Consider the following 56,857-nt stretch of genomic DNA (forward strand, 5'->3'; position numbering starts at 1 on the left):
CGGCACCTTGCGCTCGTTGTGGAGATGATCGCGAAGCGCGCGGATCACCGAACTTTCGCCCGCGATACAGGTTTGGACCACACCCTCCGGCCAATCCATGGAACGAACGAAGTCCTGCTGCGCCGTCGAAGGCTGATGGACGTCCGGCTGGACGAGCCAGCGAGCCTCGATCCCCTCCGGCATGCGCAACTCGCGGATATCTTCTTTCGACGGGACTTCGAAGATCGCGGTCCCCTTCGCGTCCCGGGGCATGGCCTCCAGTGTCGCCTCGGCCACCGGCAGGGCCGACAGATCGGCGGCAATCAGATACCAATCCGCGTAAAATTCGGTGATCTTCGGCTGGCTCGGCCCGCGGAACCCAAGGAAACTTCCCTCCTTCGCCTGTTGCGCCCAGCGCGTTGCAGGCCCGTCGTCGCCATGGGCGACGAAATCGATATCGAGTTCCAGGCCTTCCGCGCGAAAGGCCCGCACGGTGTAGGTCCGGACCGGATGCACACGCTCTTCCGATCCATCCGGCTTGAAGTGGGCCTCGAAGGCCTCCCGGCTCTCGCCGTCGCGCGGCAGAACCAGCTTGCAGTTGGCGCCCTCGTGATTTGGCGGAAAGCCCTCAAGTTCCGGGCCCGCAAAGGTGACGCGGATCATGTTCGGGCTGAGATAGCGGGCGGAACGAACCGTCAGGACACGCGGACGGCCGCGGGGTTTTCTGGCCAAGGGGCACCTCTAGCTTATTTTGATCTTTTCACTCAGATTTAACATTCGCACCGCCCGAGTCAAAGGCTTGAAGTGTCTGAATTTGTATCTGTCTTTCCCGTGCGCGCTTCGGACCACGACAAAAGGCCCGCCAAATGACGGGCCTTCTGAAACTCGAAAGATCGGAAACTCAATCCCGGATGATCGGATCCTTCAGGTCTTCCGGTTTCTTGTCCTTGATGATTTCCCAGTTCAGGGTCGCCTTGTTGATGAAACCCGGAACGTCGGTTTCGAAGCGCTCCTGAACTTTCAGCGAATTGTTGAGGTAAAGCTTGCCGTCGACAATGGACCAGGCCTCCGGCACGACCGGAACCTTGAAGCCCATTGCGGCGCCGAAAGCGCAGAAACCTCCATACTGCGGTGCGTATTTCGCCGGTTCGGCAAGAAACTTGTCCCGGTTCTCGGCGGACGAGAACTTCCACGTCACGTCATCGTATTTTGCCGTGAATTCATCCGTGCCGGCGACCGGCTTGCCTTCGGTGAAATAGGCGACCGGATCGGTGCCGCCGATTGCCGCGCCGGACTTTGTGAAGGTCGTGATTTCGTCGGCAGAGGCGGACAGGGCCGAGGCGGAAAAGAGAGCGGTCAGGGCCAGAAGAACGGATTTCGACGTATAAAGGGTCATGAATGTCTCCAGGGGCGGTAAGAGAACCGTTCGCGAGACAGTGCAGTCCGTCCCGCGTTCGCCAGCAAGGTGACCTTTACCGCACGGGAAGGCCAATCACCCTTGATCACAGAGCCGCTAACGCCCGGAGAGAAAGCGTGAACGCGGGAACGGTTCAAAGACCGGGAAGCCCTGAACGGGAAAACGGGGCGCGTGGCGCCACAAGACCCAGAACCAGATAAATGGCGGTTTCGACCGCGTCCGGCTCGATCGGCACGTTGCGCAGGAGCGCCCGGAAAGAGACAAACCCCAGAAGCAGATCGATCCGCGTCTCCATGTCTGCTTCGAAGGGGGTCGCAATGAAGATCTGGCGCATGTTCAGGCGACGGTTTTCTTCCGCTTCGTCGAGCACCGCCGCAAGGGCGGGTATGTGGCGATAGGGCACAAGAGCCCGGACCGCGCCGCCAAGCGGCGTTTCCTGCAGCGCCGTCACCGTGGTCTGGAGGCTTTGCCGCAGATCCTCGGCGACGCTGCCACGCTGGGGCGGCCCGGGATTGGCCCGGGCAAGTCCTTGTTCGACCGCCGCCGCGATCAGGTCGGCCTTGTCCGCGTAACGCCGGTAGACGGCCTGCTTGCTGGTTCTTGCCCGTGCCGCGATGGATGCGATGGTGGCTTTTTGGTATCCGTTTTCGCAAAGTTCGGAGAGCGTTGCCTCCAGCAGGGCTAGGGTCACCCTGCCTTCCCGGGGGCGCCCGGCCGTGCCGCGATCCGTTTCCATAGAACGGCCCATGCTATTCCATTCCGGTTACAACAGGTACCGTAATAGTCGGATTGAACCGCCAGAGCAAGCGCCTGGGCTTGTCTCCCGATCCCGGACCCGGCTAACAGAAGCAAACTGAAATCGAACGAGGTAAACATGTCAGTCGATACCGAAACGGTGAAACGCGTTGCCCGTCTGGCCCGCATCAAGGTAAGCGAGGACGACGCCACCCGCATGACCGGCGAGCTGAACGCCATTCTGGGCTTTGTTGAGCAGCTGGACGAAGTGAACATCGACGGCGTCGAACCGCTGACCTCTGTGGTCGAGCAGACCATGAAGAAGCGCGTGGACGGCGTCACCGACGGCAACAAAGCCGCCGACATCGTCAAGAATGCCCCGGCTTCGGAAGACAATTTCTTCATGGTGCCGAAGGTCGTCGAGTAACCGGGCTGACCGGACGAACGACGACCGACCGCAGCTTCAAAGAGACATTTCATGACCGACCTGACCAAACTGACCATTGCCGAAGCCCGCGACGGCCTGAAGACCAAGGACTACACGTCCCTGGAACTGACCGACGCCTTCATCGCCAACATCGAAGCCGCCAACGCGCAGCTCAACGCCTATGTCGCGGTCACCGCCGACAAGGCCCGCGAGATGGCCAGGGCTTCCGACGAGAAACTCGCCAAGGGTGAAGGTGGCGCGCTGGAGGGCATTCCGCTCGGCGTCAAGGACCTCTTCGCGACTGAAGGCGTGCACACCCAGGCCTGCAGCCACATCCTCGACGGTTTCAAGCCGGCTTACGAATCCACCGTCACGGCCAATCTGTGGGCGGACGGCGCGGTCATGCTCGGCAAGCTGAACATGGACGAGTTCGCCATGGGCTCCTCCAACGAGACCTCCTATTACGGCCCGGTGATCAACCCCTGGCGCAAGACCGGCTCCAACCAGGACCTGGTGCCGGGCGGTTCCTCCGGCGGCTCGGCGACGGCCGTCGCCGCGCGCCTGTGCATGGGCGCGACCGCGACCGACACCGGCGGCTCCATCCGCCAGCCCGCCGCCTTCACCGGTACCGTCGGCATCAAGCCGACCTACGGACGCTGCTCGCGCTGGGGCGTCGTCGCCTTCGCCTCGTCCCTCGACCAGGCCGGCCCGATCGCCAACACGGTGCGCGACAGTGCTATCCTGTTGAAATCCATGGCCTCCGTCGACCCGAAGGATACCACCTCCGTCGACATCGAGGTCCCGGACTACGAGGCCGCCATCGGCAATTCGGTCAAGGGCCTGAAGATCGGCATTCCGGCCGAATACCGCATGGACGGCATGCCGGACGAGATCGAGGACCTGTGGCAAAAGGGAATTGCGTGGCTGAAGGACGCCGGCGCGGAAATCGTCGACATCGCCATGCCGCACACCAAATACGCCCTGCCGGCCTATTACATCGTCGCGCCCGCCGAAGCCTCGTCCAACCTGGCGCGCTACGACGGTGTCCGCTACGGATTACGCGTGCCGGGCAAGGACATCGTTGAGATGTACGAAAACACCCGTGCGGAAGGCTTCGGCGAGGAAGTTCAGCGCCGTATCCTGATCGGCACCTATGTGCTTTCCGCCGGCTACTACGACGCCTACTACCTGAAGGCCCAGAAGGTCCGCACTCTGATCAAGCGTGACTTCGACCTCGCCTGGGAAAACGGCGTCGACGCCATCCTGACCCCGGCCACCCCCTCGGCCGCCTTCGGCGTTGCCGACCAGGATCTCCATTCCGACCCGGTGAAGATGTATCTGAACGACATCTTCACGGTCACGGTCAACATGGCCGGTCTGCCGGGCATCTCCGTTCCCGCCGGCCTGAACAAGGAAGGCCTGCCGCTCGGCCTGCAGCTCATCGGCAAGCCGTTCGACGAGAGCACCCTGTTCCAGGTCGGCCAGGTCATCGAGGACGCCGCCGGGTCGTTCCAGGCGGAGAAATGGTGGGGGTAACTCCCCTTCCTTGTCGCCCCTGCGAAGGCAGGGGCCCAGTCTTCGCAAGGGCTGCCTTGCTCTGACTTCTTTCGGTGATTGCCGGATCCCGGTCTTGGCGCAAGCGCCAAACCGGGACGACAATTGGACAGGCTTCTCCCATGCATGACATCGAAACCCTCGTGATCGGCGCCGGAGCGGTGGGGCTTGCCTGTGCCCGCGCGCTTTCCATGACGGGGCGCGAGGTCATGGTGCTGGAGCGGCACGATCTGATCGGCTCGGAGACCAGCGCGCGCAATTCCGAAGTCATTCATGCCGGCATCTACTATCCGAAAGACAGCCTGAAGGCCCGGCTGTGTGTAGAGGGCAAAAAGCAGCTTTACCGGTTCTGCGAGGACAACGGTATCGCGCATGAGCGGATCGGCAAACTGATTGTCGCCGTCAACGAGACCCAGGTGGCCGAGCTTGAAAAAATCCGGCAGAAAGCGTCGGAAAACGGCGTCAACGACCTCGCGTTCCTTGACGCAGGCGAATTGACCAAACTCGAGCCCGCGCTCAACGCCTCCGGCGCGCTCTTGTCGCCCTCCACCGGCATTCTCGACAGCCACGGCTTCATGCTGGCGTTGCAGGGCGGGCTGGAAGCTCATGGCGGTCAGGTCGTCCTGAACACGAAGGTCGACCATATTGGCAGTCTGGACGGCGGAGGGTACCGCGTTGCGATAGATGCCGGGGGTCCCGACCCCTATGCTCTCTCCTGCAGGGAACTGGTCGTTGCGGCGGGCCACGGCGCTCCCGCACTGATGGCTGACTTGCCGGACGCCGGGGCACCGACAGCCTTTCTTGCCAAGGGCAGCTATTTCAAGCTCCAGGGCAAAGCTCCGTTCGAAAGGCTGATCTATCCCGTTCCCGAACCGGGTGGCCTGGGCGTGCACCTGACACTCGACCTGCAGCATCAGGCCCGCTTCGGGCCGGATGTCGAATGGGTGGACGGCTTCGACTACCGGGTCGATCCGTCGCGCGCGGAAAAATTCTATCGCGCCATTCGCTCCTATTGGCCGGACCTGCCCGACGGCACGCTGATTCCGGACTATTCCGGGATCAGACCCAAGATCGCGGGCCCTGGTGAAGCCTCCGCGGACTTTCGCATCGAGGGACCGGAGAAACACGGATTGAAGGGGCTCGTCGCCCTTTACGGCATAGAATCCCCCGGCCTGACGGCGGCGCTCGCGATCGGAGCAATGGTGGCGCCACTTTTGTAGAGGGCCACTTTTTTCCAAAGCGCATTTCCGTGAAAGAGAGGCCCTGTGTTGCCCCTTCCCGCTCACGATAAGCGGCCACGCCGAAACACGGCGACAATGCCAGGCCTCCAGAATTCCCGGAAAAAAATAAGTCTAATTTTGAACCAATATCCCGCTCCCGCGTTTGTCTGGTGAACAAACGCATCTCTTTGCTGCAACGCACAGAATTGCCGCTTTTCGGTCCGGCTTTCTCCATAAATTTGCTGCACTGCCGGTGCTCATTCAAAGCCTGTTCACACAAGAACATAACGGAGCGTAAGGGGTACGTTCCTGTCTAATAAGGTGGGCCTTTCGTCGTGATCAACCGACGCATGTTTTTAACCGCAACCGCTTTGGCTGTAGGCGCGCTGGCAGGCGGCGCCTGGACCGGAAGCGCCGAAGCGTCGGATGGCGCTCCGGCAGAAGACCAGGGGTTCTCATTTGAAGCGCTTGTCCGGAAAATGAAGGACAAGGCATCCGGCGCATACGATCCGCATACGCCGGAACTGCCGCAAAAATTTCTCGACCTGGACTATGACCAGCACCGTGCGATCCGCTTCCAGCCGGAACGCGCGGTCTGGAAGGATTCAGGCAGCAATTACCGGCTCCAGGCCTTCCATCCGGGCTGGCTCTACAAGGAATCGGTCGAACTCTTCGAGATCGTGGAAGGCAAAGCCCGGCCGATTCATTTCACCGGAGCGGACTTCGCATACCGGAAACCGTTGAATCCCGAGGAGTTCGAGGGGATCGATCTGCCCGGCATCGCCGGTTTCCGCCTGCATCACCCCCTCAACACGCCCGACTATTTCGACGAACTGATCGCTTTCGTCGGCGCCAGTTACTTCCGGGCGCTCGGCAAGGGCGATGTTTACGGACTTTCCGCCCGCGGCCTTTGCATCGACACCGCGATCGCCGGACCGGAAGAATTCCCGCGCTTCACCCGGTTCTATCTGGAACGCCCTGAAAAGGGTGCCGCGGAACTGCGGCTTTACGCGGAGCTTGAAAGCGAGCGCGTCGCCGGAGCCTACCGGTTCACGGTCAAGCCCGGACTCAACACGATCGTGGAAGTCGATGCCCATATCTTCTTGCGCGGCGACGTGGAGCGGCTGGGGATCGCCCCCTTGACCTCCATGTTCCTTTACGGCGAGAACGACCGTCTTGGCTTCGACGACTACCGCCCTGAAGTGCACGACAATGACGGGCTTCTCATCCTGAGGCGAAACGGTCAGCGCCTGTGGCGTCCGCTGCGCAATCCGGACAAGCTCGCCCTGTCTTTCTTCGGCGAAAGAAGCCCCGCGGGTTTCGGCCTGTTGCAGCGGGATCGGGAATTCGATCATTTCCAGGACACGGAAGCCCAGTATCAGCGCCGGCCGTCGCTCTGGATCGAACCTGTCAAAGGCTGGGGCAGAGGACACGTCATGCTGGCCGAAATTCCGGCCGATAAGGAAATATACGACAACATCGCCGCTTTCTGGGTTCCGGAAGGGGACGCGAAGGCCGGGTCGGAGCATCGTTTTTCCTACCGGATGATCTGGGGTCGCGAGCCGGAACCGGGGACCGAACTGGCCCAGGTGATAAGCACCAGCACCGGTCACGGCGGAACCGCGGCATCGGACGCGGACCCGAACTTGCGCAAGTTCGTGGTGGAATTCCAGGGCAAGGCGCTGTCCGAACTCGGTGCGGACGCCCCCCTGAAACCGCGTCTGACCATCCAAAACGGCGCGCTGAAGCACAAGCAGCTCCAGCGGCTTGAAGGTGGCAGCTGGCGGGTTGTACTCGATGTGGCCCGGGAAAACGCAAGCCAACCCGTGGAATTCATTCTGGCTCTTCAACTGGAAGACGCCGACATCACCGAAACCTGGATGTATCAGTGGAGTGGAAACACATGACCGATCATGAAACACCCGGCCCTGACGCTTCTGGAGAGCCTTGCGGCCATGAGCCCCTGTTCCCGGAAATCCGGACCGTCCTGAAGCGCCCCGACCTCTCCGACGCAGTGTTGCGGGATGTCCTGGCAGAAAACCGCCTCACCCTGTGCGCCGGTCTTGACCTGAACGGCTTCCTCTCAGGCGCAGGCACCGCAGACACCCGCGCCCGGGTCATCCGGTCAATGGTTGTTCCGCCGCCGCAACACGGCCTCAAGATGCCCGCCCATGACCTCAGCCCGCCGCTGTCCGTTCGCTTCGGGCCGGCCGTGGCCTGGTGCCGGAATGTCCTGGAAGCCCTGATTGCTCCGGGAAAGCGGAGAACCGCGCCGGTCGCGGCGCATATCCGGAACCGCTGATATGGCCCTTGCGACCTTTGAAGGCAGCCAAACCGCTCTCCGGCGGTTGGCGATGGTGCTGTGCGCTACGAGCCTGACCGTTGCAGCCTCCTTCATGTTCGCCACAGTGGTTCAGGCCGATGGCTTCGACTGGCTCGATGTCGTGCGCATTACCCTGATGGCCATTGCCGCCTTCTGGCTCGCCTGGGGCGGTTGCATCGCGTTTTTCGGCATACTTTTCCCGGACGAGAGCCATCCAAGATCCGGCCCCGTCCCGGAGGGCCGGACCGCGGTTCTTCTTCCGATCTACAACGAGGCCACCGGTCCGGTCTTCGCCCGCCTCGCCGCCATCATGCGCTCCGTGGGCCAGCTGAAGGCCGCGGACCAGTTCGACTTCTTCGTGCTCTCCGACACGACCAGGCTCGAGGTCGCCGAAAAGGAACGGCAGGCCTATGAGGCACTGCTCGCGCAGGAGGGAGCGGGCGGACGCCTGTTCTACCGGCGCCGGGAGAAGAATATCGGCCGCAAGGCGGGCAATATCGCCGATTTCGTGACCACCTCCGGCGGCGCTTACGAGTATATGCTGGTGCTCGACGCCGACAGCCTGATGGAAGGAGAGACCATCCTGGAAATGGTCCGGCGGATGGAAGCCGACCCGCGTCTGGGCCTCCTTCAGTCTCTTCCCCGGATCATCGGCCTCGACACCCTGTTCGGCCGGCTGCTGCAGTTCGCGACCAGCCTCTACGGGCCTTACTTCGCTCGCGGCCTTGCCGCCGTGCAGGGAGGCGAAGGCAGTTTCTGGGGCCACAACGCGCTTATCCGCACCCGCGCCTTCGCCGCCTCCTGCGGCATGGCCCCGCTTCAGGGTGAGCCCCCCTTCGGCGGTCACATCCTGAGCCACGACACGATCGAGGCAGCCCTTCTGGCGCGCGACGGCTGGACGGTCCGGCTCGACCCGGACCTGACGGGCTCCTATGAGGAAGCTCCGGCCAACATGGTGGACTACGCCAAGCGGGACCGGCGCTGGTGCCAGGGCAACCTGCAGCACGGCCGCGTCCTGGTCGCCCCGCGCTTCCGTTTCTGGAGCCGGCTGGCCATCCTGCAGGGCATCTTTGCCTATCTCGCCTCGCCGATCTGGTTCCTGTTCCTGATCGCAAGTCTCGCCGCCCCGCTCGCGGCCCCCGCCCCGGTCTATTTCGACGGCCATTCACCCTTTCCGGTGTTTCCGCATCCGGAGACCGCCACGGCGCTCGCCCTGCTCTTCGGCCTGGTGGCCCTTCTGATCCTGCCGAAGCTGCTGCTGGCGATCCGCGCCCTTGCCGACGGAAGCACCGCGGAGTTCGGCGGCCCCCTGCGTCTGCTGGTCTCCTTTCTGCTGGAGACCGTACTGACCTCGATGCTCGCCCCGCTGCACATGATGTTCACCTGCCGCTCGGTGGTGCAGGTCCTGACCGGCGCCGACAGCGGCTGGCCGGCGGCGGAGCGCGACGACGGCTCGCTGTCCTTCGCCACCTCGCTCAGCGCGACATGGTGGATTGTTGTCACCGGCGTGGCCGGGATCCTCTTTTCGAATTATTTCGTGCCGGAACTCTTCTACTGGCTCCTGCCGGTCGCAGTCCCGATGGCCCTCGCTCCGGTCCTGATCTGGTCGACGGCCTCGGTCTCGCTCGGCAAGGCTACGGCGCGGATCGGCCTGTTCGCCGTGCCTGCCGACCAAAAGCCCGTCGCCGTGGCCGCCGAGATGCACAACGTCCTGAACGCGGCCGCGACCGAACCGGCTCCCGCACTCGTCAGCGAAGCGATCGCCTGACAGGTCAACGATAAATTGTTGCTATCCCGTGTCACCCCGGGCTGGCAAAGCACGCCCCGGGGCCGACTCCACCTCAGTGCACGCGGCCGTTTTCCGCTTCCAGAATGCCATTGGCGTCGAGCCCGGCAATCGGCAGCCTCTTGTCCGTCGGCACGTCGCCGGAGAGCTGCAGGGCGAGATAGCGGCCGCAGCATACGCGCAGGAAACTCGTGAAATTGCCGAGATCGTGCCCGGCATCAATGCTTTCGTGATGCAGCTTCGTGATCAGCTGCACGACGTTCATGCCGTCGCGCGCGGCAATCTCGTCCAGCACCTTCCAGAAAAAGCTCTCCAGCCGAACGGACGTCACCATGCCGTCGATCCTGAGCGACTTGGTCGAGCTTTCCCAAAGCGAACTGTCGGCCTGGATAAAGAGTTTGCACATGGCGGTTTCCTCCCGATGCCGGTAAGCGGTCCGGCGATTGTTCCATGGCGAGCCTGGATCTTCAATGCACGATCCCGGCACGGTTTTCGGCAAGGCCTAAAGCTTCACCTCATCCTGAGGAAGACCTCAGGACGAGGTTTTTGTGTCACCAGTATCCTGGCCTTTCTTACGCCGCCAATGAGCCTGCGGCTTCGCCCTTGAGCACGGCGTTGAACTGCGACAGCCAGGCCGGATGGGCGGGCCAGGCCGGCGCGGTCACCAGGTTGCCGTCGGTCACCGCCGCGTCGATGGCGATCTCGGCGTAGGTCGCCCCGGCCAGTTCCACTTCCGGACGGCAGGCGGGATAGGCGGAGACCATACGGCCCTCGATGCATTTGGCGGCGGTCAGGACCTGCGCACCGTGGCAGATGGCGGCGACCGGTTTGCCCGCGTCCATGAAGTGATTGACGGCGGCCAGAACATCAGCATCGAGACGCAGATATTCGGGAGCCCGGCCGCCCGGGATCACCAGCGCGTCGTAAGAGGTGGCGTCGATCTCGGCGAAGGTCGCGTTCAGCGTGAAATTGTGGCCGCGCTTTTCCGTGTAGGTCTGATCGCCCTCGAAATCGTGGATCGAGGTGGCGACCGTCTCCCCGGCCTTCTTGCCCGGACAGACCGCATCGACCTGGTAGCCCATCGCCAGAAGCGTCTGGAACGGCACCATGGTCTCGTAGTCCTCGGTGAAATCGCCGGTGATCATCAGGATCTTTTTCGCACTCATGCTGGTCCTCCCATAGTCGAGTTCGCGATGGGAAAACCGTAGCAGGCGAAGGGATCGAACGGGTATTAGGCGGGTACTACGGGGGAGTTTTTAGCGGGTTTGCTATCGAAGAGATTCACCAGAACCTCCGGTGTCACCCCGGGCGAGCATCGCGAGACCCCAGGGCCTACTCGTTTCCAGAGGATCGACGGGGACAGGGCTCTTTCCAGCTACACCATCAACCTTGGCAAGATGTTATGCGAGTGGGCTCCGGGTCTCACTCCATTCGCCCGGGGTGACACCGAGATTGACGGCATGCCACTTCCCCTACGTTTTCTCTCATTGAAAGAAGCGAGAGACGTGCCCAATCAGTGAATTCCCCCTCCTCCGTTGTCTTCCCCGCGCAGGCGGGGATCCAGTAATCGGATACCGATATTGCGTTACACGTCGAACACTTCACGGGATACCGGATCCCGGTCTTGTCACATCGTGACAAACCGGGACGACATCACCTCATCCTGAAAGGCCTACCGGGACCTTCCCCCTCAGTCCCGATAATCCGGCTGAGACCGGTCCAGTTCCCGCTTCCAGTGGTCGAAATGGGCATAACCCATGCCCACGTAGGGCTCCCATTCGGCCGCGGTCTTGGCCGCCAGGTTGTCGGACATGACGGCAAGCGGCTGGCCGGTGGCATAGGCCTTGAGAAGGGTTTCGGCGGCGCGTTCGAAGAAATAGAGATGCTCGAAGGCTTCCGGGATGGTCTCGGCGGCAATCGAGACCCCATGATTGCCCATGATCAGCACCGGCTTGTCGCCAAGGGTCTCGGCGATCCGGAGCCCCTCCTCCGTCTCGTCGGCCATGCCACCGAAGCCGAGATCGACCGCGACCTTGCCGAAGAAGCGCGCCGTGTTGAGGTCGATCGGCTTCATCGACGGGTCCTTGAGCGTTGCCAGCGCCGTGGCATTCGGCGGATGGCAGTGAAACAGGACCTTCGCCTTCGGATTGGAGCGGTGCACCGTACCGTGAATGCACCAGGCGGAGGGGTCCGGCGCGTCCGGCCCGTCCATGACGCTGTCGTCATGGGCGTCGAGCAGCAGCAGGTCGCTCGCCTTGATCTCGGAGAAATGCCGCCATTTCGGGTTCATCAGGAATGTCGAGCCGTCCCCGGACACCGCCGCGCTGAAATGATTGCCGACGGATTCGTGCCAGCCGAACAGAACCGCCATGCGGAAGGCGGCGGCGAGATCTTCCCTGAGGGCCCGCTCGCTCTGGCGTTCGCTGGCGCCGAAGGCGACTTCCGTAACCACACTCATTTGAACCGCCCTTCCCCGGAAAGCACCCGGTAGACGGAGCGCAGCTCACCCCGGTCGGTGTAGCAGCCGCGCAGGTGGCGGTTGCCGCTGGTGGCTGAATATCCCTCCCGGCCGTGCAGGATGCGATGGTTGTCGAAAACGATGCATTCGCCCGCGTTGAGACGGAAGCGCATCAGGTATTTCTCGTCGCGCATCATGCGGCCGAAGCGGCAGAAGGCCGGATAGTAGCGGTCGAGCTCGTGTTGCGGCAGGTCGAAGATGTCCGCGTGGTGCTGGCTGATGGTGACGCCGGAGATGTTGCCGTGCTCGTCCAGCTCGATCACCCTCTGGCGCGCGCGCATGTCAAAGGCCTCGTGCTCGCAGTAATAAGGCACATCGGTCGAAACCAGCAGGTCGAAATCCTCCGGATAGAGCGCCCGGAAGTCCTCAGCCACCGCCAACCCGTCGACGAAGATACTGTTGCCGCCCTCGACCGTGTTCGCCCGGCAATGGAGGAACTGCACGCCGGGCGCCAGATCCTCGTCGGGCAGGTCCGTATGAAGCGGCAGAGCGGCGGAGGTGAAGGCCAGGTTGGTCGGCTTGATGTGGGTCTTGACCTCGAAGGTCACGCCGAAATAGCTCGGCCGCACATAGCCGATCAGGCCGGCCGTGTCGGTAAGCGCAGCGTCGGTGTCCGGCAGACCGGTCAACAGCGCCACCCCGTCCGTCAGCATCGCGCGCGCCCAGTCGCGCACATGGGCCTTGTCGGCAATGAGATCCGCATGGGCGAACCGCGCCATCTTCGGATAATGATCTCCGTACCAGGAAACACGCGGAAGATTGGCGGCATCCGGCCGTTTTTCACCCTTGGCATAAGCGGCAAGCTGGGAGAGCGGCAGCCGCGTCACATGGTAGGAGTCCGCCCAGGCGATTTCCAGCTCGCCACCGGAAACAGCCGCGGACAGCGCCTTGGGCGCCGCTTCCAGCGCGAAAATGTCGTTGACCCGTTCACGGGTCACCGGATCGAAGGAGCTCGGACAATTGTCGCGCAGCCAATAGTAATTGAAATAGGCGGTTTCGCCATTTTCCAGCGGCACGTCCAGGCCGCTGTCACGCAAAAGAACGCCCGTCTCGCCTGTTCCCAGCATGTGTCAGTCCTTCAAGTTAAGTTCAATCCCCTCAAACGCCATACCCGTAACACCTCTCAAGGCACGGGTATTCATGGCCTTTCCTAAAAATTGCCCTTGCCCGAATGATTTGAAAAGCCGATAAAAAAGCAAGTTAACTTAAGCCAGGACTTAACTTATTGAACGCCGCGCACCGCCTTCCCCCGCTCCGGCTCCTCAGCGTTTTCGAAACAGTCCACCACGCGGGCAGCGCCAAACAGGCGGCGGCCGAGCTCAACGTCTCGCTCTCCGCCGTCAGCCAGGCCCTGAAGCAGCTGGAAACGCATATCGGCACGGATCTGTTCGACCGCAGCAGCCGGCCCGCGCGACTGACCGATGCCGGCGGCATTCTATTGAAAGCGGTACTGGAAAACCGGGCGCGCCTGAGCGAGGCGCTCGACGATATCCGCGCCCTCAACGACCAGGAAAGCGCCTCCGTCCGCGTCGCCTGCACCGTCGGCTTCGCCACCTACTGGCTGATGCCCAGGCTGGAGGCCTTTTACCTGGATCACCCGGATATCGCCGTCAATGTGGAGACCACGCCGCAGGAAGTCCCGCGCCTCGGTCCCGGCACCGATATCGCGCTGCGCTACGGCGACGGCCGCTGGAACGACGGCGCGGTGGATTTCCTGTTTCACGAGACCGTCGAGCCGGTCTGCGCGCCAACGCTTGCCAAGCGCATCGCCGCCGATGGTGGCAGCCTCGCCTCCGCCTTCCTGATCCACGTGGATTTTTCCGACAGCCGCTGGATCGACTGGACCGAGTATCTGAACAGAACCGACCAGAAAGCCGCCGGTTCCGCCAAGGGTCTGCGTTTCTCCAACTACGTCCAGGCCACCCAGGCCGCCCTGTCCGGCCACGGCGTCATGCTCGGCTGGCGCTCGATCACCGGGGACCAGGTGGCGAAAAGCCTGCTGGTGCCGGCTGGACTACCGCCGCTTCTGCCGGAGAACGCCTATTACGCGGTGCGCTCGCACCGGAGCCGGAACAAGGAAACGGCGCAGGTGGTGGTGGAGTGGTTGAAGGGAGTTGCAGGCAAGGAGAATGTCTAGTGCCCCCCAAGAGAAATTCAGTCCGATCCATACCACTGGCCGCAACCCTCAATAAGACCCAAAAAAATGGGCATGGATTGCAGGGTCAAGCCCTGCAATGACGAACTGGAGGATGGTCCAGCACCTCTCCTCCTCCGTTATGCCATGGCTCGACCCACCGCTGTCCGGTTAAGCGACTATCTCTGAGTTTCCTCAAGCGTCGCGTCTTGCTCCCGTCTCCCCCCTTGCGGGGGAGATGTCAGCTTTGGCTGACAGAGGGGGGTATCAACCTATCGTAAACATTCAGCTTTTCGTGTTGTCGCGCCGCTGCTACACTCCCCTCTGTCCGTTTCACGGACATCTCCCCCCACAAGGGGGGAGACGGGTGCAAGCGGCACGGCCACGCAGTGTCCGGCAATCCCTGAACATTGGAAAGTCGCGCGATTACAATGGCTTTGACGGAATCTTTGAAATTATGCCGGACAGTAGCGGGCTCGACCATGGCATCCATGCCGTTATGTTTCGGTACATTTCAGACTTGTTTACGTCTGGGAGCGCGGGCGTAGAAACCACACCTACCGCTCATCCCCGAAATAGCGCACCCTGAGATCCTCGATCAGCTCATTCTCATGCGCCGTCAGGAGTTCGAGCGTCATCGGGCGGGTCCAGGGGCTGCCGTGGGCGAGCGCGAAGCCGTATTTGTCCGGTTCGAAAATGGGGCCGACCACTTCGACATCCTCGCGCGGGTGGGTGTGGGCGTAATATTCCAGCACCGGCGCATCGCCGACGACCGCGTCGATTTCCCCGCCGTTGAGGGCCGCAACGGCGCTGTCGATGTCGTCATAGCCCAGATGGGACCAGCCCGCGTTCCGGGCATATTCCTCCGCCACGCTTCCGGAAAAGACGCCAATGGTTTTGCCGGGCAGGTCGGCGATGCCGTTGATCTGGTTGGTCAGCGACAGTGTCGTCATGACGCTGGTCACCGAAGAGGTGACATAGGCCATCACGGCGATGCCGCAGACAAGCCACAAGGCCTGCCAGATGCGCCCCGGCCAGCCGAACAGGTTCTTGCGTGACGGCGCCTTTCCGGAGGTCACGACGGACATCACCGAATAGAAGCTCTCCGAAAGACCTTCCGGCCAGCCTGTCGGAAAGCCCTTGTCGAAACGGCGGTCGAAGAGCGTCATCAGCGCGGTGGCGACGACAATCACCAGACCGAGCCAGCCATAGGCCCTGAGATAACCGGAATCGCTCAGGCCTTCGAACACCTCGGAAAACGTGGCCCCCTGGCTGCCGGGCACCAGAATGCGCAGGCCCGCATCGAACCAGGGCTGCGTGAAGTCGATCCGGTCGGCGCGCTTGCGGGTGATCGTGAGATTGGTGACCGCGACACCGATGGAGCCGTCCGCCGTCGCATCGACCAGCTCCCGGATCGTGGGAAAGGCCCTGTACTCGAACTGAAGGCCGTTCTTCTCGGCGAGCCCCTCCCAGAGATCGACCGCCATGCCGGTATAGGCCCCCTCTTCGCCCTTCATGACGAAGGGCGGACTGACGTAGAGCCCGACCGTGACGGGCGATGCCGGCAGTGATGGTGCCTGGTTGCCGCCGCTCTCCTGAGCGCGCAACGGTGCGCCTGTCAGGAAGAACAGAACAATCAAAACCCGACCGGAAAAACGGGAGAACATTTTCAGGCAGACAGGCATCCGAGGCTCACAGGATGGATTACGGAATCACGCGATCGACGATGGAAAGTAGATCCTTACCTGTCCCACGAGGCAACCTGCGGACGCGGAGATACCGAAGACACAAGCGCGGTTTCCCCAAGTCCGCGCTGGTCCTTGCGCCCGTCTCCCCCCTTGCGGGGGAAATGTCAGCTTTAGCTGACAGAGGGGGGTATCAGCCGATCGTGATCATTCAGCTTTTCAAATTGCCGCACCGCTACAGCCCCCTCAACGCGTGATCACGATCCGCGTATCGTTGCGTCCGACCTTGCGTACGAGATTGAAGAGATGCGCGGCATTCTTCGGGTGGAGGCGGATGCAGCCGTGTGAGGCTGGACGGCCCAGGCTCTTGACGGCGGTGGTGCCGTGGATGGCGTAGCCGCCGAGGAAGAAGACCGAATAGGGCATCGGCGCCCAGTTATACTTGCGCGAATGCCAGTCCCGTTCCAGCCGGGTCGGGCGCCAGCTGCCGGTGGGCGTCCGGTAGCCCTTGCGGGCGGTGGAAACGGGCCATTTCTTGCGAAGACGGCCGTCGACATAAAGATAGAGCCGCTGCTCGGACAGGTCGATCTTGGCGGTAACCCGCTGCGCCGCCTGCGCGCTCGTTCCCGCCAGGGCAAGGAAAGCCAAAACGACAGGTGCAATAACCAGATTCTTCAACTTGAACATAATGAATCGCCTTACTAGAAAGACACGGAAATTCTTAGGACAACGCACTCTCGCCAAAGCGTTGTACACTTTCAACCTTTTTTAAAAGTAAAACTCTGCTGTTTTGTTCCCGGGCTGAAACTCTGACAATTGGTCTGCGCCATTCCTCTCGGGAAAGCGGCCGGACTGAAATCCGGCTCAAAAACCCCTTGACCTGAGCCGCCCGGCAATGCCATACACTCACCCGAACCGTACGGTACGGTTCACCATCTGAATTTTGAAGTTCCGCCGACGAGCCCGCCAGAAAATGCCCGCAGCCGCCTACGATATCGCCACCTCCCGCCCGGACGCCGCGCCCGAGTTCTCGCCGCGCCAGCAGGCGGTGCTGCAGCATGCGCTGACCTTGCTGGTCGAAGGCGGCGAGAAGGCGCTGACAACGGCCGGCCTGGCGCGCACGGCGAGTTGCTCCAAGGAAAGCCTCTACAAGTGGTTCGGCGACCGGGACGGGCTTCTGGCCGCCGTCGTCGCCTACCAGGCAAGCCAGGTGCATTTCCCCTCCGAGGCCGGTGCCACCGCCGACGCGGCGACCTTCCGCGCACATGTGACGGCCTTTGTCGAGGAACTGCTGGGCGTGCTCTTTTCGGAGACCTCGCTGGCCCTGAACCGGCTCTCCATCGGCCAGTCGAACACCAATTCCAACCGGCTCGGCCAGCTGCTTCTGGAGCGCGGCAAGAACATGATCTCCGCTCGCGCCCGCGCCATGCTGGAAGCAGGCCGCCGCCACGGGCTTTTAAAATACGACAATGCCGAGGACGCCTATCAGGTGCTTTACGGCCTCGCGATCCGCGACGTTCACATTCGCCTGCTTTTGGGCGCCGCCTCAAGCCCTGCCGAGCAGGACCTGAAATCGCAGGCCAAAACGGCCGTCGACCACTTTTACCGGCTGTTCGGGGCCTGACGCTCCAACCGCCGGACGATAACGAAGACCGGTTGAAGCCGGCTTTGAGTTGAAAAGATGCCAACGGGAGAAAGGAACCCATGCGCGTTTATTACGATCGTGACGCTGATCTCAACCTGATCAAGTCCAAGAAAGTCGCCATCATCGGCTACGGCTCCCAGGGCCGCGCCCATGCGATGAACCTGAAAGACAGCGGCTGCACGGAGATGGCCGTCGCCCTGCGCGAAGGCTCCACCACCGCCCTGAAGGCCGAAGCCGACGGCTTCAAGGTCATGTCGGTCGCGGAAGCCGCCGGCTGGGCCGACCTGATGATGATGGCCACGCCCGACGAGTTGCAGGCCGACATCTACAAGGACCACATCGCCGGCAACATCCGCGACGGTGCGGCCATCGCCTTCGCCCACGGTCTCAACGTTCATTTCGGCCTGATCGAGGCGAAAGACACCGTCGACGTTCTCATGGTCGCGCCGAAAGGCCCGGGCCACACCGTGCGCAGCGAATATGAGAAGGGCGGCGGCGTGCCGTGCCTGATCGCCGTTCACCACGACGCCTCCGGCAACGCCCATGACCTCGGCCTGTCCTACGCCTGCGGCGTCGGCGGTGGCCGGTCCGGCATCATCGAGACCACCTTCAAGGAAGAGTGCGAGACCGACCTCTTCGGCGAACAGGCCGTTCTCTGCGGTGGCCTCGTCGAGCTGATCCGCGCCGGTTTCGAAACCCTGGTGGAAGCCGGCTACGCTCCGGAAATGGCCTACTTCGAGTGCCTGCACGAAGTGAAGCTGATCGTGGACCTGATCTACGAAGGCGGCATCGCCAATATGAACTACTCCATCTCCAACACGGCGGAATGGGGTGAGTACGTCACCGGTCCGCGCATCGTGACGCCGGAAACCAAGGCGGAAATGAAGCGCGTCCTGACCGACATCCAGACCGGCAAGTTCACCTCCGACTGGATGCAGGAATACAAGGCGGGCGCGGCCAAGTTCAAGGCGACCCGCCGCCTGAACGACGCCCACCAGATCGAGGAAGTCGGCACCAAGCTGCGCGGCATGATGCCGTGGATCAAGGCCAACGCCCTGGTCGACAAGACGAAGAACTAAGGTTTTTCCGGACCTTTCAGTGCAAGCCCCGCCGGCAACGGCGGGGCATTCTGTTACCGGCTCACAATCCCTACCAAAACCTAAACCCGATACCCGGAAATTCAGGCACCGCCTTTAACAAATCAAAACATCTGATGGTCTAATCTGGAGTTTACCGGCAGGAGTTGCAGACAGAGCCGCAACCACAGGCTATCCTGGATCAGGCGCGCACGCGAAATCGCGGATATCCCCTGAAAGCTCTCTTTTCCACACGCCAGGACGGCGTGGCCGCGTTGCCAGGGCGAGCCGCGGGCTGGTATCTTTCCCCTGAATTCGGACAGGCGGTTCCGGCAAAGTTTCAATTTGATGAAAATCTGCCCGCCGCACCTAACCGGATCGCAAATCTTCGTGCTGAAAATGACAATATCCCGTCACGCTTGACGCTCCGCCGTGGAGGGCGCGCCATGGATCTGTCTACGCTTATCGCAGCAAATGTGCTGATATTGTCAGTCTTCGCGATCTCCTTTCTCGCGATCTCCTTCCGCGTCTCGCCCTTCGGTCATTGGCGAAGCTGGGCCCTGGCCAACGCGCTTTTGGCTTCCGCGCTCGTCCTCTTCGCATTCGACCGCAAACTGCCCCTCCTTGCGGCCTATCTGGTGCCGAACACGCTCCTGCTCCTGGGAATGGGCTTTCACTGGCACGCGGCCAGGCAGCTCGCGAACCTGCCCAGCCGGATCAGCAACGTGTTCGCCCCGGCGTCCGCCTACCTCCTGGTCGCCAGCCTGTCCTACGTGACCTCGAACTACGCCCTCGCCTATACGGCCTCCAATGTCATCTTCACGCTTTTGTGCGTGGCCACCGTCTTCGCCTTCACCGCGCCGACCTTCCGCGGCCTGATTTCGGCGATCGGCCTGATCCTGGCCTTCTTCTTCATCGCCGCCGAGGGCATGATGCGGACCGCGCACAGCCTGTTCTACAGCGGTCCGGCAGGACCCGGCATGATGAATGACATGAGCGCGGATTTGCACCTGATGTGCGCGCTTCTCTTCGCCACCCTCACCGGGGCCTTCTCCCTGGCGGTCTCCTTCGAGCAGGTTGCCCAGCGCCACCGGGAGGCCGCGCGCCGCGATCCGCTCACCGGCGCCTTCAACCGGCGCGAATTCCAGCGCCGGCTCGAAGAGCTGTTGCAGGGCACCTCGGCGGACACATTCGGCCTGGTGCATTTCGATCTCGATCACTTCAAGAGCGTCAACGACCGCTTCGGGCATCTGGCCGGCGACCAGGCGCTGGTCGAAGTCAGCAAGACCGTCCGCCGCCATCTGCGCTCCGACGATTGCTTTGCAAGGCTTGGCGGCGAGGAATTCGCGGTGATCCTGCCGAGCATCTCCAGGGAAAACGCCTTCAAGGTGGCCGACCGGCTGCGCAAGCGGATCGCCGAACTGCGCTTTGAGTTCGCCCCGGAAGGCTTTCAACTCACCGCCTCCTCCGGTATCTACCACGGCAACGGCGACGGGCTTAAGACCAACGAACTGCTTCAGATCGTGGACAACGGACTTTACCAGTCCAAGAACACCGGCCGGAACCGGATCTGCGTCGCCTCGCCCTACGCGACGATCGACTTGCCCGGCAGTTGAGGAAAACCGGACAGGCCGTCGGCTCGGTTTCGCCGGCGCCAAACAGGTGCCGTCCCCTCTCTCCTCACAGATAGCTCTGTGATCGCCGGGATTGACCCGGCAATTCAGGCCAGACGCTTCGGCCGGCCATGAGAGATTTCCAGGCAAACGAAACGGCATGGAAGCCACGGCCGAGCCATGGCAGACCTTCCTGAAAGGTTTGGTGAGGATCAGAAATTCGCCTCGATCAGCCGGGTGACTTCCCGGTCGCGGGCCGCCTCGCTCTCGCCACCCATGACCACGACCACAAGCTGCTTGCCGCCGCGCCGGGCTGTCGCGACCAGATTGTAGCCGGACATGCGGATGTAACCGGTCTTCAGACCATCCACCCCCGGCACCTTGCCGATCAGATTGTTGGTCGCACGGAAGCTGCGGCCATTGTAGCTGAAGGATTTCGCCCGATAATAGCTGCCATACTGCGGAAAGCGCCGTTTCAGGGCGAGACCGAGCTTCGCCATGTCGCTGGCCGTGGTCACCTGGGCCGGATCGGGTAGCCCCGTGGCGTTGACGAAGCGGGTTCGGCTCAGGCCCAGCGCCCGAGCCTGGCTTGTCATCTTGCGGGCGAAGGCCGCCTCGCTGCCGGAAATATTCTCGGCAACCGCCACGGCAACGTCGTTGGCGGATTTAACCGCCAGGGCGCGGGCCGCCTGTTCCACGGTGATGGTGGAGCCCGCCTTCAGGCCGATCTTCGCCGGCGGCTGCCGCGCCGCGTTGGCGGAGACCTCAAGCGGCGTCGACAGGGCATAACGTCCCGAAGCGACCTCGCTGAAGAGCAGGTAAAGCGTCATCATCTTGGTAAGCGAGGCCGGATAACGCGATGCGTCGGCGTCGACCGCATAGAGTTCCGCGCCCGAGCCGCCGTCCAGAACCAGCGCGGAATAGCCGCGTTCGACGGCCGAGGACGGAGCATAGGCAACTGCAGCACTTTGAACCGGCGGCGTTTCCGTAGCCGTCGAGGGGGACACCCCTGCCGGTCCCTGGGCGGTCTGGCAGGCGGCCAGACCGACGGCCAGGAACAATGCGGAAGCCTTTTTAACGAACGCGGTCCGGAGCATGTCCACTCTCAAGCATGGGGATCCCGCCCCTCATCAGGGTTTCAGGCGGTATCCGGTTTTGAAGATCCAATATATGACCGAGAGCGCTCCGCAAAGAAAGAGCATCGTCACCAGCAGCGACAGCCAGAGACTGACGTCCGACTGACCGTAAAAACTCCAGCGGAATCCGGAGATCAGATAAAGGACCGGGTTGAATAGCGTCACCTTCTGCCAGAACTCCGGCAGCATGGCGATGGAATAGAAGCTGCCGCCGAGAAAAGCCAGCGGCGTGACCACCAGCAGGGGCACGAATTGCAGCTTTTCGAAATTGTCCGCCCAGATGCCGATGATAAATCCGATCAGCGCGAAGGCGACAGAGGTCAGGACGAAAAAGGCCATCATCCACACGGGATGCTGGATCTGGAGCGGCACGAAGAACGACGCCGTGGTCAGGATGATCAGCCCGACGAGGATTGCCTTGGTCGCGGCCGCGCCCACATAGGCAAGCGTGACCTCGAAAAACGACACCGGCGCCGACAGAATCTCGAAAATCGTTCCGGTAAACTGCGGAAAGTAGATGCCGAAGGACGCGTTGGACAGGCTCTGGATCATGAGCGACATCATGATAAGCCCGGGAACGATGAAGGCGCCGTAGCTTACCCCGTCCACCTCGGTGATTCTGGAGCCGATGGCCGCGCCGAAGACGACGAAATAAAGAACCGTCGAGATGACCGGCGAAATCACGCTTTGCATGACGGTCCGTCTGGTACGCGCCATTTCCGTCAGATAAATAGCTTTCATTGCCTGGAAATTCATGTGTCTTGCCGCTCCATGCCGTCTTCCGGTGAAAGGTCCAGCTCCATTCGCGGGAGCGACCGCCCGGGAATCGATCCGGACGGCGACCGGCCGACCGTCGTGAACCCCATTCGCGCATAAAAAGCCTCGGCATGGGGATCCGCATCCAGGCCGATCCGCTTCAGCCCGTGCCGCCGGGCCGTTTCATGAAGCCGGCCGAACAGGGTTCGGCCGATTCTCGCGCCCTGCCAATGCGGATCGACGAAGCAGGTCTCCAGCTCGCCGGTTCCCGCTGAAAGATCCTCGGAAAGCCGGATACAGCCGACGACCTTGCCGCCTTCCGTCTCCGCCAGCCAGAAATCGTCCTCCAGAACCCAGCTCTCGCGCACGCGCAACTCTTCGGCGCATTGCGCCATGAAGTCGTCGTCATAGCCGTTCGATTGCTTGGAGCGCATGCACAAATCGGTCAGCGCGCCGATATCCTCCAGCTTCGCCGGACGTATGAAGTAGCCTGCCGCCATGTCCGCTCACCCCCGTTTCACCAGGTCGACGAAGATGTCCTCGAGAGAGGACTGGTCGGTCTGGAGATCGTGAAACCGGATGCCCGCTTTGGCGAGATCGCTCATCAGCGCGGTAATGCCCGTGCGTTCCGCCTGGGTGTCATACGTATAGGTCAGACTGGTTCCATCCTCGGACAGGATCAGGTCGTGATGGACAAGGGCGTCCGGCACCCGGTCGAGAGGCTCGCCGAGACTAAGCGTGAGCAGCTTCTTGCCGAGCTTGCGCATGAGCTCCGCCTTTTCCTCAACGAGGATGATCTCGCCCTTGTTGATGACCCCGACCCGGTCGGCCATCTCCTCGGCTTCCTCGATGTAGTGGGTCGTCAGGATGATGGTCACGCCCCTGGTCTTCAACGCGCCGACGAGGCGCCACATGTCCCGGCGCAGCTCGACGTCGACCCCCGCCGTCGGCTCGTCCAGAAACAGGATCTTGGGTTCGTGGGCCAGCGCCTTGGCCACCAGGAGCCGGCGCTTCATGCCCCCGGACAGGGCCATGATCGGCCCTTTTCGCTTTTCCCAGAGGCTCAGGTCCTTGAGAATTCGCTCGACGAGTTCCCGGTCCGGCTTCAAACCGAAGAGACCGCGGCTGAAGGCCACCGTGTCCTCGACAAGTTCGAAGGGCGCGGTGGGCATTTCCTGAGGCACCAGTCCGATCATCTTCCGCGCCGCGCGGTAGTCCCGCTGCGCATCGTGCCCGCCGACCCTAATCGTGCCGGAGGTCGCCCGCACAAGGCCGCAAATCGTGCTGATCAGGGTGGTCTTGCCAGCACCGTTCGGCCCGAGAAGCGCGAACACCTCACCCTCGTTTATGTCGAGGGAGACGGATTTCAGCGCCTGAAAGCCGCCTTCATAGGTCTTTACCAGATCGCGGATGGTGAGTATCGGGGCCATAAGGTTCCAACGGGTTTTGCGGGGACGGCTTGACCGGATGGTCTATTTGGCGGGGCACACTCGCATGTGGGCCGGACTGCGGCAAGATGCAAGGTTAAACGGCAGGGATTGTTTCGCCTCCGGAAACACTGCGTTTGTTGTGCATGCTCTGGGTTTTCCCGCTCTCTTCCCTATTTTAGCGGTCAATGGCAAACGCTTGAAAAAGGAAAACCTGAATGTCCATCCGCCCCGTCACGCATATCGGCCAGACCCAGCCGACTCTCGAAGGCGCCGGTGTCAGGCTCGACCGGGTTTTCGGCTTTCAGGACCCTGAAATGCTCGATCCGTTTCTGCTGCTGGACGATTTCCGCAACGAACGTCCGGAAGACTATCTCAAGGGCTTCCCCTGGCATCCGCACCGCGGCATCGAGACCATCACCTATGTGCTGGCCGGAACCGTCGAACATGGCGACAGTCTGGGCAACACCGGCAATCTCGGCGCCGGCGACGTGCAATGGATGACCGCGGGTCGCGGCATCATGCACCAGGAAATGCCGAAGGGCGATCAAAACGGCCGCATGCACGGCTTTCAGCTCTGGGCGAACCTGCCATCCTCGTTGAAGATGACCGCGCCGCGCTATCAGGACGTCGCGGCGAAGGAAGTCCCGGTCGTCACGGACGACGACGGCACCTCCGCCCGGATCATCTGCGGTGAGTTCTGGGGCAAGCGCGGCCCCGTGGACGGTATTGCCGCCGAGCCGCAATATCTCGATATCCACGTTCCGGCCGGGCAGAAAAAGCGCTTCAAGGTCGATACTTACAAACAGACCTTCGCCTATATCTTCGAAGGTTCAGGAACCTTCGAGGGCGCTTCCGACCCCTTCGGCGTGCTGACAGAAAAGGAATTCGGCGGCGAGGAGATCAAGCTGCGCGACCAGACCGGCAACCGGACGCTGGTCGTCTTCGGCTCCGGTGACGAGATCGTGGTTCAGGCCGGCGACGAAGGCATCTGCTTCCTGCTCGTCTCCGGTGCCCCGATCAAGGAGCCTGTCGCCTGGCACGGCCCGATCGTCATGAACACCCGTGACGAACTGATCCAGGCGGTCACCGAACTCCAGAACGGAACGTTCATCCGATAGCGGTGGTGATGCAACGGCATGGATGCCATGGTCGAGTCATGGCAAGACCTAGTGCGTTTTATTGGTGAGCACTTACCCTAACCCGGTCATTGCAGGGCTCGACCCTGCAATGAGCGGTTGAGGTGGAACCGCCCAATCTATCCCAGGAAGTCATGCCATGGCCTGACCTGGCATCCATGCCGTTCCTGGTCCTGTTGTGCCCTCCTCGAAGCTCAGCCGGGAAATCCGGACAAAATCGACAAGCCGCATTCTCCCCGGTGCCTTGGAACCTTCACAAACTCTGGCTAGGGCTGTCCGGTACGACCCGAGGACAGGACTGCCATGCCTTTGAAACTCCGCCCCGCCACCCCGGAAGACGTCCCTGCCCTGACGGACATCCTTCACCGCGCCAAGGCCTCCTTCAGCGATGACACGAACAGCGCGACCCCGTCCCGGGACGACAGGCGCATTTCGGAAGCGACGATCGCATCTCTTCACATGACCGTCGCCGAGAAGCGGGGCACAGCGGTCGCCTTTTCCGGTCTGACTGTGCGGGGCGGAGACACTTTGCAGGTCGATTACCTGGTCGTCGCGCCGGAAGCTCGGGGACAGGGCATTGGCGCCTTGCTTCTGGCGCGCGCGGAAGAACATGCCAGGTGGCGGAACCTTTCGAGGCTGTTTCTGCACTCCGACGCCGATGCCGCCGGATTTTATGAAAAAAACGGTTTCCGGACGCTGTCGAAACGACCGGGCGCCACAGGTGCAGGCAAGGGCGTTCTTATCATGGAAAAGCCATTGCCCCCCTCCGTCCACGAAATTTCCTCTCTGGATATTTCCGTTTCGACCGCCACCTGGGCCTTCGAGGAGGCCTATGCCGGAGAGATTGCCACCCATTTCGACGAAGCCCGGAAACGCATCCCGTTTCTGTGGAACGGCAGAACCCTGAAGCTGACGGGCTACAGCTTTGAAAACGGAATTTTCAGGGGAAACTGTTCGGAGTGTTCCTATGCCGCCTATCTGGCCTGGCGCGACTGGGGCGCCCCCGACATTTCCGCTCACAACCTCTTCGGCTCCGCAATCCTTCGCTCCGGCGACGGCGCGCTTCTTTACGGGGTGATGGCGAAACACACGGCAACGGCCGGTCTCATCTATCCGCCCGGCGGCAATCTGGACCCGGAAGACCGGACGGCGGACGGCAAGGTCGACGTTGTCGGCGCGATCTACCGGGAACTGGAAGAGGAAACCGGTCTGACCCCGGCGGACGTGCGTCCCGCAGGTCTGCTTGTGGCCTTCGACGGCCCGCGCATCTCCATTGCGCAGGTGCTCGACTGCGATCGCCCGGCCGAGCGCCTGCGCGAGGAAATCATCCGCCATTCCAGGGCGTCGAAAGACCAGGAACTGGAAGACATCCAAATCGTGCGCAGCCGCGAGGACCTGAACAATCCGGCCATCGTACCGTTCGCCCGCGCCGTTGCGGATCGTCTGCTGACGGAAACGGCGCCCGGCGGTTGAGAACCGGGCTGGCAACACTTTGTTCACCATCATTGACGATGAAACGCTGGCAGGACTTGCCCATACATGCAAAAGTCCGCTCACCTTGGGTCACGACAGATGACGCTTTGCACGGGGCCGGACGGTGCAGGAACAACAGCACGCCGGCACGGCCTTCACAGGTACGCAGGACGATTTCAGGAGAAAAATATGAGCCGCCGCTACGCGATCTTGGATGTCTTTACCAACACGAGCCTGTCCGGAAATCCGCTGGCGGTGGTTCTGGACTCCGAAGGCCTTAGCGACGAACAGATGCAGAAGATCGCCGGCGAGTTCAACCTCTCCGAGACGGTGTTCGTGTTCCCCCCCGAAAACCCCGGCCAGTCCGCCAGCATGCGGATCTTCACACCGAAGGTGGAACTGCCCTTCGCCGGCCACCCGACAGTGGGCACCGCGATCCTGATGGCCACGGAACGCTTCGGCGAGGTGACCGTGGAACAGGATTCCGTCGTGGTTCTGAAGCAGAAGATCGGCACGGTGCGCTGCGCGGTCATCCTGAAGGAAAACGCGGCCGCCTTTGCCGAGTTCGACGTGCCGAGCCTTCCAGAACCCGCCGGACCAACCCAGAATGTGGAGCTGATCGCCGCCGCGCTCAACCTCGAACCGTCCGATATAGGCTTCGAAAATCACGCTCCGTCGCGGTTTCGCGTCGGTCCGTCCTTTCACTTCATTCCCGTGCGCGACCTCGATGCCCTTGCCCGGGCAAGACCGGCTCTCTCCATGTGGCAGGCCGGGTTCGGCAAGGACGGGCATGGCGACGCCTACGTCTACTGCCGCGAAACCCGTTCCCACGACAGCGCCTTCCATGCCCGGCTGTTCGCCCCCGACATGGGCATTCCGGAAGACCCGGCCACCGGCTCCGCCGCGGCCGCTTTTGCCGGCGTGGTGAACTATTACGACGACCTTCCGAACGGCACCCATCACATCCGAATCGAACAGGGCTTCGAGATGGGCCGTCCGTCGATCATCGATCTGGAAATCGACATGGAAAACGGCGGCATGCACGCGGTGCGTATCGGCGGTCAGGCGACCCTCGTCGCGCGCGGCGAGTTGTTCGTCTGAATTTCAGCAAGGCCGAAAGCAAGGCAAACCGGGCAACTTCCGCAAATCCCGGTTGCACTTCTCCAAGTCCTGACGTATGAACGAACCTCGTTAACCGTCCGGTCACGCTTTCGCGGGATCCTCGACGGACGACTTGAAAAGACGACCGAAGGCCAAAGACAGACCCATGATCGCGGCACGCGACATTCCCGGTTTCTCTCACGACGTGCGGCTCCCCCTGCGCGGCGGCCTGCTACTTGGCGATCTCCTCCTTCTTAGATGCCCCTGAGCGTCGGCTGATCCGCGTTTGTTGCGGAACGGGCACTTAGGGGAGATACTTCGATAAAATCAAATCACGACAGTCCGGATCGCGCCCGTTGCCTTGAGCCAATCGAAAAGGAACGCCGGTCCAAGCCAGGAACGAAACACCATGACTGCCACCCCTGAGAAGGACCAGGTCCGCATCTTCGACACCACCTTGCGCGACGGCGAGCAATCGCCCGGCGCGTCCATGACGCTGGAAGAAAAGCTGCAGATCGCCGAAATCCTCGACGACATGGGCGTCGATATCATCGAAGCCGGTTTCCCGATCGCCTCCAACGGCGACTTCGAAGCGGTCAGCGAAATCGCCAAACGCTCCAAGAATTCCGTCATCGCAGGCCTTGCGCGGGCAATCCACACGGATATCGACCGTTGCGGCGACGCCGTGAAACATGCCGAAAAGGGCCGCATTCACACCTTTGTCTCCACCTCGCCGATTCACCTGCAGTTCCAGATGAACAAGACGGAAGACCAGGTACTCGACATCATCACCGACACGGTGACCCGCTCGCGCAACCTGATCGACGACGTCGAATGGTCGGCCATGGATGCGACCCGAACCCCGATCGACTATCTGTGCCGCTGCGTGGAAGCCGCCATCAAATGCGGCGCGACGACGATCAACCTGCCGGACACGGTCGGCTACGCGACACCGGACGAATACAAGGAAATGTTCGTCCAGATACGCGAACGGGTGCCGAACAGCGACAAGGCGATCTTCTCCGTGCACTGCCACGACGACCTGGGCCTGGCGGTTGCCAATTCGCTCGCCGGGGTCGCCGGTGGCGCGCGCCAGATCGAGTGCACCATCAATGGACTGGGAGAACGTGCGGGCAACGCGTCGCTGGAAGAGATCGTCATGGCGATCCGTACCCGCGGCGACATTCTGCCTTACATGACGCAGATCGATCCGTCCTTCCTGGTCCGGGCGTCCAAGATGGTCGCCGGCGCTTCCGGGTTTGCCGTCCAGTACAACAAGGCAATTGTCGGCAAGAACGCCTTTGCCCATGAGAGCGGCATTCACCAGGACGGCATGCTGAAAAACGCCGAAACCTACGAAATCATGCGGCCCGAAGACGTCGGCGTGAAAGCCACGTCGCTGGTCATGGGCAAGCACTCCGGGCGCCATGCGTTCCGCGACAAGCTGCGCGAACTGGGGTTCGAACTGGGCGACAACGCCCTGCAGGACGCCTTCCGCCGCTTCAAGGATCTCGCCGACCGCAAGAAGCATGTCTATGACGAGGATATCGAGGCGCTGGTCGAGGACGAAATCAACGTCCTGGGCGAAGGCGCCAAGGTGATCGCCCTGACCGTGATCGCCGGAACCGGCGGTCCGCAGAAAGCCATCCTGACCATGGATGTTGGCGGCCAGCACGTCACCAAGGAAGCCACCGGCGACGGCCCGGTCGATGCGACCTTCAACGCCATCAAGGCCATCGTGCCGCACGAGGCGACCCTGTCGCTCTACCAGGTCCACGCTGTTACGGAAGGCACCGACGCCCAGGCGGAAGTCTCCGTGCGCCTGGAAGCCGACGGCCGGATCGCCACCGGCAAGGGCGCCGATACGGATACGCTCGTCGCCTCCGCCCGTGCCTATGTGTCAGCCATGAACAAGCTGGCCCTGCGCCAGCAGACCAGCAATCCGGGCGCACTCGCAGCAGTGTGAAGACAAACGCGTTCCTGGAGACGGTTCAGGCTGAAGCCATCAAGTGGCTGATCGACTTGGACCGTCCGCTGTCTGCTGTCATCCCGGATGAAGCGCATCTGAGATCCGCGACCTGCTCATTTCCAGAGCGAGGCGGATCGAAACAATGCCATTCCAACGAAGGTCCGCGAGTAGCTCCCCGTTCTGCGCCGACGCTTGACCGGGAAAACACTGCATAAATCAAAAGGTCCCGCGTGCGGGGCTCACAGCCGGAACGGCAAGAGGAAGGAATTCCGAAGGCGGAGTGCGCCGCCTAGCCGGTCAAAAGGTAGGACTGCATCGACGGGCTGAACAGCTGGAAAACATCCGCCTGCATGCCTTCAATCACCTTGCTTTCCCGGTGAGCAAAGCCGATTTTCTGAACCACCTCGCGCATGTCACGGTTGTCCGTGCGGACGACGGCGACAAGGTGGGAAAAATAGGTGTTTTCGAAGAACCATGCGGTCAGAGCGGTGCAGAGCCGCTCGGGGAGAGCCTTGTCCTGCTCGACGACATCCGTTCGCAGGCAATGATTCAAGCTGATTTCGGATGTCTCGCTGACCGGCGTGAACCCCGCCCAGCCCAGGAACCGGCCATCGGAAGACACCGCCTTCCATTTGGCGAACCCGAGATCCTTCTGGTTCTTCAAGGAGGACGACACCAGTTCCTCGGCATCGGCCACATCGCAGCCGGTCGAATAGTCCGAACACCGGTTGCCATAGGGATCGGAGTGCAGGCCTTTGACGAGATCAATGTCGGCAAGCGAAAACGGAACAAGGCGAACCGAGCCGCATTCGAGAAAGATCGTCTGCACCTTTTTCCTCCCGAGGGTTGAGAATTTGCCGGCTCGCGGAGAAACCGCCACCGTAAGCTTCAAGGAGACGCGCAGGGCAAAGAAACCCTGAATTGTGCCATCCCGATGATTGCGGGAGTATAGAGGCAAAAGTGGCAAAAATATATCCGTAATACCAACGAGTTATGACATTTCCACACGCTGCAGTGCACACATTACAGGTTGCTATCCTAACGTCATGCGACCGAAAAGATACCATCCGGTTCGATTTCGCAAGACGGATCAATTCGTTGCCAATCCGCCATCTGGTTCCGAAACCAGGTTTCCTGTCGCTTGGCATATTGCCGCGTCGCAACAGTCAGTCTTTCCGCGGTTTTCTCAGTGTCACATTCGCCCGACAAAAAGGTACGAATCTCGGCGACCCCAATGGCCCGCATCGCCGGAAGACTGGCGGGTAGCCCCTTGGCAAGCAGGCAGCGCACCTCTTCGACCCCCTCCTCCGTCAGCATCATTCCGGCGCGCAGGGCAATCCGTTCATGCAGCCAGGGGCGTGGTGGCGCGAGCACAAGCCCCCTGAACCCACCTCTTGGCAAAAACGGCTTCGCCTGCTGTTTTTCCTGCCACTGCGACAGGGGTTCTCCCGTCGCTACAATCACCTCAAGCGCTCGGCTGAGCCGTTGCGGATCGGCGAGCGACGCTGCTCCGTCTGCGTCTCCCGCGGAGGCGAGCGCCTTTTTCAACCCGGCAACGCCTTCCCTCTGCGCAAGCTCTCTGGCCTCTTTCCGGATCTCGTCCGGAATGTCCGGCATATCCGCGAAGCCTTCCGTCAGCGCCTTGAAATAAAGGCCGGTTCCGCCAACCACGATCGGAACCCGGTCCCTCTCCCAGGCGGCTTCGATCTCTTTGACGGCAAGGCGCAGCCAGGCGCCGGTCGAAAAGGCGGTCGCGGCCGACAGGATGCCGTAAAGGCGATGCGGAACCTCGGCCTCTTCCTCCGCCGAAGGCCGGGCGCTCACGATGCGGAGATCTTCGTAAAGCTGCATCGAATCGGCATTGATAACGATGCCGTTTCGCCTTTTCGCCAGTTCCAGCGCCAAAGCGGACTTGCCGCTTGCCGTCGGGCCAGCTATCAGAATGGCGCTTTTACCCGATGTCTGTGTCCCGCCTTCTTCCAAGGATCCGTCCATGTCTCTCGTCGCCACTTTCGTGTCCAAACCGACAGCGCCCGCGGTTGACGAAGACCTTCTCCACCGCGCGGTGGAGGTCCTCGGCGCGAACGCGAAAGCCACCGTTCTGGCCCCCGGCATTGCCGCCGATATCCGGTTTGAGACCTCCGACGCAAGCGGCATTGAGCCTCTCCTGCGCGGCGTGGCCGGGCCGGCACCGGTGGATGTCTTTGTGCAGCCGGAAGACGGCCGCCGCAAGCGTTTGCTGATCGCCGACATGGATTCCACCATGATCCGTCAGGAATGTATCGACGAACTGGCTGCCGAACTCGGCCTGAAGGACAGAATCTCGGCGATCACCGAAAGGGCCATGCGCGGCGAGATCGAATTCGAACCGGCTTTGAGAGAACGGGTCGGCCTGCTTGCGGGTCTCCCCGTCTCCTCCATAGAGGCTGTTCTGAGCAACCGGATTCAACTGATGCCCGGCGGCCGTACACTGGTTCAGACCATGAAGGCGAACGGGGCCTATTGCGCCCTGGTCTCGGGCGGTTTCACGCATTTCACAAGCGCCGTCGCCGCCATGGTCGGGTTCGATGAAAACCAGGCCAACACCCTTCTGGAAGAAGACGGCAAACTCACCGGCAAGGTGAGCGAACCGATTCTCGGCCGCGATGCCAAGCGCGTCCGGCTTGAGGACCTTGTCCGCGAGAAAGGACTGACCCTCAAAGAGACACTCGCCGTCGGTGACGGCGCCAACGATCTCGCCATGATCGAACGCGCAGGCGCCGGTGTTGCCTACCGGGCCAAACCGGCGGTCGCGGAAGCAGCCGACTTCCGAGTCGATCACGGCGATCTCACCGCCCTTCTCTATCTCCAGGGCTACGCGGAAAGCGATTTCGTGCTGAGCTGACTTGCGGGAGAGCGATTACCGGACAGAGGAAACGGAAAAACAGGGTCGCGGCACCCCTGGACCGGGATCACCGCAGCTTGATGTTTATGCCACCCGGGTTCAGAATTTGTAGCGCAGGCCAAGCAGGATGTCGTGGGTCGCGTAGTGGCCGTCCCAGCCCTTGTCGAGGCTGAACGCTGCGGGCACGGAGGCGGAAACAATGTTTCGGCCGGTCTCGAAATCACCAAGGTCGCTGTATCTGTATCCCAGATCCAGGCTAATTCTGTCCGTCAGGGCGATCCCCGCTCCGGCGCCCACTCCCCAGGCGAAATTTGTTGTGTTGCCGCCATCGACAACAATATTGCCCAATCCTGCGACCGTATAGGTCAGGTCAGAGGTCGTATTATAGGCGAAGCCGGCCATCGCTGACACGTTAGGCGTTACCTTGATCTGTCCAATCTCGAACGTGTGAATGTCGAATATGCCGCCGAGCATCAGCGCGTAGGAAGCGACATCCGCTTCGGCCGTTACCTGAATCGGCGCTCCAGGCATCTCGCTGCTGTAGTCATGCCCTTGCCTGGACGTGAACAGCAGCTCGGTTCGGAACCGGTCGGTCACATAGGCGCCGAGACCAACACCGAAACCGGCTCCCGTGCCAAGATCCGAGCTGTCGAAAATCGCTGGAATGCCATTGCTTTCGGGAGCGGTTGTCCCCGTGCTGCCACCGATCGATATCCCGGCTTCCCCCCTCACATAGAATCCGGAGAAAAGCGTGTCGCCGGCCTGCGCTCCGCCGGCAGACAGAGCGATGGCGGACATGAAGGTGGAGAGAGCCAAATGTCTGAAGTTCTTGAGCATGTTCGTCCCAACCGAAGGAATGTGAAGTCGCATGACGGTCGTCAAATACGCAATCTTCACGATCGATATCACGGCTGAACGCGATTCAGACTCGTAATTTTTACCAATGCTAAAATTGGCATACCAGTGTAGCGTTAACGCAACTAGGAGTTGCCGCTCTTCGACTGACAATCATCGGAGAAGACCTATTCGTGCCTCACTCCGGTGTTTGAACGGCCGGTAAGGGACCGGAACCGCCGGCGCGAGCTGATTTCGAGTGGTCGAAGAAAGGCGCAAACAGTGGTTTGATTTTCCGCGCCCCATACTCGGACAGATGATCGTCGTCCCAATAGATCATCCCCTTGTCGTCGTAGACCAGACAATTGCTGCCCGGGCAAAGCGTTTCATGGGGAAGAACGAGCGTCGCCCCGGTTCTCCTGGAAATTCGGTCCAGCATTTCCAGGACTTTCCCGTTCTTCTTGAGATAGTGCTCCCTGGTGGGGCTCATCTCCTTGAGGTCCGGATGGTCTTGCCGAATCATCCGCGAGACCACTGATGGCAGGCTTCGCTTGAACCGGGTTTCAATCAAGGGCACCTGCGCCAGCACCACGACGGTCTTTCCCGAGTCCGTCAGCATTTGCACAAGGTTGAGCAGACTCGATTCTCGAAGCGCCCAGGTTTTCTGCATATCGAGACCGGCCTTGCCCGCCCAGAATTTGGTCTTCGCGAGCCACCGCCCGGCAATGATCACGGTCTTGTAGTCCGGCGACTGCGCGATGAAGCCGGCCTGTTGCCTGGTTAGGGCAACGCAATCCGCGAAATAGTCGAGCGCCGCCAGTTCATCTTCAATCGCGATGCATTGGCTGCGGAAAAAATGTGACGACAGCCCCGCTTCCGCGCTCAAATCGTGAACGGCAGGGGTTATCGCCTGCGCATGCGAGTCGCCCAAAAGCGCGACCGCGGCCGCCCCGTTTCCCGGGGGAGCTCCAAGTGCCTGGACCTCCAGACCGCCAACCGTCTCGTTTTGAAAGTCGCCGCCGAACTCCACGTTCACGAAACGCTGAAAATTGGCGTCCGTCCAGGGAAGAACACCGCGCGACGTAACCGTGTAGCCGGCGAATGCAAGGACAACAGCAAAAGGAACGAGCGACAGTCTCAAGGCGGGCAACAGATCAGGAAACGGCTTCCTACGGAAAGGCTGCTCGACAAAGCGCCACGTCACGTAGGACAGGGCGACGGACAAAAGGCCGATGAGCGTCCTCTCAAAATCGCTCAGCCTCCCGAAATTGTAATAAAGGAAAAAGACGTACAACGGCCAGTGCCACAGATAGAGCGAATAGGAAATCTTGCCGAAAAAGAGAAAGCCCTTCGTTCCCAAGACCTGGTTCACAACCGGAAGACAGGTGCCCGAGCCGGACAAGATGATCAGACCCGTTCCGAGAACGACGGGGAATGTCTTGAGCACATAGGGAAAATCGTCCGGCAGGGCGATCGCAAAGCCGAGCACGATCAGAATGAGCCCGCAAAGGCTCAAGCCGTTTGCGAGCCCTTTGGCGGAAAGCGCTTTTGGCCGCCCAAAAAGCGCCAGCACCGCTCCGGAGAGGAGTTCCCAGGCCCGGACCGGAAACATGAAGAAGGCGAAATCCTGATCCTTGAACACCGCCGGAAAGGACAGGTTCCAGACCAGCGAAAGAACCACGATCGAGGGGATCAGAACCTTCAGGAAGCCAACGCCGCGCCGAAACCCCGCGAGGAGCAGGACCGGAAACACCAGATAGAACTGCTCTTCGACCGAAAGCGACCAGGTGTGCAGCAGTGGCTTCAGATCCGCGGAGGCATCGAAGTAGCCGGCCTCGCTGTAGAACAGGAAGTTCGAATAGAAAAACAGCGCCGCGAACACGCTGCGGGCGAAAGGCAACGCTTCGTTTGGAAGCAGGACCGCCGAGGCCGCGATGCAGGTTACCGTTATCACGGTCAGCAACGCCGGAAGAATCCGGCGGGCCCTGCGCATGTAAAAGTCAATGAAGGAAAACCGGCCTTCTTGCAGGTCGGACAATAGAATGCCCGCGATGAGGTAACCGGAGATCACAAAGAAAACATCGACCCCGAGATAACCGTTAAAGCCGACACTATTTCCGACGTGATAGACAACCACAGACACCACGGCAACAGCCCGCAGCCCGTCTATATCCGCGCGATATTTCAAATACTTAACTCTACCAGAAGGTCAACAGTCAGTCTTGGTATCCCAAACCAGCAAAACAGTCAATATTTCTTCAGGGAAGAGCTTGAAGTCAAAATAAATTCTTTTGAAAACGAATATTGTCAAGTATTTTCAAAACAATACAAGATACAGGTTCGTTTAATCGATGATCCTATCGAGGTGCCGGCGCTACGGCCGCACGCTGCAGCCGGCCGCTCTCCCCCCGTTTCAAGCCTCGCCGGAACAAAAAAGGCGCTGCAGCGGCGCCCTCAGACCGCTGACAAACCCTCAGACGGTCATTCCAGACAAGTGCAGCGGAGCTGCGCGCAGATCCGGAAACCAGAAATCTTCTGCGCCAAACGCGCTCAATATTCAAATTACATCAGATGGATATAAGAAAAGGTGCTCGCTGCCGCTCGCGCTTATCAGCTGGATTCCGGCTCACGCGACACCGCTTCGCGGTGCGCCGGCCGGAATGACTTCGCGAGGTTTTTCGGCAACGAGGGGGCGCCGCAACCGGCGCCCTCCCGTTTGTTCACGCGGTCGCCGTCAGGGTCATTCGTCCTCGATCCGCACCGGCACGAATCGCACGTCGCCGGTCGGATTGGAAAGAAGCAGCAGGGCGGAGCGACGGCCGTCTTCCTTGAGCTTCTTGATCTCCGCTTCGACATCGGCCGGAGTATCAACCGGCTCCTGCGCGACTTCCTTGATGACGTCCCCGGCCATCACCCGCTTTTCTTCCGCGGACGTTCCCGGCTTGACTTCCGTGACGACGACACCGGTGACGTCCTTGTCGATGGAGAACTGCTCCCGCAGGGCGTCGTCCAGTTCGGCAAGCACCATGCCGAGGACTTCGCTTTTTTCCGCCGGCTTGGGTTCCGGTTCGTCCTCTTCCGTCGCGCTCGCCTCGGTCACCGCGTTTTCCTCCAGACGCTCAAGCGTCACGGAAATGGTGACTTCCTCGCCCTTGCGCAGAACGACGACTTCGACCTCTTTGCCGATGGCGGTTTCCGCGACCATCCGCGGCAGCTCTCGCATCGCCTCGACCTCGCGGCCGTCGAACTTCACGATGACGTCGCCCGGCTCGATCTTGGCCTTCGCGGCCGGCCCGTCGTCGGTCACTCCGGCAACGAGTGCGCCCATGGCCTCGTCCATGTCCAGGCTTTCTGCGATTTCGTCGGTGACTTCCTGAATGCGCACGCCGAGCCAGCCGCGACGGGTTTCCCCGAACTCGCGCAACTGGCCGATGACACGCATGGCCGTCTTGGCTGGAATCGCGAAACCGATGCCGATCGAGCCGCCCGACGGGGAAATGATCGCTGTATTGATCCCCACCACATTGCCGTCCATATCGAACAGCGGACCGCCGGAATTGCCTCGGTTGATGGAGGCATCGGTCTGGATGAAGTTGTCGTAGGGGCCGGCGTTGATATCGCGGTTACGGGCCGAAACGATCCCCACCGTCACCGTGCCGCCAAGGCCGAACGGATTGCCGATGGCCATCACCCAGTCGCCGACGCGGATCCTGTCGGAATCGCCGAAATTCACGTCCTTGAGCGGCTTTTCCGGCTCGACCTTCAACACGGCAAGATCGGTTTTCTCGTCGGTGCCGATCACCTCAGCCTTCAGTTTCGTGCCGTCGTTGAAATTCGCCGTCACCTCGTCCGCGCCCTCGATGACGTGGTTGTTGGTGATGATGATGCCTTCCGTGCCGTCGATCACGAAGCCGGAGCCGAGCGACTGCACCCGGCGCGGCTGCTGCTCGTTTTCCCGGTTCTGGCGATTGAAGAATTCCTCGAAGAATTCCTGGAAGGGAGATCCGTCCGGCACCTGCGGCATCGGCACCGAGCGACGGCCCTGGACCGTTTGCGCCGTGGAAATGTTCACAACCGCGTCGGCAAGATCTTCCGCCAGATCGGCAACGGACACCGGTCCCTGAGCCCTGGCGGTCTGAACCGGTTGCACGGCAACCGTTCCGGCGAGTACAAGGCCTGCCGCCGCGAAGGCAATCCGGGACATTGCGCGGCGCATAGATTTTGGAGCCATAAGGCTTTCTCCTCATCCCAGTCGGTTCAACTGTTTTAAGAAGCGCAAACAGTCGTTGGGGGTATAGGCCATGGCCAGATCCTGGCAATGGCCGCTGCATCTAATCAGAATATAGAACGGGCGGGAGTTTTTTACGCCTCCCGCCCGAAAACTTTTCGTTATCCTCGGATGATCCACACAAGAAACAATCCACCGGCCGCAACGGCAAGGCCTGCGATGCGCAGGGTTTGTTCCGGTGTCTCGAGCGCGCTGCGCATCATGTTCTTCATTCCGCCGGGCAAAAGCGCGTAGAGCACGCCCTCAAACACCAGCATCAAGCCCAGCGCAGTGACCAGATCACTCATTGAGCGGCAAGCGAAGGCGACCTGCCGGAAGCCCCCGTGCCGCCGTTGTCATTGCCTGCGGACGGGAACTCTGCTCCGACCGGGTCCTTGAAAAACCGGAAGAAACTGGAGTCGGGAGACAATACCAGGCTCGTGTCGCCGGATTTCAGACCCGACTCATAGGCCTGCATGGAACGGTAGAAGGCGAAGAACTCGGGATCGGCGCCGAACGCCTCGGCAAAGATCTTGTTGCGCTCGGCGTCGCCGTCACCGCGGATGATTTCCGCGTCCCGTTTCGCCTCGGCCACAAGCACCGTCGCGTCGCGATCCGCGCGCGACTTGATCCGGCGGGCGGCTTCCTCACCCTGCGCCCGGATTTCGGTTGCTTCCCGCTGACGCTCGGTCTGCATTCTCGCGTAGATCGCCTGGGAGTTCGCCTCAGGCAGGTCGGCGCGGCGAATCTTGACGTCGATCACCTCGATGCCAAGCTCGGACGCGGCCTGAGACACTTCGTTGCGGATCTCCTCCATCAGACCGGAACGGTCGTCGCGCACGATGGCCTCGAAGGAGGCCTTCGCCACCACGGAGCGGAGAGACGACTGCAGGAAGGTTGACAGGCGCTGATTGGCCTCCGGAATGTTGTTCACGCGCTGATAGAACAGCACGGGGTCCTGAATCCGGTAGCGCGCGAACGCATCGACGACCAGCCGTTTCAGATCCGCGGCGATGACCTCCTGAGAGGACATGTTCAGATCCAGAATGCGCTTGTCGAGATAAATGACGTTCTGGATCGGCCAGGGATACTTGACCTTCAGGCCCGGATCGTCGCTGTCGGACTGGTTCACCACCCGGTCGATCTGACCGAAAGTGAGAACAAGCGCCTGCTGGGTCGGGTTCACCACGAACAGGCAAAGGTAGGCCGCGAAAGCGATGATAATGACAAAGATGCCAAGAATTGTTCCACGCATTACTGGGTTCCTCCCTGACGTGAGGACGGTGCGGAACCGCGCTGGTTCAGATTGTCGAGCGGCAGGAACGGCAGTACGCCGGGACCAGAAGCCTCGCTGTCGATGATGATCTTGTTGTTGCTTCCCAAAACTTTTTCCAGGGTTTCCAGATACATGCGCTCCCGGGTCACGTCCGGCGCGTTCTTGTACTGCTCGTAAATCTTGGTGAAACGCTGGGACTGACCGGTCGCCTCGGCGATGGTCTGATCCTTGTAGGCGTTGGCCGCTTCCAGGACCCGGGCCGATTCACCGCGGGCTTCCGGAACCACCCGGTTGGCATAGGCTTCCGCCTCGTTGCGGATACGTTCCTGGTCGGCGCGCGCGGCCTGAACGTCGCGGAAGGCGTCGATGACCTGCTGCGGCGGGTCAACCTTCTGCATCTGCACCTCGGTCACTTCGATACCCGCTTTATAGGCGTCGAGCGTTTCCTGCATCAAGGTGCGGACATCGTTCTGGATGGTCACACGGTTCTGGGTCAGGATGGAATCGATATTGGTGCTGCCGACCACTTCACGCATGGCGCTTTCGGCAACCGCTTTCACGGTCCCTTGCGGGTTCTGGATGTTAAACAGGAAGTCGTTGATGTCCTGACGCGTGTTGCGGATACGCCACTGAACCTTGAAGCCGACATCGACGATGTTCTCATCGCCGGTCAGCATCAGGCTTTCCTCAGGCACGTCGCGGGCGCGCACCGAGGTACCGACAACGGTTTCCTGAACGCCGACGGTCAGTTCCCGCTGGCGCTGAACCTGCGGCAGATAGACTTCGCCGATTGGATAGGGCCAGTTGTAGTTCAGTCCCGGAGGGGTCTGATCGACGACCTTGCCGAAGACCAGTTCGACACCGACCTCGCCTTCCTGAACGCGATAGAAGCCGGTGGCCAGCCAGACAACGAGAACGACAAGAACGATGATCAGAATACCAAGAGCGCCCAGGCTGCCACCGCCTCCCGGAAGAACGGTCTTCATGCGGTCCTGCGTGCGCTTCAACAGTTCTTCCAGATCCGGCGGCGTTCCGCCACCTCCCCGGTTCGGACCACCACCCCAGGGGCCGTTGTTGTTACCGCCGCCCCATGGGCCGCCATTGTTTCCGCCACCCTTCCAGGGGCCGCCGCCACCTGACTGATTGCTCCAAGGCATCAAAACTTCCTTCTGTGAAATCCGGCAGGCGTTGCCGGACTGTATCGGCTTAGGTTCCCGTTGAACGACAAAAAGCAGAAGAACTCATCGGACTTCAATTTTTAGAAGCACCTTTCACGCTCCGCGGAACGAGGGACGCTCATAGTCTTCACCGTTCTGACTCACCGTTCGTTATAGGGAGGTTACCGGATGCTTTCAACGAAAAGCCCTGGCTCCTCCCTTTCGCGATCTTCGGCGATTTCCCGTGCCGCAGGTGGGGCCCTGGGCCTCTTATGTCAAGGCTGGTGCGGAAAAATGTCCCGCTGCGTTTTTCGGAAGCGGATCACCCCTTCCGGACCATGTCGACATGCGGGATACCGTCTTCGATGTAAATCTCCGAAACGGTTTCGAAGCCAAAGGAACGGTAAAACTCTTCCAGATAGGTCTGGGCGGACAACAGTATCCTGCAACCGGGAACCAGTTCCCGCGCCTTTTCGATGCCGGCCCGCATCAGGAACCGCCCAAGCCCGAGGCCGCGTGCCTGCGGTGCGATGACCACCCGGCCGATCCGTGCCTCGCCCGCCTCCTTGTCGGTGAACAGCCTGATGGCGCCGGCGATCGCGCCTCTCCCCGTCTCCTGCCCGCTTTCCGTCTCCTGAATGAGAAAATGCAGGGCTTCAGGGTCCTTGCCGTCGATATCGGCGAACAGGGAGGCCTGCTCCACGATGAAGACATCCTGCCGCAGCTTCAGAAGATCGTGAACCTCGAGAGCGCCGAGGGCGGTAAATTCGATCCAGCGGCCAGTGAGATGATCTGGGAGCCTCATCCTAGTGAAATTTACGCGCACTCGCGAGAGGCAAACATTTCAGTTTGCGGAGCGTCATCCTCGGCTTGCACGACTTCTCTGCTCTTCAGCTTCTTTTTAAATTGCTCTTTCTGCATTTCACTCAAGAAGTCTACTTTCGGGCTAATGTCGGTATAGAATTGATCAATATCCAAGATCCGGACGTTTTGCATTCTTCGTTCCAGCTCAGTAATCCTGAAAGGATAATCATCATCTTCAGATTTTGAATACTCTGTTTCGCTTATCGTTCTCCACTGCCGCCCATCATACTCAAAATCAAAGTACGCGTCACCGACGACATCAGGAGCAAAAACCTCAGTAAGATAAACCCTGTTACAGAACTTCCTGAACAATTTGTAGATTTGATCACCGCCTATGACAAAAAATTCCTTTTGATCATTTAGGATCGAAAAAAAATCTGCAGCAAAAAATGCCGCTTCAACATTTGTGACAGCTTCTACTGTGTTCGGGAGACCTTCAGTATTCCGGGTTAGGACAATATTTTTTCTATTTGGAAGAGGCCTCCCAATAGAGTCAAAAGTTTTCCGCCCCATGATCACTGCTTTTTTCTGCGTGAGCTCTTTAAAGTTCTTGAGGTCACTTTTCAAATGCCATGGCAGTTGGTTTTCACAACCAATAACGTAATCCGGATAACTACGCGCTACTATGAATGATATCGACGGTAGAGCGATTTTCCGAACAGACATTTTCTTCCCCATGTTGACGATTTTCGACCGACAGATTCAGAAGCCGTTTGATCGATCGTCAGGTCTTTAAGCAGCAAAATTTTTGTCAGAGCGTGTAGCTAAATTATCCGACGACGCAACCCCCTCTTCAAAGCTAAATTTGTTGAGTCTTCAAACGGAGCATCTCTCAGAATGTCTCTCCATTCAATCACCTTAGGATTAGAGTTTTCCAATGTCGCGAAATTTGACCGACTGCTGCCTAAAAAATTCAAATTTCAACAGAGACTTCCAGAAACAATGCACACTGCAAACCAAGTTTCGTCATATCGTTGTCAAATTTATCGTCGTTCAAAATGAGTCAAAAAAACAAATAAACCTGAGGTAGTAAGGCGTGTCCGATTTGATGGAAACCGTTCTGATCGAACGCACCCGGGAGCTGATCCCGGACGCCCTTGTCGAACAAAAACGCATGTTCGGTTCGACCTGCTTCATGGTCAGCGGCAACCTCTTGATCTGCGCCTCCAAGCGCGGTCTCATGGTTCGGGTCGGCAAGGAGCAGGAAGCCGAGGCCCTCGCCAGACCCCACGCCTCCCCGGCCCATCCCTCGGGCCGGCCGATGCCGGGGTTCATCCGGGTCGCGCTGGAAGGTGTTGAAACGGACGAGGACCTGAAGGCCTGGATCGAGCTCGCCAGGACCTATGTCTGCGCCTTGCCGCCGAAGGCCGCCAGGGAGAAAAGGCCGAAGGCATCCAAACACAAACCCTGAAACCATGGAAAAGCGTTGGAAAATACTTGATCCAAAGCGCTTTGGATCTTATCACCGTGCCGTCCTGCCCTCCCAACGCGAGATGAGACCCATGGCCCCGACCCCAGAGCTGGCCCAAGAGCTGGCCCAGCGCTTTCCCAAGGACTTCCTGTTCGGCGTGGCCACCGCCGCCTATCAGATCGAGGGGGCAGCCAAAGAAGACGGCCGCAAACCCAGCATCTGGGACGCGTTCTCGAAAATGCCCGGCCGGGTCTACCAGCGGCACTCGGGCGACGTTGCCTGCGATCACTATCATCGCTTCGAAAGCGACCTCGATCTGATCAAGTCCCTGGGCGTCGGTGCCTACCGGTTTTCCATCGCCTGGCCGCGCATTCTCCCCGACGGCCGCGGCACGGTGAACGACAAGGGCCTGGATTTCTATGACCGCCTGATCGATGGCATGGTGGCCCGCGGCCTCAAGGTCTATCCGACCCTTTACCACTGGGACCTGCCCCTGATGCTGTCGGGCGACGGCGGCTGGACAGCGCGCAGCACGGCGGAGGCATTCGCAGAGTACACCGACGTCGTGGTCCGGCGGCTGGGCGACCGCATGGATGCGCTGGCAACCATCAACGAGCCCTGGTGCATCTGCCATTTGAGCCATCTTTACGGCATTCACGCACCGGGTGAAAAAAGCATGGAGGCCTTCGCCACCGCCCTGCACACGCTGAACCTCGCCCACGGCATGAGCGTTCAGGCCGCGCGCGCCGCCCGCTCCGACCTGCCGATGGGCATCGTGATCAACGCCCATTCCGTCTATCCCGTCAGCGATACGCCGGACGACCGGGCAGCCGCCGAACGCGCCTTCCTGTTCAACAACGATGTCTATTTCTCACCGGTGTTCAAAGGCTCCTATCATCCGGAAGTGCTCGAAGCCTTCGGCGGCATGATGGACATCCGGGACGGCGATCTGGGCATCATCAGCCAGCCGCTCGACTGGTGGGGCCTGAACTACTACACGCCGATGCGCGTCAGACACGATCCGGCGGAAGGGAGCGACTACCCGCGTACCATATCCGTCCCGCCGGAAAAAAGCCCGGACCTGACGGACATAGGCTGGGAGGTCTACGAGACAGGCCTGACGGATCTTCTGAAAGAGCTTTATGCCCGCTACCCGCTGCCGGTCTGTTTCATTACCGAAAACGGCGCCTGCTACAACGACGAGCCGGAAAATGGCGTGATCGACGACCGGCGCAGGATCGCCTATCTGGACAAGCACTTCGGCGCGGTTGCCGATGCCGTGGATGCGGGCGTTCCCGTGAAAGGGTACTTCCTCTGGAGCCTGATGGACAATTACGAATGGGCGGAAGGCTACCGGATGCGCTTCGGCATCGTACATGTCGACTATGAGACCCAGGTGCGCACGCTGAAAAACAGCGCCCTGTGGTACCGCGACCTGATCGGAATTCATGAAGAGGAGCGGTGAGACCGGCGGGGTCGCGTTTCCCCCTTCCGCCCGTGTTCTTCCTATGCCTCCAGAAAACTCCCAAGAATAATCTCGCTCCAGACCTTCGTCGGCGGGATCCATGCGTCCCAGTTGTTGTAATCCCCCGCGAAAACCACCGCGGCGCAATCGGCCTTCGGGCAGATCCAGAGCCGCTGGCCGCCATTGCCGAAACCGGCGATCCAGGCCGTCGGTCCGCCGAAGGCCGGAACGGGCGCCTGGCCGCAAAACCAGAAACAACCGTAGTCAGGCCCCTCTGTCGTGGAAACCAGCGGCCGCGTCGAGGCGACGATCCAGGCTTCCGGAACGACTTGCCTGCCGGCCCACTTGCCGTTGTTCAGGACCAGCCGGCCGATCTTCAAAAGGTTAGGCGCGGTCATACGAAGACCCGAAGCCGGGGAATGGGTTCCATCCGGGCCAGCGGTCCACTCGAAACGGCCGATACCGAGCGGCTCGAACAGGGCCTTTCGGGCAAAATCCGGCAACGGCAGCCCGGTGCCCCGGCGGATAATCTCGCCGATCAACGCAGTCGCTCCGCCGCTATAGATCCAGCGCTCGCCCGGCTCCGCCACAAGCGGCCGGTCCAGAATGTAGCGGTGACGGTCCGGCGCCATTTCCATGGCGATTTCGCTGTTTTCCGGCCCGGTGTAGGGCTTGCTTTCGTCCCATTCCATGCCGAGCGTCATGGTCAGCGCGTGCTCGACCGTCCGGCTCATCCGTTGCGGATCGGCGGCGAGATCGGGATACTCGGGAAAGAGGCTCAGGATCGGCGTGTCCAGCCGGGGCACGAGCCCTCTCTCAAGGGCAATCCCGTAAAGCAGGCTGACGATGCTCTTGGAAACCGAGCGCAGATCGTGCAGCGTGTCCTCCGAAAACGCCACCTCCCCAAGCGGCCGCCCCCAGTTCTCGTCCGGCCCCCTACCGTAGCTTTCCAGAACCGTTTCGCCGGAGCGCTCGGCCAGAACAGCGTGGAGATGGGGCAACTGCCCGGCTTGCTCACCGCTTGTCAGCTTGCGCCCGATCATCGGATCGAAGCCGAGATTTTCGGCGGCGAGAGCATGGGGAGAGAGAGAAAGAGACGCCACAGATTTCATCCGATTGAAGAGAGCACCATCCGCATTTTGACGGAGTTTCTGGCGAATGCGAACCTTTTTCCCGGCCGCTCCATCCAAAAAAAGGGGCAAGTCTGCTTGACCTTCCAGCGGCTGGAGACCCAATGTTTTTCACCGGCCGCACGTTCCGGCAGCAGACAAGCGTTTTCTCGGGACATCACGTCATGGACAGACGATCAATCCTCAAAGCCGCGCTCCTTGGCACCGCAAGCCTGGCGGCGCCATCTTTCTCTTTGGCCCGAACCCCGGACGGCCTCTTTGAGTTGACCGCCGGCAAGGGCCAGGGAAGACTGTACGGCGACGCGGGAGGCCTGTCCGAACTCTGGCTCTACAACGACCGTCTTCCCGGTCCTGAAATCCGGGTCAAGCGCGGCGAGCGGGTCAGGGTCCTCTTCAAAAACACTCTCGATGAACCAACCTCCGTGCACTGGCACGGGATACGGATCGACAATGCCATGGACGGCGTCGCCGGCCTGACCCAGCCGCCCGTGCAGCCTGGCGAGAGCTTCGAGTACGATTTCGTCGCACCGGATGCGGGCACCTATTGGTATCACGCCCACACCATGAGCTGGAACCAGGTCCCGCGCGGTCTTGCGGGACCGCTCATCGTGGAAGACGAAAAGCCTCATTTCCCGGTCAAGCGCGACATCACTCTGTTTTTGAGCGACTGGCGCCTCGACGACAAAGGCCTCCTGGAAACAGCAAGTTTCGGCGCGATGCACGATTTCGCTCACGCCGGACGGCTCGGAAACTGGCTGACGATCAACGGACAGTCCATGCCCGACATCCCCTTGCAGCAGGGACGCTGGCACCGGTTGCGCCTGATCAACGCCTCCGCCTCACGCGTCCTCGACCTGGCTCCGGACCGGTTCGGGGCGCAGGTAATCGGTCTGGACGGCCAGGCTTTCAGCGCTCCGCGAGAGATCTCCGGCACCCTCCAGCTTGCTCCCGCACAGCGCATGGACCTGATCGTACGCCCTGAGAAAACCGGCACGCTTCCCTTCGAGATGATGACGGGCAAGCCTTTCACCTTCGCCAGATTTCAGGTGACGGAGACCGACAGCGAAGATCTGCAACTCACGCTGCCGCCGGCAAACGATCTTGAGGAACCCGATCTTTCCTTCGCCCGGGAGCTGCCGCTCGTCATGGCGGGAGGAGCCATGGGTGGAATGCGTTCCCTGATGCGGGACGGCGTCAGCCTGAACCCCCGCGAAATGATGGAGGCCGGCCTGTTCTGGGCCTTCAACGGCTCCGCCGGGATGGAGGACACGCCGTTTTTCACCGCCAACCAGGGTGAAACCATCGTTCTTGAAAGCCGCAACGACACCGCCTTCCCGCATGCCATTCATCTGCACGGCCATCATTTCAGGGTCCTGGAGCGTAATGGAGTGAAACTGGATCACCAGGACTGGCGCGATACCTTCACCACCGTTCCCGAAGAGACGGTCAAAATCGCCTTTGTCGCGGACAACCCCGGCAAGTGGCTGCTTCACTGCCACATGCTTGGTCATTCGGCGTCAGGCATGATGAACTGGTTTGAGGTGAGCTGACCTTACACCGCGATCGGCGCGGCGATATGCGGAAGCGGATCGTAATTCACCAGTTCGAAATCCGCGTATTTGAAAGCGAACAGATCGGTGACCGCCGGGTTGATCTTCATCTCCGGCAGGGCGCGCGGCGTACGGGTGAGCTGTTCGCGGGCCTGGTCGAAATGGTTGGAATAAAGATGGGCATCGCCCAGTGTATGCACGAAGTCGCCGGGCTTCAGACCGGTTACCTGGGCGATCATCATGGTCAGCAGCGCATAGGAGGCGATGTTGAAGGGCACGCCCAGAAACACATCGGCCGAGCGCTGGTAGAGCTGGCAGGAAAGCCTGCCGTCCGCCACATAGAACTGGAACAGGGAATGGCACGGCGGCAGGGCCATTTCGTCAACCAGCGCCGGGTTCCAGGCGGAGACGATCAGGCGGCGGCTTTCCGGATTGCTGCGGATCATTTCCAGAAGCTTGGCAATCTGGTCGATGGAACGCCCGTCCGGCGCCGGCCAGGAGCGCCACTGGTAGCCGTAAACCGGGCCGAGATCGCCGTTCTCGTCCGCCCAGTCGTCCCAGATCTTGACCCCGTTTTCCTTGAGATAACGGATGTTGGTATCGCCGGACAAAAACCAGAGCAACTCGTGGATGATGGATTTAAGGTGCAGCTTCTTGGTGGTGACCAGGGGAAAGCCATCCGCCATATCGAAACGCATCTGATGGCCGAAGATCGAGCGCGTGCCCGTTCCGGTGCGGTCGCCGCGATCGACGCCTTCCTCGAGGATTTTTGCCAGGAGATCGAGATATTGCTGCACGGCCGGTTCCTTACCGAAAGCGACATTTCCGAATGGGCCTAACTTCGCAGATTTTTGGCAAAACACACCCCCTCCAACGGCCTTTCCCCAGATCCTGTCCCGCGTGGCACCGCTTCGCCGGCAAACCGCCTGCTTTGCGCGAAACCTCTTTCAATTCCTTGCCGAAACCCCTATATCAGGCGTGCTGGGCAACCAGCTATGGCAATAAACGGTCAGTGCAATAAGCCTATCGGACCCGGGGGCGGTACCCGGCGCCTCCACCAAAGCTCATACGGTTGCGGATCAGGAATCGCATGAGTTTCGGCGGGGGCGAAATAGGATCGACGAGGGTGTAAAGACTGCGCTTTTGCTCGGCATTGTACCACCGTTATCGGGCTGTTCTAATAGTTGCAAACGACAACTATGCTATGGACAACGCCGTCGCTGCGTAATGCAGTGCAGGTAGTCCTTTAAAGTCCTGTTGGGTTAGCTCCGGCAGGCGGGGTTCGGAGGCACCTGGCAACAGAAGCCTCCACTTCTTCATTCCCCCACCTGTTATACCGAGCCACAAGGTCGTGAGTGACCCGCCGGGGCAAGTTGGTGTAAGCTTGTCTCGAGAAACGCATTCTTCGGGTATCCCTTGGAAAAGAGCCTTTTCTTTTTGATCCCGGCCCCGCAATGTGGTCCTGATAAACGACTGTTCCAACGAGATTCGACAAAAGCTGATGTCTGAAGACCTACTGCGATACGACATTCTGATCCAGGACGCGCTGCGTGGCGCCGTCAAGAAGATCCTTGCCGAGGTCGGACGCACCGGGCTGCCCGGAGAACACCACTTCTACATCGCCTTCGACACCAACGCCCCCGGCGTGCGCATCTCCCAGCGCCTGAAGGAGCGGTATCCGCAGGAGATGACCATCGTCCTGCAGCACCAGTTCTGGGACCTTGCCATCGGCGAGCATGCCTTCGAGGTCGGACTGTCCTTCGGCGGCGTCCCGGAAAAGCTGCTGGTGCCCTTCTCCGCCATCAAAGGCTTCTTCGATCCGTCCGTACAGTTCGCTCTGGAGTTCGACCCCGGCAAGACCGCGGAAGAGCTTCCCGAGGAATTGCTCGAGGCCGTCGAAGAACTTGCCAAGGCCGAGCAGGAGCTCGCCGAAGGCGAGGCATCCGAGAAAGGCCCGTCCAAACTGAAGGAAGCCGCCTCTTCCGACAACGAAGGCGGGGAAAAGCCCGAAGCAAAATCGCCTGAGAACGACGGCGGCGGCGAAGTCGTTTCCCTGGATGCCTTCCGCAAGAAGACCTGACCGGCAGAACTTGAGGACCTCATGAGCGCGGACATCGTCAATCTGCGCCAGGCGCGCAAGGACAAGAAACGCCGGGACAAGGACAAGGCGGCTGAAGACAACCGGCGCAAATTCGGCCGCACCAAAGCCGAACGCGAGACCGCCCGCCGAAACCGCCAGGATCTGGAACGTCAGGTCGAGGGCCACAAACTCGACAAGTCCCACCCCTCGGACGGCGATGACGGCGCGTAGTCACCCATGGCGCTGATCAAACGCTCGCTGTCGCTGCACGCCCACCGGACCAGCCTGGCGCTCGAGCTGGAATTCTGGCAGGTGGTGGATGACTGCGTCGAAGCGGAAAACCGGTCGCTTGCCGGTCTGATCGCCGAGATCGACGACAGCCGCGATCCGGATGACCCGCTCTCTTCCGCTGTCCGGGTCTGGGCGCTGAACCGCGTCAAAGGAAACCGCCCGTAGTGCATGTTGCGATGGCGGCCCGTGAAGCCCAGGCGGCAGACCCGAAGCTCCTGTAGCTGCGGGGCTCTGAGCGACGCAGCGCCCAGAGCCCCGCAGGACATGCGTGTGTTTAAGCGCGGGTCGACTTCACGATGTTCATGAACTCCAGCGCACGGCCGGCATCGACCGCATTCCAGGTGTGCCCGTCAACCTTGAGGGAAGACCCGACAATGCAGCCGTCCGCGATCTTGAGCACATCGGCCACGGTCGCGTGCTTGACCCCGGTGTTGGCAAGCACGGGGGTGTCCGGCAGCGCTTTCTTGACCGCTTCGAGATCGTTCATCTCGGCCGCCTCGCCGGTGATCGCACCGGAGACGAGCACCGCGTCGGGAATCGAGGAGAACACAGCCGAGCGCGCGCGATCCGGCAGCGGGCGAGCGTCAAGCGAATGGGCGAACTCGGCCGAAACGTTGTTCAGGATGACAAGGTCCTTGCGATCGAGCCGGCGTGCTTCGCGCATCGCACGACCGGCGTTCGGCGTCCAAGGCCCCATGTCAGAGGCATAGGTTCCGGTGAAGATCTCGCGCACGAACGAGGCGCCCGTCGCCGCGGCCAGGGCAACCGTCGCATCGGGATCCCACAGGACGTTGACGCCGAAGGGCTTGCGGATCTTCTCGCGCAGGCGACCGATCACAAACGCCATTGCCGAGGTGGTTGCGACATTCACCTCCAGTTCGTAGGGCCGATCGTTCTCGTTGCCGAACATCACGGCGTCGACATCGGCGGCCTGAAGGGCATCCAGATCCTTCAGGGCGGCCTGATAGATCCCTTCGACACCGGCATTGGCGTCGTAAAGCGGGGTACCGGGCATCGGGTTGAGGTGCACCATTGCGATAACGGGCTTGATCCCCGGGAAAAGCGACCCGAATTTCATGGCAAGTCTCTCCTTTGACCCCGCCTCAGGCGGAGTTCGGTTAAAGCGGAAACGGAAGCGGCCTCAGGTCTTTCTGCGTTCCAGCAGAAAGAAGAAGACCACCGTGATGAGAAGAACGATCAGGAGCAGGATGAAGGCGGCAGCGCTGCCCTCGTTCAAGGCAAGCCCCTGAAAGGCGCGTTTATAGGCAAAGAAGGACAGCAGCTCGGTCGAGACGCCGGGGCCGCCCTTGGTCAGGATGTAGATCAGATCATAGGTGCGAAACTCGTTGATCAGCTGGATCACCACCGCGATCATCGCGACCGGACGCAGCAGCGGCAAAGTGATGTACCAGAACTGCTGCATGGGACCTGCGCCATCGACCTCGGCCGCTTCGTACGGATCGCGCGGCAACGAGGCGAGCCCGGCCGAAAGCAGGAGGATGACGAATGAGGTCTGCTGCCAGATATCGATGAAGATCATGGTTTTCAGCGCCAGTCCCGAATCGCCCAGCCAGTCGATCATCGGCAGGCCGAGCCCGGCCAGCGTCTGGTTGACAATGCCCAGATTGGGCTGCAGCAGCATTCGCCAGATCAGGGCGACGGCGACAGGAGACATGGCCATCGGCAGGGTGAGCACAGCGAAATAGACACCACGCATCGCGACCACCTGGCGCAGCATGAGCGCAATGCCGAGCCCTACGACGAACTCGCCCATCACTGTGGCAACCGAATAGCGCAAGGTTATGCCGAGCGAATTCCAGAACAGCGGCTCCGACATGATCGCGAGGAAATTTCCGAAGCCGGTGATGGTCAGCGCCGGACGGATAAGCGTCATGGAAGAAAGCGAAATGGCGGCCGCGTAAAGCACCGGCAGGCCCATGACGATGGCCAGCATCGTCAGGCCCGGGCCGGCAAAGCCCCATCCTGCGCGCATCATGTCGGTCGTTTTCGTGCTCATCGGGTCTCTTTCGGCCGGCTGCAACCGGGAGGCGAGCGGGACGTATCCCGCCCGCCTCCGCGATTTGCGTTACTTGTTCATCAGGTCGGTAAGGCCTGAAGAGGCAGCTTCGAGCGCGTCGGAGACGGTCGCATCGCCGCTGGCTGCGAGCGAGACCTGGGTGCCAAGAGTGTCTTCGTACTGCGCCGAATAGGTGAAGATCGGGAAGGATTTCCCGCTTTCGACCACAGCCATGGCGTCCTTGTAGAACGGGTATTTCGCCAGGACATCCGGGTTGGTGTAGACCTCGGCCTGCACCGGCGCGTGACCCTCCATTGCACGAGCTACGGCGACGTCCTTGCTCTGAACCCAGGTGATGAACTTCCAGGCGGCATCCTTTTCTTCCTGCGGAACGTTCTTGGCGATGCCCCAGCCCCAGCCGCCGCTTTCGCCGTGGCCGCCCGGCATGACCGACAGCGCCACCTTGCCTGCGACATCCGGACAGGTTTCGGCATTGTCGATCTGCGGCAGCATCCACCAGTAGGTGACCATCGAGAACGCTTCGCCCGAGCACATCAGCCGCATCGTGTCATCGAGCGTGGCCGAAAGAGCCCCGGTCTGCGCGGCGTTGTTGATCGCGTCCTTGTAGAGGGAAAGCGCGGTCTCGCCCGCCTCGCCCGCCAAAACGACGTTGCCGTCGGCATCGAGATATTCGCCGCCCGCGGAAAACAGGTAGTTGGAGAATTCCATCGCGTTCGGGTCACCCTTCTGACCCTGCATCGCGGCGCCGTTGACCTTGCCGTGCGCCTTCATGAACTTGGCGATCTCGACATATTCCTCGAGCGTCCCGGGCGCCTTCAGCTCCTGGCCGGTCTCCGATTTATAGGCCGCCTTGAGATCCGCGTCATTGAGCAGGTCGGTGCGGTAGATCAGGCCCATCGAATAATTGTACATCGGCACGAGGGGCATTGATTCCTGGGTGTTGCCCAGAAGATCCATCGTCGAGGGAATGAAGGCCGACATGTCGAAGCCGGATTCTTCGGCATAGGGCTTGAGGTCTTCCAGCCAGCCGGCAGCCGGGAATTCGCCCGCCCAGAGGAAATCCACCTCAAGCAGATTGTAATCACTTTCTCCGCTGACAAGTTGCGCCACCAGCTTGTCGTGCATGTCGCCGTAGCCGACCTTTTCGAACTCGACCTTGATGCCGGTCTTTTCTTCGAATTCGGGAAGCATCTTCTCGATGATCGCCGTTTCCGGAACGTCTTCCATGAGCGCTTTCAGCGTGACGCCGTCAGCCAGAGCGGTACCGCCGAAAAGGGAAGCCGCAAGTCCAAGTGTCAGCGGGAAACAGGTCTTTTTCATTTCAATATCCTCATCTGTAAGGTTTGACTGCTCTTCTTGTTGTTATTTCACCGATCCGAAGGAGAGCCCCTCGACCAGGTATTTCTGAATGAACTTGGCGGCGACCATCAGCGGCAGAATGGCGAGCGAAACGCCCGCGGCGACATTGGAGATCTGCACGCCGTTGGAGGTCTGAAGACTTGCAAGCGCGACCGGAACCGTCGCCGTGTTCGACCCTCCCAGGATCAGGGCGAACAGAAACTCGTTCCAGGAAAGGATGAAACCGAGCACCGCCGCCGCCATGATGCCGGGCGCCGCAACCGGGAGCACCACGCGCCAGAAGGCACCCCAGCGGGTCGCGCCGTCTGTCATGGCCGCGCCCTCGAGGTCCTCGGGGATCGCCTCGAAGAAACCCATCAGGATCCAGGTCAGGAACGGCAGGTTGATTGCCGCGTAGACAATCGTCAGGCCGGTCAGCGAATTGGTCAGGCCGACGTTTCGAAACAACATGAAGGTCGGCAGCGCCAGTGCCACGGGCGGAAGCATCTGGCTGGCGAGCGTCGCGAAACGCGCGAACCTGCCGCCGGTGCGAAACCGCGCAAAGGCATAGCCGGTCATCGCGGCGAGCGGCATGGTCACGATCACCGACAGGCTCGCCACGATCAGCGAATTCATGTAGTTGCGTCCGAAATTCTTTTCGGCGAACAACGCCCGGTAATTGTCGAGGGTCACCGACGGCAGGATTGCCGAGCTGTAGCTGTCCTGCGCCGGAACCAGCGATGTGCGCAAGACCCACAAGATCGGAAAGAGCACGATCGTGACGGCCAGGATCAGCCCGATATGCGAAAGGATCCGCCGGCCCATCTCACGTCTCCCGTGCGATCGCGTCGCCGCTGGAGGCGTCGAACAGGTGCATGTGGGCCAGATCCGCATAAAGAGTAATTTTCTCGCCGATCCTCGGCAGGAAATGGCGGTCGGCGCGAACCGATACGGACTGCTCCCCGGCCTCGACCACGATCAGGTTTTCCGGACCCAACGCCTCAAGCACCGTCACGATGCCCTCAAAGGCCTGCGCTCCGGGCTTGGGCCGGGTCAGAATGTCTTCAGCCCGCAACCCGAACAGCAGCCCCTGCCCGACTGACGCGCGATAAAGCGCGGCCTCGCGCTCCGGCAAAGGCCCGGCCACGGGGCCGGCATCGAGTGTCACTACCTCCCCTTCCGCGCTCAAACGCGCCTCGATCAGGTTCATCGCGGGAGCGGCAAGGAACTGCGCCACAAAGGTGTTGCGCGGCTTCGCGTACACCTCGAGTGGCGCGCCGACCTGCTCGATACTGCCGTTGCGCATGATGCAGATGCGATCGCCCATCGTCATTGCCTCGACGTGATCGTGGGTGACGAAAACTGTGGTCTTCCCGACGCGGCGATGCAGCTTCACCAGCTCCTGCCGCATTTCGCCACGCAGTTTCGCGTCGAGGTTCGACAGCGGTTCATCCATCAGAAAAACGTCGGGCTCGCGCACGATGGCCCGTCCGAGCGCCACGCGTTGCCTTTGCCCTCCCGAAAGGGCCGATGGCTTGCGGTCCAGATAGGGTTCAAGGCCCAGAACGGAGGCCGCCTGCGCGATCCGGCGCTTCTGTTCGTCCGCAGGTGTCTTACGCATCTTCATGCCAAACCGCATGTTCTCGCGCACACTCATGTGCGGATAGAGCGCGTAGGATTGAAACACCACCGCCACGTTGCGGTGGCGCGGCGCCAGGCGCGTCACGTCCCGCCCGGAGATGCTGATCTGGCCGTCCGTCGTTTCCTCCAGACCCGCAATCATTCTCAACGTGGTGGACTTGCCACAACCCGACGGCCCGAGGAGCACCATGAACTCCCCCTCCTCGATTTCGAGAGAGACATCCCTCACACCGAAGTTGCCGAGGCCGTAATCCCGGCTGACCTTGTTGAGCTTGATCTCTGACACGTACGTATTCCGTCGGATTGGGAGAGAAGACTGGATGAAAAGTTCAGCGGATGCCGCGTCAGGTCATGTAGACGCCGCCCGTCACGTTGATTGCCTGCCCCGTCATGAAACGTGCCGCGTCCGAACACAGGAACACGGCGACGCCGGCAACGTCTTCCGGGGTTTCGATCCGGCCGAGCGGCGTTTGCGAGATATAGTCCTGCTGCACCTCTTCGGGCGTCATGGAGCGCAGTTCCGCCTCCCACGCGATCTCGCGCTCCTGCATCGACGTGCGCACGAAGCCGGGGCAAACGGCGTTCACGCGAATTCCGGAAGGCGCAAGCTCCCTTGCAAGCCCCTGCGTCCAGCCGACCACGGCGAATTTGCTGGCCGAATAATGCGCAAGCAACGGCGCGCCGACCTTGGCCGCCAGCGAAGCGGTGTTGACGATGGTCCCGTGCCCCTGCGCCAGAAAATGGCGGGCCGCGATCTGGTTGGTCAGGAACACGCCGCGCGCGTTCACATCCATGTTGAAGTCCCAATCGCGATCGGTCAGGTCCACGGCACGCCGCATGCTGGAGACACCGGCGTTGGCAATACAGATGTCGACAACCCCGGCCGCCTCGAGCGCGGCTGAAAACGCCGCCTCAACCGAGGCCCGGTCGCTGACGTCGATCTTCACGGCATGATGTCCTGCACCGAGCGCATCAGCCGCGGCCTTCGCCGCGTCGAGATCGAGGTCCGCGATCGTGACGGAAACACCTTGGGCGGCCAGTGCTCGTGCAATGGCCAAGCCGATACCGCCCGCGGCACCGGTCACGAATGCTGATTTCCCCTTAAGCCCCGGATGCGTCTGAAGGGCCAATTCGTGTTCATTCATGTTTCATTGCTCCAGTGAGTGATCAAAAGCAAACACAGATTCACATTACTGACAAGAAAAATGTTTATTTTTGTTCGATTGAAATGTCGCTTATGTTCTGATTTGATTACTTTATGGTTTTATGCAGAGATCGTGGAAATGACAGACAGTTCGATCTATCCGACGCAAGAGAAGCTGGCCAAACGCGGCCGCACCCCTGCCCAGGCACGTCTGGCAGCGATCCTCGACCGCCTCAATCAGGGTGGATCGGTCTCGGTCACCGAAATCGCGGAGGAATTTCAGGTTTCGGACATGACAGTCCGCCGCGACTTGGCGGAACTGGAAGCACAGGGGCTGCTTGAAAGAGTGCATGGCGGCGCCGTCAGCCTCCAGCACGGTCCCCTGACGGTGATTGACGACGTGGAACCACTGTTCGAGGCCCGCCGCCGCCTGAACAGCGATGCGAAATCCAGGATTGCCGAGGCCGCCCTGGCTCTGGTCGCCGGCCAGCAGACCCTGGCTTTCGATCTGGGGACAACCGTGCTGGCGGGAGCGCGCGCCCTGGCCGCTTCGGACCCGGCGCCGGGTTTGCGGATTTTCACCAACAGCCTGCGGGTCGCCCAACTGACGGCTGCGGCATCGATCCAGACTTATGTTCCCGGCGGGCTGATCCAGCCGGGGGAGATGTCGGTCACCGGCCAGGGCGCCGTTGAAGACTTCTCCCGATACTATTTCGACACGGCGCTGATCGGTGCCTCGGGCCTGACCCCCGACGGGGTGTTCGACTATTCACCCGAGGAAGCCGCGATGAAATCGGTATACATTCAACGCTCCTCCCGCCGTATCCTGATGATCGATAGTTCGAAGTTCCGCCGCATCTCCACCGTACGGGTCGCGGATCTGTCGCAGATCTCGATCATGGTCTCCGACGCCGCTCCGCCGCCGGAGCTGGCTCAGGCACTGGAAGAAGCAAACGTCTCGATCCTTGTCGCCTGACTTTCCCGAGGTTTCACATGTCACTTTTTCTTGGTCTCGACATCGGGACGACTTCGACGATTGGCCTGCTCATCGAGCTTCCGGACCGGATTCTGGCCAAGGTGTCGCGCCCGGTCACGCTGCACTCGGTCCATCCAGGCTGGGCCGAGGAGGATCCGGCACAATGGTGGGCCAATTGTTGCGCGATCGTTCCCGAACTTCTGGAAAAATCCGGCCGCCAAGCCTCCGAGATCGCGGGGATCGGCGTCGCGGGCATGCTGCCCGCGACCATCCTGCTGGATTCGCAAGGCAATCCGCTGAGGTATTCGATCCAGCAAAGCGACGGCCGCGCCGGAGCGGAAGTGGACGAGATGCGTGGCGAGATCGATGAGACCGCCTTTCTGGCTGCCGCCGGCAATGGCGTAAACCAGCAGCTCGTCGGAGCGAAAATGCGCTGGCTGAAACGCCACGAACCCGAGGTGGTTCGTGAAGCCAGGGCCCTGCTGGGCTCATACGACTACATCAACTTCCGTCTGACCGGCGTTGCCCGTGTCGAGCAGAACTGGGCTCTCGAGGCAGGGATCGTGAATGTCGCGACCAACGAGATCGACCTCGAACAGGCTGCTCTGACGGGGATCGACCCGGCCTTGCTGCCGCCCCTTGCCCCCTCCTCCGCGGTCATGGGCCACGTGACCGAAGAGGCAGCCGCTGAAACGGGACTTGCCACGGGGATCCCGGTCGTGGGCGGTGCGGCGGACATGATCGCCTCCTGTCTCGGCGCCGGCGTGGTCTCGAATGGCGATGTGCTGCTGAAGTTCGGGGGCGCGGTGGACATCCTGACCGCGACCGACAAGGCAATTCCGGACGGACGCCTGTTTCTGGACTATCATCTCGTGCCCGGCCTCTGGATGCCCAACGGTTGCATGTCCACCGGCGGTTCCGTGCTCAACTGGTTCGTGGAGACCTTCGCCAGCGGGACAACGCCACTTGACGGCTCGCGTCACGCCGCACTCGATGCGCTGGCCGCGGACCGCCCGGCCGGCGCGATGGGCTTGACGTTCCTGCCTTATCTGCTCGGCGAGAAAACCCCGCTGCACGACCCCTCGGCGCGCGGTGCACTGAACGGCCTGACCCTGTCGCACGACCTGGGACATATCTGGCGGTCCGTGCTCGAATCCTACGCCTACGCGATCCGCCATCACATCGAGACCTTCAACGAGATTGGGTACGAGACCACGCGCTTCTTCGTTTCGGACGGTGGAGCGAACAGCAATGTCTGGATGGGGATCGTCGCGGATGTTCTCGGCGTTCCCCTGCAGCGGCTCGGCGGCCATCCGGGTTCCTGTCTCGGAGCGGCCTGGGTCGCGGCGGTGGGATGCGGTTCCGCGGACTGGACCGGCATCGCCGCACTGACGAAGC

General features: G+C 61.1%; 54 protein-coding genes and 1 other RNA gene (2 of these 55 only partly in view). 24 read left to right on the plus strand and 31 right to left on the minus strand.

Translation table 11 applies throughout. From position 1 onward, the window contains the following. The 3 genes from JF539_RS14545 to JF539_RS14555 all read right to left on the minus strand — a co-directional run. Window positions 1-711, minus strand: the 5' portion of a protein-coding gene (locus JF539_RS14545; RefSeq protein WP_207141383.1) for a siderophore-interacting protein. Its footprint begins 87 nt before the window's first position; 711 of the gene's 798 nt are visible here — the first part of the coding sequence; it begins with the start codon at window positions 709-711; its stop codon lies off the left edge, out of view. A gap of 169 nt (window positions 712-880) precedes the next feature. Further along, on the minus strand, window positions 881-1,375 hold the full coding sequence (locus tag JF539_RS14550; RefSeq protein ID WP_207141384.1) for a YHS domain-containing (seleno)protein: 495 nt from the start codon (window positions 1,373-1,375) through the stop codon (window positions 881-883). A gap of 154 nt (window positions 1,376-1,529) precedes the next feature. Continuing rightward, entirely contained in the window at window positions 1,530-2,144 is a 615-nt protein-coding gene (locus JF539_RS14555; RefSeq protein WP_207141385.1) for a TetR/AcrR family transcriptional regulator, read from the minus strand. A 126-nt stretch (window positions 2,145-2,270) separates the two neighbouring features. Between JF539_RS14555 and gatC the strand changes: the two genes are divergently transcribed. From gatC to mdoH, 6 genes are all read left to right on the plus strand, one after another. Continuing rightward, complete coding sequence (gene gatC, locus JF539_RS14560; RefSeq protein WP_207141386.1) at window positions 2,271-2,558, plus strand: Asp-tRNA(Asn)/Glu-tRNA(Gln) amidotransferase subunit GatC; 288 nt, start codon at window positions 2,271-2,273, stop codon at window positions 2,556-2,558. Window positions 2,559-2,609: 51 nt separating this feature from the next. Then, the gene (gatA, locus tag JF539_RS14565) at window positions 2,610-4,094 is read left to right on the plus strand and encodes an Asp-tRNA(Asn)/Glu-tRNA(Gln) amidotransferase subunit GatA (protein WP_207141387.1); all 1,485 of its coding nucleotides are present in this window, start codon (window positions 2,610-2,612) and stop codon (window positions 4,092-4,094) included. Window positions 4,095-4,234: 140 nt separating this feature from the next. After that, complete coding sequence (locus tag JF539_RS14570; RefSeq protein ID WP_207141388.1) at window positions 4,235-5,332, plus strand: NAD(P)/FAD-dependent oxidoreductase; 1,098 nt, start codon at window positions 4,235-4,237, stop codon at window positions 5,330-5,332. Between the two features lie 350 nt (window positions 5,333-5,682). Next, on the plus strand, window positions 5,683-7,239 hold the full coding sequence (locus tag JF539_RS14575) for a glucan biosynthesis protein (RefSeq protein ID WP_207141389.1): 1,557 nt from the start codon (window positions 5,683-5,685) through the stop codon (window positions 7,237-7,239). Continuing rightward, a complete protein-coding gene (locus tag JF539_RS14580) occupies window positions 7,236-7,634 on the plus strand; it encodes a hypothetical protein (RefSeq protein WP_207141390.1) in 399 nt (132 codons plus the stop codon). Before JF539_RS14575 ends, JF539_RS14580 begins: the two co-directional genes overlap by 4 nt. Before the next feature lies 1 nt (window position 7,635). Further along, window positions 7,636-9,423 carry a glucans biosynthesis glucosyltransferase MdoH gene (mdoH, locus tag JF539_RS14585; protein WP_207141391.1) on the plus strand — a complete coding sequence of 596 codons (1,788 nt, stop codon included), beginning with the start codon at window positions 7,636-7,638 and terminating at the stop codon, window positions 9,421-9,423. 73 nt (window positions 9,424-9,496) lie between these two features. Here mdoH and JF539_RS14590 read toward each other — a convergent pair whose 3' ends face one another. The 4 genes from JF539_RS14590 to JF539_RS14605 all read right to left on the minus strand — a co-directional run bounded on the left by JF539_RS14590 (window position 9,497) and on the right by JF539_RS14605 (window position 13,026). Next, on the minus strand, window positions 9,497-9,847 hold the full coding sequence (locus JF539_RS14590) for a ribbon-helix-helix domain-containing protein (protein WP_207141392.1): 351 nt from the start codon (window positions 9,845-9,847) through the stop codon (window positions 9,497-9,499). 166 nt (window positions 9,848-10,013) lie between these two features. Beyond that, on the minus strand, window positions 10,014-10,607 hold the full coding sequence (locus JF539_RS14595; RefSeq protein ID WP_207141393.1) for a DJ-1/PfpI family protein: 594 nt from the start codon (window positions 10,605-10,607) through the stop codon (window positions 10,014-10,016). A gap of 524 nt (window positions 10,608-11,131) precedes the next feature. After that, a complete protein-coding gene (locus JF539_RS14600) occupies window positions 11,132-11,899 on the minus strand; it encodes a class II aldolase/adducin family protein (protein ID WP_207141394.1) in 768 nt (255 codons plus the stop codon). Next, complete coding sequence (locus tag JF539_RS14605) at window positions 11,896-13,026, minus strand: TauD/TfdA family dioxygenase (protein WP_207141395.1); 1,131 nt, start codon at window positions 13,024-13,026, stop codon at window positions 11,896-11,898. Before JF539_RS14605 ends, JF539_RS14600 begins: the two co-directional genes overlap by 4 nt. A 158-nt stretch (window positions 13,027-13,184) precedes the next feature. Here JF539_RS14605 and JF539_RS14610 point away from each other — a divergent pair, with 158 nt between their 5' ends. After that, entirely contained in the window at window positions 13,185-14,096 is a 912-nt protein-coding gene (locus JF539_RS14610; RefSeq protein ID WP_207141396.1) for a LysR substrate-binding domain-containing protein, read from the plus strand. 554 nt (window positions 14,097-14,650) lie between these two features. On the opposite strand, the gene JF539_RS14615 is transcribed toward JF539_RS14610, so the two are convergent. After that, window positions 14,651-15,778 carry a transporter substrate-binding domain-containing protein gene (locus JF539_RS14615; protein ID WP_209017296.1) on the minus strand — a complete coding sequence of 376 codons (1,128 nt, stop codon included), beginning with the start codon at window positions 15,776-15,778 and terminating at the stop codon, window positions 14,651-14,653. 246 nt (window positions 15,779-16,024) lie between these two features. Next, window positions 16,025-16,465, minus strand: a complete 441-nt coding sequence (locus tag JF539_RS14620) for a L,D-transpeptidase (protein ID WP_207141397.1) — start codon at window positions 16,463-16,465, stop codon at window positions 16,025-16,027. Window positions 16,466-16,751: 286 nt separating this feature from the next. Here JF539_RS14620 and JF539_RS14625 point away from each other — a divergent pair, with 286 nt between their 5' ends. The 3 genes from JF539_RS14625 (at window position 16,752) to JF539_RS14635 (ending at window position 20,115) form a co-directional block, all read left to right on the plus strand. Further along, window positions 16,752-17,402 (plus strand): TetR/AcrR family transcriptional regulator, encoded by a 651-nt coding sequence (locus JF539_RS14625; RefSeq protein ID WP_207141398.1) that lies wholly within the window; start codon window positions 16,752-16,754, stop codon window positions 17,400-17,402. An 80-nt stretch (window positions 17,403-17,482) separates the two neighbouring features. Continuing rightward, window positions 17,483-18,502: a ketol-acid reductoisomerase gene (gene ilvC / locus JF539_RS14630; protein WP_207141399.1), complete on the plus strand. Its 1,020-nt coding sequence runs from the start codon at window positions 17,483-17,485 to the stop codon at window positions 18,500-18,502. A 443-nt stretch (window positions 18,503-18,945) separates the two neighbouring features. Further along, window positions 18,946-20,115, plus strand: coding sequence for a GGDEF domain-containing protein (locus tag JF539_RS14635; RefSeq protein ID WP_207141400.1), 1,170 nt, complete (start codon window positions 18,946-18,948; stop codon window positions 20,113-20,115). 209 nt (window positions 20,116-20,324) lie between these two features. On the opposite strand, the gene JF539_RS14640 is transcribed toward JF539_RS14635, so the two are convergent. The 4 genes from JF539_RS14640 to JF539_RS14655 are packed head-to-tail and all read right to left on the minus strand — an operon-like array spanning window position 20,325 to window position 23,434. Further along, complete coding sequence (locus tag JF539_RS14640) at window positions 20,325-21,209, minus strand: D-alanyl-D-alanine carboxypeptidase family protein (RefSeq protein ID WP_207141401.1); 885 nt, start codon at window positions 21,207-21,209, stop codon at window positions 20,325-20,327. A gap of 33 nt (window positions 21,210-21,242) precedes the next feature. Beyond that, a complete protein-coding gene (locus JF539_RS14645) occupies window positions 21,243-22,004 on the minus strand; it encodes an ABC transporter permease (protein WP_207141402.1) in 762 nt (253 codons plus the stop codon). Further along, on the minus strand, window positions 22,001-22,504 hold the full coding sequence (locus JF539_RS14650) for a GNAT family N-acetyltransferase (protein ID WP_207141403.1): 504 nt from the start codon (window positions 22,502-22,504) through the stop codon (window positions 22,001-22,003). Before JF539_RS14650 ends, JF539_RS14645 begins: the two co-directional genes overlap by 4 nt. A 6-nt stretch (window positions 22,505-22,510) precedes the next feature. Next, a complete protein-coding gene (locus JF539_RS14655) occupies window positions 22,511-23,434 on the minus strand; it encodes an ABC transporter ATP-binding protein (protein ID WP_207141404.1) in 924 nt (307 codons plus the stop codon). A gap of 215 nt (window positions 23,435-23,649) precedes the next feature. Here JF539_RS14655 and JF539_RS14660 point away from each other — a divergent pair, with 215 nt between their 5' ends. The 4 genes from JF539_RS14660 to JF539_RS14675 all read left to right on the plus strand — a co-directional run bounded on the left by JF539_RS14660 (window position 23,650) and on the right by JF539_RS14675 (window position 29,110). Further along, window positions 23,650-24,552, plus strand: a complete 903-nt coding sequence (locus JF539_RS14660) for a pirin family protein (protein WP_207141405.1) — start codon at window positions 23,650-23,652, stop codon at window positions 24,550-24,552. 321 nt (window positions 24,553-24,873) lie between these two features. After that, entirely contained in the window at window positions 24,874-26,043 is a 1,170-nt protein-coding gene (locus JF539_RS14665; RefSeq protein ID WP_207141406.1) for a GNAT family N-acetyltransferase, read from the plus strand. 189 nt (window positions 26,044-26,232) lie between these two features. Next, entirely contained in the window at window positions 26,233-27,144 is a 912-nt protein-coding gene (locus JF539_RS14670) for a PhzF family phenazine biosynthesis protein (RefSeq protein ID WP_207141407.1), read from the plus strand. A 409-nt stretch (window positions 27,145-27,553) separates the two neighbouring features. Continuing rightward, window positions 27,554-29,110 carry a 2-isopropylmalate synthase gene (locus JF539_RS14675; protein ID WP_207141408.1) on the plus strand — a complete coding sequence of 519 codons (1,557 nt, stop codon included), beginning with the start codon at window positions 27,554-27,556 and terminating at the stop codon, window positions 29,108-29,110. A 292-nt stretch (window positions 29,111-29,402) separates the two neighbouring features. On the opposite strand, the gene JF539_RS14680 is transcribed toward JF539_RS14675, so the two are convergent. Both JF539_RS14680 and miaA read right to left on the minus strand, forming a co-directional pair. Beyond that, window positions 29,403-29,942 carry a GNAT family N-acetyltransferase gene (locus JF539_RS14680; RefSeq protein ID WP_209017297.1) on the minus strand — a complete coding sequence of 180 codons (540 nt, stop codon included), beginning with the start codon at window positions 29,940-29,942 and terminating at the stop codon, window positions 29,403-29,405. A 215-nt stretch (window positions 29,943-30,157) separates the two neighbouring features. Continuing rightward, window positions 30,158-31,108: a tRNA (adenosine(37)-N6)-dimethylallyltransferase MiaA gene (gene miaA, locus JF539_RS14685; protein ID WP_207141409.1), complete on the minus strand. Its 951-nt coding sequence runs from the start codon at window positions 31,106-31,108 to the stop codon at window positions 30,158-30,160. On the opposite strand from miaA, the gene serB reads away from it, so the two are divergent. Then, window positions 31,107-31,997, plus strand: a complete 891-nt coding sequence (gene serB / locus JF539_RS14690; RefSeq protein WP_207141410.1) for a phosphoserine phosphatase SerB — start codon at window positions 31,107-31,109, stop codon at window positions 31,995-31,997. The genes miaA and serB overlap by 2 nt on opposite strands. A gap of 99 nt (window positions 31,998-32,096) precedes the next feature. On the opposite strand, the gene JF539_RS14695 is transcribed toward serB, so the two are convergent. The 8 genes from JF539_RS14695 to JF539_RS14730 form a co-directional block, all read right to left on the minus strand. After that, complete coding sequence (locus JF539_RS14695) at window positions 32,097-32,834, minus strand: outer membrane beta-barrel protein (protein WP_207141411.1); 738 nt, start codon at window positions 32,832-32,834, stop codon at window positions 32,097-32,099. Between the two features lie 196 nt (window positions 32,835-33,030). Beyond that, complete coding sequence (locus JF539_RS14700; protein ID WP_207141412.1) at window positions 33,031-35,019, minus strand: acyltransferase family protein; 1,989 nt, start codon at window positions 35,017-35,019, stop codon at window positions 33,031-33,033. A gap of 552 nt (window positions 35,020-35,571) precedes the next feature. Then, complete coding sequence (locus JF539_RS14705) at window positions 35,572-37,062, minus strand: DegQ family serine endoprotease (RefSeq protein WP_207141413.1); 1,491 nt, start codon at window positions 37,060-37,062, stop codon at window positions 35,572-35,574. Window positions 37,063-37,220: 158 nt separating this feature from the next. Continuing rightward, window positions 37,221-37,406 carry a DUF2065 domain-containing protein gene (locus JF539_RS14710; protein ID WP_207141414.1) on the minus strand — a complete coding sequence of 62 codons (186 nt, stop codon included), beginning with the start codon at window positions 37,404-37,406 and terminating at the stop codon, window positions 37,221-37,223. Continuing rightward, entirely contained in the window at window positions 37,403-38,353 is a 951-nt protein-coding gene (hflC, locus tag JF539_RS14715; protein ID WP_207141415.1) for a protease modulator HflC, read from the minus strand. The genes JF539_RS14710 and hflC overlap by 4 nt, the downstream gene beginning before the upstream one ends. Further along, the gene (gene hflK / locus JF539_RS14720) at window positions 38,353-39,531 is read right to left on the minus strand and encodes an FtsH protease activity modulator HflK (RefSeq protein ID WP_207141416.1); all 1,179 of its coding nucleotides are present in this window, start codon (window positions 39,529-39,531) and stop codon (window positions 38,353-38,355) included. Before hflK ends, hflC begins: the two co-directional genes overlap by 1 nt. A gap of 322 nt (window positions 39,532-39,853) precedes the next feature. Continuing rightward, window positions 39,854-40,336 carry a GNAT family N-acetyltransferase gene (locus JF539_RS14725; RefSeq protein ID WP_207141417.1) on the minus strand — a complete coding sequence of 161 codons (483 nt, stop codon included), beginning with the start codon at window positions 40,334-40,336 and terminating at the stop codon, window positions 39,854-39,856. Window positions 40,337-40,347: 11 nt separating this feature from the next. After that, window positions 40,348-41,061, minus strand: coding sequence for a dihydrofolate reductase (locus JF539_RS14730; protein WP_207141418.1), 714 nt, complete (start codon window positions 41,059-41,061; stop codon window positions 40,348-40,350). A gap of 370 nt (window positions 41,062-41,431) precedes the next feature. Here JF539_RS14730 and JF539_RS14735 point away from each other — a divergent pair, with 370 nt between their 5' ends. Next, a complete protein-coding gene (locus JF539_RS14735; RefSeq protein ID WP_207141419.1) occupies window positions 41,432-41,806 on the plus strand; it encodes a TfoX/Sxy family protein in 375 nt (124 codons plus the stop codon). A gap of 91 nt (window positions 41,807-41,897) precedes the next feature. Continuing rightward, window positions 41,898-43,271, plus strand: coding sequence for a GH1 family beta-glucosidase (locus tag JF539_RS14740; RefSeq protein ID WP_207141420.1), 1,374 nt, complete (start codon window positions 41,898-41,900; stop codon window positions 43,269-43,271). Between the two features lie 41 nt (window positions 43,272-43,312). On the opposite strand, the gene JF539_RS14745 is transcribed toward JF539_RS14740, so the two are convergent. Beyond that, a complete protein-coding gene (locus JF539_RS14745; protein ID WP_207141421.1) occupies window positions 43,313-44,383 on the minus strand; it encodes a serine hydrolase domain-containing protein in 1,071 nt (356 codons plus the stop codon). Between the two features lie 182 nt (window positions 44,384-44,565). Between JF539_RS14745 and JF539_RS14750 the strand changes: the two genes are divergently transcribed. Beyond that, the gene (locus JF539_RS14750; RefSeq protein ID WP_209017298.1) at window positions 44,566-45,951 is read left to right on the plus strand and encodes a multicopper oxidase family protein; all 1,386 of its coding nucleotides are present in this window, start codon (window positions 44,566-44,568) and stop codon (window positions 45,949-45,951) included. A 2-nt stretch (window positions 45,952-45,953) separates the two neighbouring features. Here JF539_RS14750 and JF539_RS14755 read toward each other — a convergent pair whose 3' ends face one another. Beyond that, complete coding sequence (locus tag JF539_RS14755; RefSeq protein ID WP_207141423.1) at window positions 45,954-46,748, minus strand: thymidylate synthase; 795 nt, start codon at window positions 46,746-46,748, stop codon at window positions 45,954-45,956. A 144-nt stretch (window positions 46,749-46,892) separates the two neighbouring features. Between JF539_RS14755 and ssrA the strand changes: the two genes are divergently transcribed. The 4 genes from ssrA (at window position 46,893) to JF539_RS14775 (ending at window position 48,487) form a co-directional block, all read left to right on the plus strand. Then, window positions 46,893-47,264: a transfer-messenger RNA gene (ssrA, locus tag JF539_RS14760) on the plus strand. Window positions 47,265-47,452: 188 nt separating this feature from the next. After that, on the plus strand, window positions 47,453-48,031 hold the full coding sequence (locus JF539_RS14765) for an SspB family protein (RefSeq protein ID WP_207141424.1): 579 nt from the start codon (window positions 47,453-47,455) through the stop codon (window positions 48,029-48,031). 21 nt (window positions 48,032-48,052) lie between these two features. Further along, complete coding sequence (locus tag JF539_RS14770; protein ID WP_207141425.1) at window positions 48,053-48,262, plus strand: DUF4169 family protein; 210 nt, start codon at window positions 48,053-48,055, stop codon at window positions 48,260-48,262. Between the two features lie 6 nt (window positions 48,263-48,268). Further along, complete coding sequence (locus JF539_RS14775) at window positions 48,269-48,487, plus strand: ribbon-helix-helix domain-containing protein (RefSeq protein ID WP_207141426.1); 219 nt, start codon at window positions 48,269-48,271, stop codon at window positions 48,485-48,487. A 109-nt stretch (window positions 48,488-48,596) separates the two neighbouring features. On the opposite strand, the gene JF539_RS14780 is transcribed toward JF539_RS14775, so the two are convergent. The 6 genes from JF539_RS14780 to JF539_RS14805 all read right to left on the minus strand — a co-directional run bounded on the left by JF539_RS14780 (window position 48,597) and on the right by JF539_RS14805 (window position 54,484). Beyond that, window positions 48,597-49,400, minus strand: a complete 804-nt coding sequence (locus JF539_RS14780; protein WP_207141427.1) for a BtpA/SgcQ family protein — start codon at window positions 49,398-49,400, stop codon at window positions 48,597-48,599. A 63-nt stretch (window positions 49,401-49,463) separates the two neighbouring features. Further along, on the minus strand, window positions 49,464-50,339 hold the full coding sequence (locus JF539_RS14785) for a carbohydrate ABC transporter permease (RefSeq protein ID WP_207141428.1): 876 nt from the start codon (window positions 50,337-50,339) through the stop codon (window positions 49,464-49,466). A gap of 69 nt (window positions 50,340-50,408) precedes the next feature. Continuing rightward, window positions 50,409-51,680 (minus strand): extracellular solute-binding protein, encoded by a 1,272-nt coding sequence (locus tag JF539_RS14790; protein ID WP_207141429.1) that lies wholly within the window; start codon window positions 51,678-51,680, stop codon window positions 50,409-50,411. Window positions 51,681-51,722: 42 nt separating this feature from the next. Next, on the minus strand, window positions 51,723-52,523 hold the full coding sequence (locus JF539_RS14795; RefSeq protein ID WP_207141430.1) for a carbohydrate ABC transporter permease: 801 nt from the start codon (window positions 52,521-52,523) through the stop codon (window positions 51,723-51,725). A gap of 1 nt (window position 52,524) precedes the next feature. Continuing rightward, entirely contained in the window at window positions 52,525-53,625 is a 1,101-nt protein-coding gene (locus tag JF539_RS14800; RefSeq protein ID WP_207141431.1) for an ABC transporter ATP-binding protein, read from the minus strand. A 58-nt stretch (window positions 53,626-53,683) separates the two neighbouring features. After that, entirely contained in the window at window positions 53,684-54,484 is an 801-nt protein-coding gene (locus tag JF539_RS14805; RefSeq protein WP_207141432.1) for an SDR family NAD(P)-dependent oxidoreductase, read from the minus strand. 138 nt (window positions 54,485-54,622) lie between these two features. Between JF539_RS14805 and JF539_RS14810 the strand changes: the two genes are divergently transcribed. Then, a complete protein-coding gene (locus tag JF539_RS14810) occupies window positions 54,623-55,459 on the plus strand; it encodes a DeoR/GlpR family DNA-binding transcription regulator (RefSeq protein ID WP_207141433.1) in 837 nt (278 codons plus the stop codon). A 17-nt stretch (window positions 55,460-55,476) separates the two neighbouring features. Next, on the plus strand, window positions 55,477-56,857 hold the 5' portion of the coding sequence (locus tag JF539_RS14815) for an FGGY-family carbohydrate kinase (RefSeq protein WP_207141434.1). It continues 104 nt past the right edge of the window; the window shows 1,381 of its 1,485 coding nt (coding positions 1-1,381); the start codon lies at window positions 55,477-55,479; its stop codon lies off the right edge, out of view.

This window comes from Roseibium aggregatum (genome assembly GCF_017309185.1).
Taxonomy (GTDB): Bacteria; Pseudomonadota; Alphaproteobacteria; order Rhizobiales; family Stappiaceae; genus Roseibium; species Roseibium aggregatum_B.

Bases quoted from the DNA above. Each gene is read 5' to 3' on its own strand.
- JF539_RS14810 (WP_207141433.1), top strand. From the start codon at position 54,623: ATGACAGACAGTTCGATCTATCCGACGCAAGAGAAGCTGGCCAAACGC.
- JF539_RS14740 (WP_207141420.1), top strand. From the start codon at position 41,898: ATGGCCCCGACCCCAGAGCTGGCCCAAGAGCTGGCCCAGCGCTTTCCC.
- JF539_RS14745 (WP_207141421.1), bottom strand. From the start codon at position 44,383: ATGAAATCTGTGGCGTCTCTTTCTCTCTCTCCCCATGCTCTCGCCGCC.
- gatA (WP_207141387.1), top strand. From the start codon at position 2,610: ATGACCGACCTGACCAAACTGACCATTGCCGAAGCCCGCGACGGCCTG.
- JF539_RS14600 (WP_207141394.1), bottom strand. From the start codon at position 11,899: ATGAGTGTGGTTACGGAAGTCGCCTTCGGCGCCAGCGAACGCCAGAGC.
- JF539_RS14605 (WP_207141395.1), bottom strand. From the start codon at position 13,026: ATGCTGGGAACAGGCGAGACGGGCGTTCTTTTGCGTGACAGCGGCCTG.
- JF539_RS14765 (WP_207141424.1), top strand. From the start codon at position 47,453: ATGTCTGAAGACCTACTGCGATACGACATTCTGATCCAGGACGCGCTG.
- JF539_RS14595 (WP_207141393.1), bottom strand. From the start codon at position 10,607: ATGAGTGCGAAAAAGATCCTGATGATCACCGGCGATTTCACCGAGGAC.
- hflK (WP_207141416.1), bottom strand. From the start codon at position 39,531: ATGCCTTGGAGCAATCAGTCAGGTGGCGGCGGCCCCTGGAAGGGTGGC.
- JF539_RS14675 (WP_207141408.1), top strand. From the start codon at position 27,554: ATGACTGCCACCCCTGAGAAGGACCAGGTCCGCATCTTCGACACCACC.
- JF539_RS14670 (WP_207141407.1), top strand. From the start codon at position 26,233: ATGAGCCGCCGCTACGCGATCTTGGATGTCTTTACCAACACGAGCCTG.
- JF539_RS14625 (WP_207141398.1), top strand. From the start codon at position 16,752: ATGCCCGCAGCCGCCTACGATATCGCCACCTCCCGCCCGGACGCCGCG.
- JF539_RS14580 (WP_207141390.1), top strand. From the start codon at position 7,236: ATGACCGATCATGAAACACCCGGCCCTGACGCTTCTGGAGAGCCTTGC.
- JF539_RS14790 (WP_207141429.1), bottom strand. From the start codon at position 51,680: ATGAAAAAGACCTGTTTCCCGCTGACACTTGGACTTGCGGCTTCCCTT.
- JF539_RS14640 (WP_207141401.1), bottom strand. From the start codon at position 21,209: ATGCTCCGGACCGCGTTCGTTAAAAAGGCTTCCGCATTGTTCCTGGCC.
- mdoH (WP_207141391.1), top strand. From the start codon at position 7,636: ATGGCCCTTGCGACCTTTGAAGGCAGCCAAACCGCTCTCCGGCGGTTG.
- JF539_RS14650 (WP_207141403.1), bottom strand. From the start codon at position 22,504: ATGGCGGCAGGCTACTTCATACGTCCGGCGAAGCTGGAGGATATCGGC.
- JF539_RS14570 (WP_207141388.1), top strand. From the start codon at position 4,235: ATGCATGACATCGAAACCCTCGTGATCGGCGCCGGAGCGGTGGGGCTT.
- JF539_RS14550 (WP_207141384.1), bottom strand. From the start codon at position 1,375: ATGACCCTTTATACGTCGAAATCCGTTCTTCTGGCCCTGACCGCTCTC.
- JF539_RS14695 (WP_207141411.1), bottom strand. From the start codon at position 32,834: ATGCTCAAGAACTTCAGACATTTGGCTCTCTCCACCTTCATGTCCGCC.
- JF539_RS14795 (WP_207141430.1), bottom strand. From the start codon at position 52,523: ATGGGCCGGCGGATCCTTTCGCATATCGGGCTGATCCTGGCCGTCACG.
- JF539_RS14770 (WP_207141425.1), top strand. From the start codon at position 48,053: ATGAGCGCGGACATCGTCAATCTGCGCCAGGCGCGCAAGGACAAGAAA.
- JF539_RS14615 (WP_209017296.1), bottom strand. From the start codon at position 15,778: ATGCCTGTCTGCCTGAAAATGTTCTCCCGTTTTTCCGGTCGGGTTTTG.
- JF539_RS14775 (WP_207141426.1), top strand. From the start codon at position 48,269: ATGGCGCTGATCAAACGCTCGCTGTCGCTGCACGCCCACCGGACCAGC.
- JF539_RS14725 (WP_207141417.1), bottom strand. From the start codon at position 40,336: ATGAGGCTCCCAGATCATCTCACTGGCCGCTGGATCGAATTTACCGCC.
- JF539_RS14805 (WP_207141432.1), bottom strand. From the start codon at position 54,484: ATGAATGAACACGAATTGGCCCTTCAGACGCATCCGGGGCTTAAGGGG.
- JF539_RS14655 (WP_207141404.1), bottom strand. From the start codon at position 23,434: ATGGCCCCGATACTCACCATCCGCGATCTGGTAAAGACCTATGAAGGC.
- JF539_RS14750 (WP_209017298.1), top strand. From the start codon at position 44,566: ATGGACAGACGATCAATCCTCAAAGCCGCGCTCCTTGGCACCGCAAGC.
- JF539_RS14710 (WP_207141414.1), bottom strand. From the start codon at position 37,406: ATGAGTGATCTGGTCACTGCGCTGGGCTTGATGCTGGTGTTTGAGGGC.
- JF539_RS14575 (WP_207141389.1), top strand. From the start codon at position 5,683: ATGTTTTTAACCGCAACCGCTTTGGCTGTAGGCGCGCTGGCAGGCGGC.
- serB (WP_207141410.1), top strand. From the start codon at position 31,107: ATGTCTCTCGTCGCCACTTTCGTGTCCAAACCGACAGCGCCCGCGGTT.
- JF539_RS14665 (WP_207141406.1), top strand. From the start codon at position 24,874: ATGCCTTTGAAACTCCGCCCCGCCACCCCGGAAGACGTCCCTGCCCTG.
- JF539_RS14620 (WP_207141397.1), bottom strand. From the start codon at position 16,465: ATGTTCAAGTTGAAGAATCTGGTTATTGCACCTGTCGTTTTGGCTTTC.
- JF539_RS14555 (WP_207141385.1), bottom strand. From the start codon at position 2,144: ATGGGCCGTTCTATGGAAACGGATCGCGGCACGGCCGGGCGCCCCCGG.
- JF539_RS14660 (WP_207141405.1), top strand. From the start codon at position 23,650: ATGTCCATCCGCCCCGTCACGCATATCGGCCAGACCCAGCCGACTCTC.
- JF539_RS14590 (WP_207141392.1), bottom strand. From the start codon at position 9,847: ATGTGCAAACTCTTTATCCAGGCCGACAGTTCGCTTTGGGAAAGCTCG.
- ilvC (WP_207141399.1), top strand. From the start codon at position 17,483: ATGCGCGTTTATTACGATCGTGACGCTGATCTCAACCTGATCAAGTCC.
- gatC (WP_207141386.1), top strand. From the start codon at position 2,271: ATGTCAGTCGATACCGAAACGGTGAAACGCGTTGCCCGTCTGGCCCGC.
- JF539_RS14635 (WP_207141400.1), top strand. From the start codon at position 18,946: ATGGATCTGTCTACGCTTATCGCAGCAAATGTGCTGATATTGTCAGTC.
- JF539_RS14785 (WP_207141428.1), bottom strand. From the start codon at position 50,339: ATGAGCACGAAAACGACCGACATGATGCGCGCAGGATGGGGCTTTGCC.
- JF539_RS14705 (WP_207141413.1), bottom strand. From the start codon at position 37,062: ATGGCTCCAAAATCTATGCGCCGCGCAATGTCCCGGATTGCCTTCGCG.
- JF539_RS14780 (WP_207141427.1), bottom strand. From the start codon at position 49,400: ATGAAATTCGGGTCGCTTTTCCCGGGGATCAAGCCCGTTATCGCAATG.
- JF539_RS14730 (WP_207141418.1), bottom strand. From the start codon at position 41,061: ATGTCTGTTCGGAAAATCGCTCTACCGTCGATATCATTCATAGTAGCG.
- JF539_RS14645 (WP_207141402.1), bottom strand. From the start codon at position 22,004: ATGAATTTCCAGGCAATGAAAGCTATTTATCTGACGGAAATGGCGCGT.
- miaA (WP_207141409.1), bottom strand. From the start codon at position 31,108: ATGGACGGATCCTTGGAAGAAGGCGGGACACAGACATCGGGTAAAAGC.
- hflC (WP_207141415.1), bottom strand. From the start codon at position 38,353: ATGCGTGGAACAATTCTTGGCATCTTTGTCATTATCATCGCTTTCGCG.